The following is a 57,671-nucleotide window of genomic DNA, read 5'->3' on the forward strand; positions in this document are numbered from 1 at the left end:
AAACATTCAAAGATAAACTCTTGGACAAAATTAACGAAGAATTAGCCGGTAATTTTGATGCATATACATCGACATCAAAAGATGCATATAAAAAATATCTAAATGATTTAAAAAATTTAGTTAATTCTCCTGATTTCACCAACAATGAAACTACATATAATGAAAAGTTAAATGAAATCACTGAAAAGAAAAAGTTACTTGAAGAAAATAAAGTTAACGAATTAAAGAAATTCATCGAAGATTCTAAAAAATCTGTAGAAAGCAACAAATCACTTCCTGCTAGCGAAAAAGAAAAACTTACAAAATATTTAAATGAATATAATGTACCTACAGATGTAAATAACAGCGACCTTCAAACTAAGAAAAAAGAAATTCAAGATAAATTAGCAAAAGCTACAACATTCAAGGATTTACTTCTAGAAAAAATTAAATCTGAAGAAAACGAAAATTACGATAAATACACAAGTACTTCAAAAACAAATTATTTAAACTATTTAAGTGATTTAAAAACAAAAGTTAATGATTCAAGTTTCACCAATAATGAAATGATATATAATAAAAAGTTAAATGAAATTACTAAAAATAAAAAATTATTAATTTTATATACTAATGAATTTATAATAAAAGATGTAAAAGATGCTAAAGATAAAATAAACACTTTAAAAAGTAAATATTCTTCATCATCAATAAAAGATGTTATTAAGAAAATAGATGAATTACAAAATAATGTAAAAAACAACGGAATTGATAATAAAGATCAATATGATAAAAAGGTAAAAGAATTAGATAATTTACTTGATCAACTACAATCCGAACCTCAAAGAAGTTTTGATTGGAAATTCTGGTTACTTATATTGGGATGATCAGCACTAACTTTAGAAGTTATCATAATATTATCAATATTAATAAAAGCTAAAAAATAAAGATAAAAAAATAAATACTTGTGTATTTATTTTTTTATAACTCTTCATATGAAGGCATGTTTAAGTTATGACCAATATATGAAAATATTTCAGGATTTTGATTTATAAATTTACCTTCAAGTATTCGTATAACACTTTCAACGGTTTCATTTAATGTGACATATTCACCTTTAGATTTTGTAAAGTGTTCAGTCATAAAAAAGTTTTGGGTAAAGAAATTTTCTAACTGAAGGGCTTTTTTAACAATTATTTTGTTTTCCTCGTCTAATTCATCAAACCCCAATATTAATATAACATCTTCTAAATCCTTGTAAGCCTTTAAAATTTTTTTAACTTCAATAATCGCATTAAAATGTCTTCTTCCTAATAATTCTATATTTACTGAATTAGAAGAACTTGCAAGAGGATCAAAAGCAGGAAAAATATTTTTTGCTGATTGTTCTCTTGATAAAACTAATTTTCCATCTAAATGGTTAAAAACCGCTACAGCTGATGGATCGCTTAAGTCATCCATTGGTAAAAAAATTGTCTCAAAAGATGTTATAGATCCATTCTCATTTTTAAAAAGTCTTTCTTGAACACTAGCAACATCACTTTCTAGTGTTGATTGATATCCGCCGACGGATGGTTTTTTACCTAGCGATGCACTAACTTCGTTTTCGGCTTGAATATAACGATAAATATTGTCAATAAATAATAAAACATCTTCTTTTTCGTGATCTCTTAGATATTCTGCTGCGGTTATACCAATTGGTACAATTGAAGATCTTGCCCCAGGTGATTCATTCATTTTTGAAATATACATTACTGAATTATCCATAAGATTCGATTTTTTTAGTTCATTGTATAACTCAATTGCCTCTCTAGATCTTTCGCCAGAACCAATGAATATATTCGATGTTGAATTGTTCTTTTTATTAACATTAAAAATGATTTCTTTCATTAAGACAGTTTTACCAACACCAGCTCCGCCAAATATTCCGAGCTTATATCCTTTTATGATAGGGATAAAAAAGTCAATAGCTTTTATTCCGGTTTCAATAATTTCGGGTTTTGAATCAATATATCTAGTATTTTTAATCGTTGAATTCATTTCAACATAATCTAGTTCATTACTAATACCTAGTAAAGGATTACCTGAAAAGTTGTAGATGTTATTTTTAGAGTTATTTCCTACGGGAACCATAAAACTTTTTTGGGTATTTGTTACTATATCATTTATTTTAATATTTTTAGCAGCATATACAATAATTGCTCTTATTGTGTCGTTGCTATTAATAATTTTCACAAGCGCATATGTTTTACCATCATGTAATGTTAGTAAATCATTTATTTTGGGCAAAATTTTGTTAGAAAATTTAACCTCAATAATATCTGATCAAACTTTTGAAACTATTCCATCCATTATTTGTCTCCATTTTCTTTTGCTATTTTTTCTAATATTTCTTTATCTAATGGTATAAAACCATATTCATAATTAACATCTCATTTTAAATCAAGAAAGTCTGAATATTGTTTTAGTGCGTATGCAAAATAATTTTTCATCATATCTTCATCATGAGGTTCATCATTTTTTATTAAATCAAATGCATTTTTTGCATCATCACTAATTTTAATTAGTGTATCCAAAAATGCTAATGCTTTTTGGTCATCTTTAATATTTTTTAATATACCTCATGAAATAATTTTTGTCATAAAAATAGCGAATGAATAAGAATATAAAGAGAACCCATTTTTTGTAAATAACTTATCAATCATTTTACCTTTATATAACAAGTCCGAAATTTCTTTATTAAAATCATAATCAAGAAGCGAAAGTTTTAAATGTCTTTTGTATGCCTTGTATATTTTTCCAATTTCGCCAGAAACTTTTGTAACCGCTCTTGTTTGAACACTTGAACCTGTTCTAGAAACAGATAAATCCGCATTAATTGCTGGAAACTTACCTTGAGCAAATAAATCGGAACTTGTAACTATTTGACCATCAGTAATAGAAATAATATTGGAAGCAATTAAACTCGTTATATCATTATCAATTGTTTGTAAGATTGGTAATGCAGTTATAGTTTTTTTATTAGCAAATGAACCGGCTCTTTCTAGTAATGATGAGTGAGCAAAGAACATATCGCCAGGCATTGCCTCTTTACCAACTGGTTTATCACTTAATAACGCCATTTCCCTAAAAATGTTTGCGTGTTTTGTTAAGTCGTCAAAAATAATTAATACATCATTAGTTTCTGAAATATTTTCAGCATGAGCCATACCTACATAAGGAGCTAAATATTGTTCATAAGGACTTGTTGATGGTGCATCAATAATAATGGTATTATCAAGAGCATTATATTTTTTAAGAGTGTTATATATATTTGTAATCGCTTCTTTCTTTTGTCCAATTGCCACATAAACACATTTAATATTTTTCTTTGCTTGATTAATTATTGTATTAATAGCAATATGTGTTTTACCAGTTTGTCTATCCCCGATAATTAATTCTCTTTGACCTTTTCCTATCGGGAATAACAAATCAATTAAGATTATACCGGTATATAATTGTTCATTTAATGTTCTTACTGACATTAAATTATGTGGTAAACCAAAAAATGGATGATAAATATTACCGTGTTCATAATCGATTCGTTGACTTTTCGGGTAAACTTCATCACCATATATATTTATGATTTTTCCAAAGTGTTTTTCATTAGTAAAAACAAAAAAGTTTTGAGTTTTTACTACTTCATCTCCGACTTGAATTTCTTTGCTATTATCATTTGTTAATAAAAAAGCTTCATTATCTGTAGCGGATAATAAAAATAGCTTGATATTTTCTTTACCTTTTATAGTAAAAGTATCCCTTTGTTGGTAATTAAATATTCCACTAACTTTAACAATGTAATTGAAAATAGCCGTCACTTTTGGGTTGTTTGTTATATTTTGTTCCATTTTAAAATCCTTTCAATCCTAATCCTAATAATACAGAGCCAGTGATTATCATGCTTAAACTGGTAATCGAGATAATTATTAAAATAGTCATTAATCTATTATTTTTGATTATTTCTTTGTTTTTTATAAATAATATTATTAAATTACATATTAATATAATAAAACCTATTGACATTATTGTTGCAGAAATACCAGTTGATTGTTTAGATTTAATTAAGTTATTTTCTTTTGCGATATTTTTTGCTTTATTATAACAAATTTGGAAATTGGAAATTTTCTCTTTATTATTCTTAATTTCCTCATTACTAATTAGGGGACTTATTATATTGAGTAGATTCATAATTTCTTTAATTTCATCAATATAGTTATCATATCATGCATGAATATTTAATCTATTTGAAGAAGAAATGGCTTTAAATTTATAAATATGTTTTTCTAAAGAAGTAAATGATTCTTCTAAGATTTCTAAATTACCATTTTCAATAGTTTTGAAATTTTCATTAATTATTTTTCTATTGTCATCATTTTTTATCACTTTTTTATAATCATTAAAGATAATTTCAAATTTAGTTGGTAAAAGTGATCAATAATTTATTTTATTAAAAGGATCTAATTCTATTTCGGCAACTTGCAAATCACTTAAAAAATTAGAGGCTGTCTTATAACTTAAATCGCTTAAAATATCATTATTTTTATTTTTTATATCAAAATTTCCTCTATATTTTTCAAATAGTTTTGTTTCAATAGAGTTATATAATGATTTATTATTTTCATCATCTATTAAAATTCTTTCATTTGCAACATTTACCATATTAAATAACGCTGAAACGATATGAGGATTTCTTAATTTATCATAATCAATCTTACTTATTTTATCTTTTTCATTTTTTGATATTTTCTCTTGGTCATTTATTAAACATAGTGAATCATATAAAGCATTCATAATATTTAATAATGTATCATATTCTGTTTTCTTAAAATTACTATTGATAACTCTTTCATCAATTTTGCTATCATAAACTACTTTATCAATAATGTATGATTTTGCTAAACTTGGATTATTTCTATCGTGTAAGTGAATTTTTACCTTTTTAATGGTAAAATCATTTTCAATTTTAAAATCAATAACTCTATATTCATATCTTGTGTTTATTGGGTTAAAAAAGAAAAAAATATCAGGGTTATTTTTAAATTGTTTTTCAATTTCATAAAGAGAAAGATTAGAGTACTCTGGGGATATATAAGGTTTTAAAGTAACGATTGCTTTTTTTATTTCGCTTGGATCAAATTCACCAACTTCATTTGGTTTTAATTTAGTTGTATCATTTGGGGGTAATAATGGGGTGTTTTCTTGCTTATTGATTGGTTTTTCATCTTGTTTAATGCTTGCTTCTTGATTTTGTTTTAAATCAAAAGCTAGAAATCTAGGATAAATCTTACTAAATATATAATGTGATCAATTAGAATAACCATCTGGCACTTTTCATGTTATTTTGTTTGGGTCATCATAATCAAAACTGATATTCGGAATATCTTTTTCATCAAAAATAAATTTATTTAAATTTTTTAATAATTCGGAACAATACTTATTTAATGTATTTTCTATTTCTTCCTTATTGAAAATATTTTTAATAACAGCACTATTTATTTTATATGATGAATCTATCTTTTTAATTTCATTTCTTTGATTGTTTTCATCAATAAACTTAATATCATTTCCATTACCGGTTATTAGCTCTTCATATGTAAAATATGTTTTTTGTGCAATTTTTAAATTTTTATATACTTCGCCATTAAAATCAATATCAGCATGCTTATATTCTTTAAATGTAGTAATTAAGAATGGAAAAATAATAGGTATTCCAGATGATGGTGAATTATTTGAGTCTTTTAATAATGCTTCAAATGTACTTGTTGAAAAGTATTTTAGAAGTTCTTTTAAATAGGTTAATTTTAAAATTTTTTTATCAAGTGAAACGTTATTGTTATTCTTTGTTGTTTGTATATAAGATTCTAAGGTATTTTTGATTGAAGAAATTATTTGTTCTTTTAATTTTGTTATTTTTTTGTTACATATTTCAGTAAATGTATCAAAATTTTTATCAATATCTCTAGCCTTATTATTTTCAGTGTTGGCATGCACATTAAATGCCATTGCGGGTAGTAAAGATATATTTGATACAAGTAAAAATGATAGTTTTTTAATCATTTAATACCTCAATCTAAAATAATGAAAAAACAATAACTGTTGTTTTTCAATATTTTTTACTCATTTTTTATTCATATTCTTCCATTTCAGTTAAGTTATATTCTTGTTTTTGTTTTAAAATAAATAACTCTTCTTCTAATTCTTCCATTTTGATATATTCATTTATATTTAATCCAATATTTTTTAATAATTTTTGTTTTTTTATTTGTTGAGATAGTTCATTTATTTCTTTTGTGTATCTATTTCTTTTTATCGCTTCATAGTATATTTTTTTGGACTTGAATGTAATGATGTTAACAATATTATTTAAAACAATAATATTTGCATTTTTTAAGAATATATAGATTGTTTTATTTTTTCTTTTGTCATATATCCTACATAAAGAAAGCTCTGTATTTGCGATGGAATTGTCATCTAATTCTTCTCAATCTTCCGATTCCATTAAATTATTAATGCTCATTTTACCCTTAGGAATAATTAAAGAAGTTTTGTTCTTAAAATTTATAATAATTTTAAAATAATTTTTACTCATTTTACCCCCTTTAATTTATCTTAAAGTCCAGATTATTGCTTGTTAATAATGTTATTTCTTCTATTTCTTTTTCTCGTTTGTATTGTATTAATTTTTTATTAATTTTTAAAATTTCTTCATCTAGATCTTTTAACATTTTATTTGTTGTTACTAGTCCAACCTTAGCGCTATAGAATGATGATTCTGTAAATAATGCTAAGATTATGTTTTCAAGAAATATATTTAATTCTAGTTCTATAAATTTATTTATATTTGGATAAATTTTCATTTTTTTTATGTCATATTCATTTTTATCCAGTTTAACATCTTTATTAACAAGTTTTATTAAATTTGAATCATTAATAGGAAATATTTTAAAAGGTTTATTATGACTTTTGTTTGAATTTATTACAAAATAAAGATTTTGATAATTATTTTCTGAATACAAAACTTTAATTATTTGAACAATTTTATGTGGTAATTTACTTGTCTTATCACTATTTGTAAAACTTGCTATGATATTTAAATTATTTTTTCTACAAAAATCATATGATTTTTCACCAATTGTTATGAAGTCGGAGTTACTTTGTAATTTTAGTTCTTCAAGTATTGTTTTTTCATATCTTGTATATGAATCGGTTGAATTTTTTTGTGTTTCAGTTAAATAAATTCATAAATCTTTTTTAGTTGTTAACTTGTTTTTTATTTTTTGAAAAATGTTATTTTTTGGTGAAGTATAAAAAATTAAATCATGAGTTAAACTATAATAATTCTTTATGTTAAATATATTTTCTGTATTTTTGATGGCATTTTTTATATAAAAATTTAATTTATTATTTAGTTTCATTATATTAATTAAAAAAATATTTTTTTCACTATTTATTTTTAGACGAATATTATTTAAATTCTTAATTCTTTGTTTAATTTTTCTTTGATCCATAATATCCTATCTTGTAAATGGTAGTGCGAATTTTTCGCTAAAAAGTACTTTTTTGTTTTTTGTATTTTTTGATATAAAAACTATCAAGCCAGGAATTAATTCAACTATATACATATTATTTAAAAGAAATGAAAGTTCATTATTTAATATTTCTAAGAATGAGTTATAGCCATCATTTTCTTTTTCGGGTATAAAATTTATTGCCTCTGAGTTAGTTTGTTCATTTTTAATCAAAACCGGAACTAATGTATTGTTGCCGTATTTAGGATCTATATTAAAAGAAATAACGAAATCTTTAAAAACCAAATTTCATTTTTTATAAATTGCTAAATCGATATTTTTTTTAAATTTTTCATAAATATCTGATTCAAAATTAACTTTTGATTTAAAAAGTGATGTAGCCAATAATTTATCATATGAGATAAAGTTATCTAAGGTTATGTAGTTTTCGTAATCACTATAAAAATTGTATTTTGCATTATTTTCTTTCTTTTTCATATTTCTCCTTATTATTCAAATCATTGGTCTTAATTTTTATTAATATAATTAATAAATTAGCTATATTGTAAATTATAAAAATAATAGATAGAAAAACTACGATCAATAAAATTATATTATTGATCGAAATATCTGAAGCTATAGTTAAAAACATGTTATTTTTGTTTGCGATTAATAAATAATTAAGACCAAATATAAATAACGAAATTATATTTAATAAACTTAATAAGCTTATAAACATTAGCAAAATTACATTTTTATTTTTTATAGTGTATAAAAAAATTCAAAAAACACAAATAGATGATGAGGAAATAAGCAGGATATTAATTAAATTTATGAGATTATTTCTACATCATATACTCGATATTAGTAGAAGTGTTCATATTAGGAAATAATGTGTTGATAAACAAAGTGAGTTATTAGCTATTCCTTTTATTTTTGTTTTTTTATAAGTCATTATAAAAATATAGAGTATTGAAATTATTAAGCCGAAGATTCCTAATAGTAAATAAAGATAATCATTAGTATTTTGTTTGGTTATTTTATAATCCGGGTCATTAAAGTTTAATGAAAATAATTTGATAACAAAAATAACTATAGATATAAAAAATGCAAAATTTAACATCATATTATGACGCAAATATTTTTTATTATATTTATTAAAGGCAATAAAATTTATTTTCTCATAGTTTGCGCCAAATAAAAGAATTCCTAAAATACTGAATGAGCACATTATGATTACAAGATTTATAAAATTTTTTGTAGTGAAAACATCATGTATTCATAAATAAAAGCTTGTATTAAATATATTATAGGAATAAATAACATCACTTTTTACACTGTAAACGAAAGTAAAAGATAGGATAAATAAAATTAAAAATAAAATAAATTGTGATATTAATGAAATTATTAACATTTTAGAGCTTTTATATAATAATGGGTGGCTTTTCCTCTTTAAAAGAAAAAAGTTAATTGAATATCCGGTATTTATAATGTAAAGAATAAATAATAAAAACGTTAAATAAATCACATTTTTAACATTGTTATCTAAATAAAAAAATAATAGAAAAAAAGAAATTATAGATACACAAAAATATAAAATATATCACACAATATATCTAGTTATATGATTTACATTAATTTTAATGTTTGTAAAATTTTTATAAATTGAGTAAAAAAACGCGAACCCTATAATTGAAAAACGATATATTATTATCATTATTTCTAATTTTTGGTCTATATTATAGCCAATAAAAAAGTTTTGTATTGATTTGTTTATAAAAAAAGTTCTTTCAATAAATACAAAAATAAGTGAAGTTGCTATTACAAAAAACAAAAAAATGAATATTTGGAAAATATTGGATAATCAATTATTTTTTTCTTTCTTTGTTATACTTTCATAATCATCAAATATTTTTTGTGAATATTCATTTACTTTTTCATTCATTTTTCCTTTCGAAAATTAAAATTTAAAATCATCAGGAGTTTGCGCATTTACTCCATCTTTAAAAAGATTTGTTTTTATATTACTTGCGCCATATAATTCCTGCATAGCTTTTTTGTATGAATTTTTTTGATCTTTTCCACCACCATATATTAAATCATATTGTGGTAAGTTATATTCTCCAAAGAGGCCATTGTAATTATAACCTTCAGACCTAAAGGCTGCAGCTAACCCGGTATGTGCGGTAGCATTTGAAACATGATAGACACCTACAAGTTCATTGTTTTGATTTCTAACACTTGAACCAGATGCTCCGCCAACGGGAGCGTAATGTTTAATTATATATTCAAGACCCATTGTAATATATGAATTATTATCACTAGATTTATATAATTCGCTGCCAGTAACTGGAACAGTTAAGAAAGAATCACATATTCCTGGTTTGTTTGAATATGTACGATATCCGATATTATAAGATAAGTAATTCCCTCTTTTTGATTTTTCATCTATACTGCTTGATGCATTGGATGATTCAGATTTTGATAATTGATCATAAAACCTATAGTCCGAATTAGTTCATAATGAAAAATTACCCATTTCATTTTGTCTTTTTATTTGATCATCATCGACATATTGTTTTAAAAAATAATCGCCTTTAGCGCTTGGGTAACCCACTACTATCAATTCATCTTTTTTGGTTCATCAATTTTCTGTTAGATTTGGATCTTTAGATGTTGCTATGGGTACATTAATTTGTTCATATTCATTTAAATATGTTTTAGATTTAAATTTTATTTGTTGATCTGGTCTATTTGCATAATTATTTGTTAATCATTTTGCAAATTCTTGCGGAGTTTTGTTTTTATCGTCGAAATTTATTTTTTCAAAGTCTATTTCTATAACTGCAAAATCAATAAATTCTTTATTATTTTTATATAAGTTTTTTTGATCATCTACTAAATAATCAGATGGGTCTTGTTTTAAGAAATCAACACCTCTATAGACAGTTTTTAATCCATTATCTAGCAAAAAATCACCATCTTTAGGACTCATAATATTTTTTTTAAAGTTCTTATCCATTGATGTAAGTTTTAGTGTTGTTTTAATACCAACACTTTCAAGGAGTTTGACTAATGAAATGCTTTGGGTTGAATTAGTTAAGGCGTCAGCAACATGTAAGTTAGTGCCAAAATATCATTTTGTTGGATACTCACCATTATTTATCTCGTAATCCATAATTCACATAGTTCCCGAAGTTCCGGTTGATAATTTTGTTGTTTTTATATGATTAATATATTCATTAACACTATTATCCATTTATAAAATAGTATTATCACTTAAATTTTCTCTAGTAAAAATATCTAAAGCATCTCCTCTAAGTTTATAAGCTTGACTTGCTAAACCAGAAAATTCTGGCGCAGAAAATGCTTTGATTATTTTATTTAACTCTCTTATTGATGAAATTAATTTTAATGCATTACTATTATTTTTAAATTCAACCTCTAGCTTATCTAAATCTTCATCCTTTATAACACTATTTTTAACAGGATTGTATAATTTGTTGAAATCAACTTTATTACTAAAAGAAATACTAAATGTTTGAAGAGCAGCTTGTCTATATTTTTCGTTTGGTAAAGTTCTAGCCAAACCATTTATCAAAAATTCATTTCTACCTAAGGCATCAGTTCAACTTGGTCCCTTATTGGTTTCTTGTGGTAACATTGATAATCCTAAAAAATTACCTGACTCATCATATTTTGGTAATGTTCAGCCTTTGTGTGCAAGATTTTCGTATGAATCCAAATTTAATTCTTTTGATTTTGAGTTAAATTCATCAATTTTATTAACATTATTAATTAAATCGTTTCGATATTCATTTCAAGGTTTGTTGTTGTGTTGGCGTTTTAATGATTCCATATACTTATTATTATCGATGGCAAAACGTATATTTTGATCTCCGGTTATATAGTTTGATAATTCAGTTTTTTTAGGTTTGAGTGAATCAGAAGGTGTTGATAAAATTTTTCCATTTTGATCAATTCCGTTTGGGCTTTTTTTGAAGTTATTTATTGTAAGAGATTTTAAAATAATTTTATTTTGGTTTTTGCTTTTTAATTTAAAAGTAACATTTAATTTACCTTCTAAATTACTTTCTAATTCACTATTTAAGATGTATGAAGCATTTTGTATTTCTACATCATATTTTTTATTTAGTTCATTAGCAAGTTTAATGTCAATATTTTTAAAATTTCTTTGAAATTGAGTTGGGAAAACTTCATTATTTGGTTTATTATAACCAAGTAATTTAGAATAATCGAATGAAAAATTATTTTCAAAATTATTATAAAAATTTACAAATTCAGAGTCAAATTCTTCTAATTTAGAAAAACTAGTTGGTTCTTCTTCTTTCTTGCTAGGAGTAATTTCATTTTTAGTTTCTTCTTTTTCATTTTTGTTTTCTTTTTTTTCGGAATTCTTATTACATGAAATAACTATAGGTGTAGTAGTTAAAGTTAAAAGCGCGCAAAATGATAATAAGTATTTTTTCTTCATGTTTTCTCTCTATCCTTTCTTATTTATATATATTATATAAATGTGAATCCTTGATCTTCTTCAACTGGATAACCATTAGATTTTAAAGTATTTAATAAGTTTATATTTCCTTCTTCAACCTTTATTGTTTTATTTAGGGATTCTGCATAACTAAATAAAACATTTAAATTATCATAGCCTACACTATTTATTGTTCCTGTGCCAGTAATTTTTACATATTTTGTTGTAGGATCAGAAAATTCTATTTTTGTTTTTGGCATTTGAGGTTGCTCAGTTACCATATATTTTGCAAATCCGGCTTCATTTAATTCATTGATAGATATTTCAAAACAATCACCATCACTAAAAAGTTTTAATCTTTTTAATTTTCTTGGTTTAGAATTTGAAGATTTTACTTTATCTTCAAATGCGGTAATACCTCTTAACGATCTTATTTCCGGAATTCTACTTAAATCTAATCCTTGTGGATAACCATTATTTTGTTCATTATGGTCAGGTGTTAGTCCAGAACCTCATCCACCTTGGAAAAAAGGTTCATTATTTCTAACTCAATAAACCATTCTTATTCCATCGTTTATATCTTTTAATTTTTCTTCTAATGTTGATTTATCTTGCTTATAATCAATAGGGTCAAATACCAAGGTATCAAATGTAATTCTTGTTGCGATATCCGCGCCTTTTTTGTGGTCATTGCTTACATTGTAGTCATTAGTGTTAATTCATTCAACATTTCTTAAAGCATTTGGATTAATTGATCATGAATCAAGTAATGAATTTCCTAAAGTGTATAAAGATAATTCTTTGATATTTTTATCTTTTAATGCTATTAATGATGATGTATTTGCTGATGATGCATCAAAATAAAGCTCTAGTAAAGGTAATGTATCAGGTAAAGCCTTTAGTATATCTATAAATTTTTGGCCTGAATTACCCTTTCCCATGTTACGTAATCTATAACCTGTTATTTCTATGTTTTGATTTTTCAATGTTTCAATAAGTTGTTTAGTTTTTAAGTATCCATTTTTATTAGAAACATCAATATCAACAATAATTCCCGAATTTCTTTTTCCTTCAATAGGTTTTTCCCTATCAAGTTTGGTTATGGTTATACCATCATTTGCTTCAACACCATATTTTTTATATTGATCAGTTATATTTGTTTTGTTTCAACCTGGATATGTCCCTTTTTGTATTTCATCACCAGTTCTAGGTCATTCTGAGGTAAAAGTAAATGCTCTTCTGTTTTCATTATCATTAATTACTCTTTGAAGCACAACATTGTTTTCTCGTGGTGGGATATAACCAAATGAATTTATTTTTCCATTTTCATCTATTCAAATATCATCAGGATCTGGTTTTAATCCCTTTTTAAGAAATTCTTCAGCGGCAGAACCCAATTGAGTAAATTTACTTGAATCTAAGTGTTTAATAATTCATCATTGACGATGAAAAGTTTTTTCTTTATCGTTTCTTCCTTTTCATTTAGGGCCAGATGGTTGAGAATTATCTTTACCTTCATAATAGGCGAATTCGTCCAATGAAGATTCTAATAAAAATTTTCTAATATTTTCATATCCAGAATCTATTAGTCTTAAGTATCTATGAATAAGGTTTTCTATCATTCGAGAATCTTTTCTCTTAAAGTAGTAGTCATATATGCTTGCGTCACTAGGAAAATCTACATCCATTAGAGTTCCATAAACTTTATTTTTGACTCCATTTGATACTAAATCACTTACTGTTTGAGACCTAAGTTCATCAGTGACCTCAATTTCTATTATTTGACCAACTATATGATTTGTATAAGGGTTCTTATTTACTAAATTATTTTTAGTATCATACTCATTATACGTACGAGGTTGTGGGTTTTTAACTTTAGCTTTAACTTTAACCCCATTTATTAAAACTGTTGTTGTAACTATTGAATTTTGTTTAGTTGGGGTAGGTTGAGGTTGAGGTTTAGGTTGAGGCAATGGTTTTGGTTCAGGTTTGGGCTTAGGTGTTGGTTTAGGTATATCGATTATAGGTTTAGGCTTTGGTTTTTCAATTATGGGTTCAGGTTTTGGTATTTCTTTTAAATTATTATCTTTAATAGAAGAAATTGTATCAATATAATCAAGATTATCTTTAGCAATTAAATTAGGTTGAATATTATCTAAATATTTAGATACATAATTGTTATATTTTTTATTATTTGTAATATAAAATAATGCTCCTGATGCGAGCGATATCGATAAACAACTAATTAATGATAGTAAAGTGATTTTACTTAGTCTATTTTTAAAAACTTTCATATCGACCATATTATAAACTTTTTTTAAATTTTATTTAAATTTTATATATATATATATATATGTATTAATAAAAATATCAAATTAAAAAACAAATAATTTATTTTTTAAACAAAAAATCAATATTAAGTAAAGTAATTTAAAAATAAATGTTTCTTTTATTTTCGACAATTTTGAATAAAAAATAGTTTTATAATTATATTAATAATTAACTAATTAATTTAGATTGGAGTATTATGTCTATTATTGAAAAAATATATAAATCATTGGATTTAAAAAAAGATGAAATGATAAAGATTAGAAGGTTTTTGCATCAAAATCCTGAATTATCTTTTAATGAAAAAAATACATCAAAATTTATTGAAAATTTTTACAAAGATCTTAATGTTAATGTAGAGACAAATATAGGTGGATACGGTATTAAGGTTACTATCGATACAAAAAAACCTGGAAAAACTGTTGCTTTAAGAGCTGATTTTGATGCATTACCCATAAACGAAGAAACTAATTTATCATTTAAGTCTAAAAACAAAAATGTTATGCATGCATGTGGTCATGATGCTCATACTGCATATTTGCTTGTATTGGCAAAAATTTTGTCTGAATATAAGAATGATTTAAATGGAAAAATAATTATTATCCATCAACCTGCAGAAGAAACTCCGCCGGGAGGAGCATTATCAATGATCAATGATGGTGTTTTAAATGGTGTTGACAATGTTTTTGGTATTCATTTTATGAATCAAATGGAAACAGGTAATGTATATTATCATAAAAAAGAATCACAACAATCAAGAGATAAGTTTGAAGTAAAAATAATTGGTAAAGGTGGACATGGCTCGATGCCACATGAAGCAATTGACCCGGTGGTTTGCGCATCATTTTTAGTTAATGCCTTGCAAACAATTGTTTCAAGAAGAATTAGTCCTTTTGATAATGCTGTTATAACAATAGGATCATTTGATGGAAAAGGTACTTTTAATATCATAAAAGATCAAGTAACTATCACTGGTGATGTTAGATGTATGAATGAAAGGACTAGATCATTTATTGAAGAAGAAGTAAAAAGAATGAGTATTAACATTTGTAAAGCGTTTAATTGTAAAGTAAAAATTTCATATACAAATGATTATCCTATTTTATATAATGATGAAAAAATGACAGATATTGTTATTGAAGCTTTAAAAGATTTACCATTTAAGGAATTGCTAGGCTTGAAAGACTCTGGCCCACAGGCTCCTTCAGAAGATTTTGCGTATTATGCAAAAGAAGTTCCGTCAGTGTTCTATTATGTTGGTGCCGCAAAAGAAAAAAATAATTTTCCGCATCATCATCCAAAATTTGATATAAATGAAGATTCATTATTAATTGCGGCAAAATCATTAGCCACTGTTGTTCTTAAATATATGGAAATAATATAAAATAATAAAATGATGGAAAAAGACAAAAAGATTTTTGATATTGCTTTACTAGCTGGTCAAATTTTAATGGAAAGTGGAGCGGAAAGTTATAGAGTTGAAGATGTACTTGAAAGAATTTTATCTTTATCTGATTATGAAACGAAAGATGCATTAGCTCTTCTTACAAGTTTTAACATAACCCTTAAATTAAAAAATGGTACTGTTTTAACATCCACTAAAAGAATAAAAGAAAGAAATGTTCATTTGGATAAAATTCAACAAACAAATCAAATATCTAGGCTTTTAATATCGAATCAAATAGATTTAGAGAAAGCGGAAAATGATTTAAAACTACTTTTACTAGATGAAAAACCACTAATTAGAAATTATTTTTTAAAAATTTTAGCCGCTGGTTCGTTTACATTGATGCAAGGTGGGTTAGATTTTTCTCTTTTTGTTTCATTATCTGCCGCAATTATTATGATATTTGTTGATTTGATTTTTAAAAAAACAAAAATAGCAAATTTTATTAAAGTATTATTGCAAGCATTTTCGGCAAGTTTATTTTCGGCATTAATTATCAAGTATTTTCCCAATGATGTTAATTTAATTTCAACATTAACAGGTTGTTTAATGATATTGTTCCCCGGAACTGTATTTACAAATGCTATTAGAGATATATTAAATGGTGATTTTTTAACTGGATCCGGAAATATATTAAGCGCTATAGTTACAGCTAGTTCACTAGCATTAGGTACGGGGATAGCCCTTTATGTTGTTGATATAAATTGAGTTGATATACAAACCAATAATGAATGATATGATAAAGTTGCATCATACATAGGTGCTGCAATAGCTGTAATTTGTGTCGCATTTATTTTGGGTGTTAAAGGTTTTGTTCCTATTTATATCGGTTTTTTGGGAGCGGTTGGATGAGTAGTTTATTGTCTTTTGTTTCAAAGTAAAACGGGTGTTTTTGTAGCTAGTTTTGTTGGGGCATTATGCTTAGCGTTCTTTGCTCAAATAGGTGCAAGAATATTTAAGGCGCCATCAACTATATTTTTCATACCAAGTTTATTTCCCCTTGTTCCTGGAGCGATTATTTATAAAGCCATAGTTTTATATTCTCAAAATAATTATACTGATGGCAATTTGCAATTTCTAGATGCATTAATTATATCTATTGGAATAGCTTTAGGAATAATGTTTATCGATTCATTATTTACTTTTATAATGAGCGCAAAAAAGATATTATTTAAATATGTTAAAAAATAAAAAAATCAACACAAAACACTGATAAAATGTTGATTTTTTTATTTATATGTTTCAAAATATTATTTAAATAAATATTTAATGTTTTTTAATATAATATTTATCAAAAATAAGGAATATATGAAAGAACAAATAAAATTTGCTGCATTTGATGTTGATGGAACAATTCTTCCTTTCGGAAAATTAAGCTTATCACCTAGAATTGTTGATACATTTAAAAAATTAAAACAAAATAATATTAAAACCATTATTGCTACAGGTAGGGAATTTGTTACTATTGGTAAATTATTGGAACAATTAGAAGGTAATGTCGATTATTTCATTGGGGCTAATGGTTCATTTATTTTTGATGTTAAAGCAAATCAAATCATTCATAAAAATTCTATATATTACTCAGATTTTGAAATTCTATATGAAAATATTATTGAATATGTAGATTCAATATCAATTATGGATGATAGATTTGGTCATGTTTCGGAGAATATAAATACTGAAAATTGATTTTTAAAACCTCATAAAGACAAATTGAAAAAAATCGATGAAAATTTTACTCAACTAAATAGAAAAAATTTATTTATTATAACAATTCATACTAAAAATAAAAAAACATCAAATTTAGTAAATAAAATAATTGATAAGTTTCATTTGAATCTTTGCATTCAATCATCATGAGAGAGCGGAATGTTTATTGCCGCTAAAGGTGTAACTAAATCCTCAGCGTTAAGATGACTTATGATTGAAATGAACTCAAGTTTAAAAAATTTAATAGCATTTGGTGATAGTGAAAACGATACTGAAATGATTAGAGATGCTGGTATTGGTGTATTGATGAAAGGTGGAAGTAAACAACTTTTAGAATATGCGGATTACATAGCTCCTAGTTGTGATGAAGATGGTGTTTATTTACAACTTAAAAAGCTAAAAATAATTTAATATTTTTATTATATTTATATATAATAAAATGCATGAAATTAAGACAACTAACTAAAGGTGTTGAAAACAATAATTTGATGAAAATATATGATGATTTACATTATTCATCATTACCTTTTTTTGTTGTTGAATATTGTGAATGAACTTTTGATTGAGCCAATCCTATGTTTTTAAAATAATTTAAAAAATAGGAGGTAATATGAAAGAAAATATTATTCAATTGGTTAACGTTGTCAAGGAATACAATGACCACGTTATTTTAGATAACATATCTTTAGATATTAAAAAAGGAGATTTTGTTACACTTCTAGGACCTAGTGGTAGTGGGAAAACCACTATTTTAAGATTAATTGCTGGATTTGAGTGGGCTACAAGGGGTGAAATAAAATTTAAAGGACTTGATATAAAAGATCTTTCACCTCATAAACGTGATGTATCAACAATATTTCAAGATTATGCACTTTTTCCACATTTAAATGTTGAAGATAATATTAAATACGGACTTAAATTAAAAAGATATCCAAAAGAAAATATTAATCCTAAATATGTAAAAAAATTAGACCAATTGACAGAAAAATGAATGAAATATGCATCTAAAAAAATGTCAAAACTTGACAAATTAATGGAAACATATGAAAATGAAATGAGTAAATTAAAACCAAATACATGAAGATACAAAAAACGTCAAGCATGAATTGATGATAGTGATTTTAAATACTCATATTGAGAAAATTATGTTAATTTACAAACTGATAAGTTCTCTAAAATGCATTTGAATCGTAAGATTACGAAAGATGAAATTGAAAAAGAATTTAATAATATTATTAAATTAGTAGGGTTAAAAGGAAATGAAAATAAATTAATATCTCAACTTAGTGGAGGAATGAAACAACGTGTTGCATTAGCTCGTTCCTTAGTTATTGAACCTAGTGTTTTATTGCTTGATGAACCATTAAGTGCTCTTGATGCAAAAATCAGGATTAAAATGCAAGAATTGTTGAAAAATATTCAAAAAAAATTAAATTTAACTTTCGTTTTTGTAACCCACGATCAAGATGAAGCGCTTGAATTATCTGATAAAGTAGCTGTAATTAAGGATGGAAAAATTATTCAATATGATTCACCTAAAAATATTTATGATTATCCAAAAACAAAGTGAATTGCACAATTTATAGGTGATTCAAATATATTTGATGGTATATATTTAGGAAATAATGTTGTTAAATTTAAAAATAAAGAATTCAATACAATTCCATGTAATTTTAAAGAAAATCAAGAAGTAGACATTTTAATTCGTCCAGAAGATATTGATGTATCTGATAAAACCGGGAAACTTAAAGGTAAAGTAATTAAGTCTATTTATAGAGGAAGTTATTACTTTGTAACAATACAAATTGATGAAGATTATATTTTTTATGTTGAAACAAATAAAAATTATGAAATAGGTCAAACAATTTATTTAGACTGAACTATTGATTCCATTCATTTGATGGTAAAGGAACAAAATGAATAAAATAAAGAGTTGATTAGCACTAAATCCTAGATTATTGTTGCTGATGCCTTATTTTATTATTGCAATATTTTTAATAATTTTGCCAGTCATACTTATTATTATTTCAGCATTTACTTATCATGGAGAGGACTTCGATAACTGGAAAGTAGTTAAAAATTACTCATTCGGAATTATTGTTTGGCGTTCTGTAAAATTAGGGTTAATAGCCGCATTTATATCTCTTATTATTGCTATGCCATATGCTTTCTTTGTAGCGACTCATGAATCAAAAACATTTAAAATTTTTGCTTTAACATTAATTATTTCTCCATTACTGATTTTTTCAATAGCAAAGTTATATTCAGTTAAAGGTGTGTTTTTAAGTGTTTTCGAAGAACAAGATTTAAGTGCTGAATGATTTATGGTGGTTGGAATGGTTTATTTAAATTTGCCATTTATGATTATGCCTCTTTATGGAGTGTTTAATAATTTACCTAAAAATATAATAGAAGCTAGTCAAGATTTAGGATATTCAAAAATCCAAACATTTTTTAAAGTAATTATTCCTTTTAGTGTGAAGGCAATTATTTCCGGTTTAACATTAGTATTTTTATCTAGTTCAACATCAATAATTGTTACAGACAAATTAATGCCAAATAAAAATCACTTTCAAACAGTTGGAAATCTAATTAATGATTATGCAAATCCAGGTTCAGTAACAAGTATGTCGATATGTTCAACAATTGTTATTTGTGTTACTTTAATTATTTTTGGTGTCGTTGCTTTATTTTATGTTATGCCTAAAATAATTTACAAGATAAAGAGGATAAATTATGACTAAGCTAGCTAAAAACATTTTATATCGAGGTTATGTATATTTTATTTTGTTATTAACTTATGTACCATTAGTTTTTGCATTAATTTTTTCTTTTAATTCAACATCAAAAAGAGGTAATTTATCATTTAGTTGAAATAATTTTACAACAGAAGCATGGACAACTTTTTTTGAACAATCAAGAGATCAAGCCTTGCTTAATTCATTTATTATTGCTTTTGTTGTAGCTTTAATTACTATACCTTTATCACTTATTACTGTATTTGCTCTTTGAAAACAAAAAAATAAAACATATGAAAATATAGTTAGGGTATCCTACAATGTTCCATATATAAACCCTGAAGTAGTTACAGCAATAGGGCTTGTTTTATCATATGGGCTTTTGTTTGGGTTATTAAATGTATCAAGTGAAGGTATTTTTCGTGCAATACTTGGGCATGTTGTGATATCTTTGCCATATTGCATTACTGTAATGTATCCAGCTAGTGAAAAGTTTAATAAAAACTTATTTGAAGCAAGTCAAGATTTAGGTTATTCAAAATTAAAGTCATGATTTAAGGTTTATATACCACATATGATACCTACAATAATATTTTCATTTATCATTACAATATTTTTTTCTTTTGACGATTTCATTATCACTAGACTTGTTTCAAACGCATCAACTTTAGGTACAAAACTTTATGAAACTTCATTTAGAAGTTGGGGCCTTGTTGTTGGTGGTAGCTTAATGGTTATTACCCTTAGTGGATCATTAGTTTATATTTTAATTATAAAATGAGGTTTAAAATGAAAACAAAAAAAATAAAACTTGTTTGTTATTGATTGATTTTTGTTGGTTTTATTATTGTTTTTGCATCCATCATAGGATTAAAAACTAGGTTCCCCTATAAGCCAGGATTTTATAATTATGCATCTTATATTTCTCTAGAAAATCGTAAAAAATTAGACAAAACTTTTGACTATAAGGAATTTGCTGTTCTTGATGAATTTAGTGATGCACTAACAAGAGAAAAAGCAATTGCGGGAGTTGGCACAGATCATCAAGTAGTTTCCTTAATTAAGCAAGATCGTTTAAAAAAAATAGATTACAATCATTTATTTGGCATGGACACTCCAAAAAATCTTATATCAGAAAATATATGAACACAATTAGAATCTTATGATAAATATTTATTAACTGATTGAAATGGAAAACCTTTTAGTGAACCTAGACATTTGTGAGAATACTTTATTCCTTATTATGCGCAAGATTTTGTTATTGCTTACAATCATGCAAAAAATAATAATAAACATATTAGCGTAGACACTCATGATTCTTATTTTGAAATTTTGACTAAATTAGCTGAACAAGATTATAAAAAATTATTTATTCTTAATGATTTTAGAATTTTGTTGGCAATTGGTACATCAAGAATGATTCAAGACGACAACACATATAAAGATATGTTTTATAGTTCTGATTGTGATGGTTATGTTACCGATGATAACTATAAAAAACAAATTAAATCATTTATTAACATGATTGAAGATTCAACAAAATTTAAAATAAATGATGGAAAACATATTATTTTTGATGGGAATGGACAAGAAGTTTTAAGATCATTAATCGATCCAAATAGTGATGTTGATATGGCAATTCTATTTAATGGAGACGCGTTAGATGCATACTATTCTGAAGATAATATAAGTAGTGTCCCAAAAGGAAGTATTACAATTATAAAACCTAGAAATAATGTTATGGCAATTGATGGAGTAATAATAAATAAAAATGCCTCAGATAAAGAATATAAAAATTATTTAGATGTTTTTAATGATTGTTTTTTTAAAGGTTATAAAGAACATACAAAGTTTGATACAAATGGAAATTATGATAAAGAGGCATCACTAAAATCTTTATATGATGCTTCATTAAAAAACGGGGAAATAGACTATGAATCATATCCATTTTTAAGTAATTTTGATTTGATCAATTACACCCCAGTTTATAAGGTAGAATATGATTTTCATCAAAAATATTATTTTGATGATGACAAAATGGCCTTAGGAATATATGCATTAAATAAACCTGTGTATGTAGGAATTAGGCCAATAGATAAAAAATTACATTCAAAAATTATTACAGATTTTAACATTATTATAAAAGGATAAAAAAGAAAATCCATGTTACGGATTTTCTTTTTTATCTATCATCATCCTCATCTAAAATTTCATCATCATCAATCACATCTTCTAAGTCATCATTCATTTCTTCTTTTAATTCATTTAAAATATTCTTTGTTGCTCTTGAAATCGATGGTTTATTTTTTTGTTTTTGTTCAGAATTTTCGTCTAAATTTATTTTAAGATCTTGAGTAATATTATTATCATCATTTATGAATAATATAACTGGAACTATAATAGGATGACGTCTTTTTTGTTTATAGAAATATGCTTCAAGTCGATTAGAGATTAAATTTTTAAGATCAATAACATTTAAATTTTCTTTAGTTTTAATAGTGTATAAAACAGCTCCATGCGCAATTCTTTTTGTTTCTTCAACAATATCAATATTGTTTTTTGCATAGAATGTTCCTCTTGAAATTAAGCGAGGTTTTCCAACAATATTATTATTCTTTTTATCAATTGTTAAAATAATATTTACAAACCCATTTGTGGCCAACTGATCTCTTTCGGCTAAAACTTTTGAATCGGATTCTAAAGCGCTATTTCCATCTATATAGATGGGGCCAACATTTATATGTTCATTTGATTCTGTTACTACTTCATTTTCCATGTAAAATGGAACACCTAGTTTGGGTATCATAACATTTTCTTTTTTAACACCATTTTCTATAGCTGATTGACCATGGACAACCGACATTCTATATTCACCATGGTATGGTAAGAAATATTTTGGTCTTGTTAATTGAAAAATTTTATCATGTTCTTCACGATAAGCATGTCCGGAGGTATGTAAATAACCATCAACTCCATTTTCCTTAATTATTGCACCCAATTTATATAGTTTATTAACTAATATTTCGATTTTCATTCTATTTCCAGGGATAGGAGAACTCGAAAATATTATTAAATCACCATTTTTAATTTGAACATATGGATGTTTATTATTGCTCATTCTGGCAAGAGCAGCTAATTCTTCTCCTTGGGAACCAGTTGTAATTATAATTAACTCATTATCATCATATTTATTTATATTTTTTTTATTTACAAAAATACTATCTGGCGAATCAATATGTTTAAGTTTTCGTCCTATTTCAATACCGTTAACCATACTTCTGCCAAATACGCATATTTTCTTTTTAAGTTTTACAGCTAAATCTATAATTGCTTTTATTCTTGTTAGGTTGCTTGCAAAAGCAGTAATTATAATTTTCTTTTTTGCTTGACGCATATACTTTTCAATATCAAAAAGTATGTCAGATTCGCTTGGTGAGTGAAATGGTCTCATAGCATTTGTAGAATCTGATAAAAGAACTGTTAGTCCTTCATCTCCCATTTGTTTTAATTTGGTAAAATCGGTTAAATTCCCAATTGGACGATAGTCAAATCTAAAGTCGCCAGTACACATAACACTACCATTTATTGTTTTAATTCTAACTCCAAACGCATCCGGGATTGAGTGTTGAGCTGTTCATGTATCTATTGTGAAAGGTCCGATTTGTAAGTTTGTTGTTTTTTCTAACTTAATAAAGGTAATTTTTCTTCTAATGTCATGTTCTTTAATCTTTAACTTTAAGTAAGCAATTGCTATTTCTGGAGCTATAACGGTATCTATTTTGGTAGTTTTTAGCGCATAAACAACACCACCAATATGATCCTCATGTCCGTGGGTAATAATAATTCCTAATTGTATTTTGCCTTCTTGGTTTAAATATGAATAATCAGGAATAATTCCCTTAACGCCAGTACTAAACATATCAGCAAATTTAATTCCGGCATCTACTAAAATAATCTGATTATCTTGTTCTAATAATAGTGTTGCTTTTCCTATTTCTTGAACACCACCTAAAGCCATAATTTTAGTTGGTTGCATAAACTCTCCTTGAGTCAATTATTTTAAATAATATATTAAGTTATATAACTAAATATAAGTATATATAAAAAAATTAAAAAATAACTATAATAAAATATTTTTAAAAAATATATACAATTAACTATGAGACTTCTAAAGTCATGTTTATTTACAATAAATAAGTAATTAGGAGGCATATGAATATAAGAAAAAAAATATTATTAAGTTTAAGTTCTATTACCGTTGTTGGTGGTGTATCAACGGGGATATTTTTTATTTCTAACTCTGCAAAACCTTTACCAAAAGGTGGTAATGAATATGTCAATACAAGCAATGAACAAAAAAACCCCATAGAAATAGATGATACAAAAATAGATAAAACACCAATTTTTATTGATAAAACAATATCAAATAATAAAGTAGATATTAAATTTAATAGTTCTAATCCAATTAAATATCTTGCTTTAGGTGATTCAATAACTGAAGGATATACTGGTGAGCTTGATAAAATAATAAAAGGTTCATATGATTTCAACACTAAAAAGGTAACTGGTAATGGCTATCCCTCGCATTTTGTTAATTATATTTTAGAAGCAGACCCTAGTTTGATTTCAGATTTTTCTAATTATGCTATTTCTGGCTCAACTGCCCAAGAATGATATTCATTATTATCTCTTAATGATAATTCTGATTATATTAATGAAAATATAAAAGCTAACAAACTTACAAAAGAAGATTTATATCCTCTTTTTGGTAAAGATTTAGATAATTTAAGTAATGAAATAATATCAAAAATAAAAATTTCTAACTTGATAACGTTGAGTGTTGGAGCTAATGATTTTATAAAATGTTTTATTTCTGAATTCTCGAAAAAAATTGATCTACCTTTTATATTAAAAAATATTAAAGATAAAGACGAATTATTAAAATATTTTATTAATTCAGTTTCCGAAGTATTTGATACTGTTGATACTATTGTAAAAAGAAATTTATATTCATTAAGCAAGGCAATTTTACACTATAATCAAAATGCACAAATAATATTTTTAAAATATCCAATGCCAATGTTAAGGATTAAAAATGCTATTGATTCTATTATCAAAATAGCAAAACCAGATGGCTCAAATGAAGCCCCTATTGAATTAAGCAAAGTTCTTTTAGATACTATAAATGCTCGTATTTCTAATATTGTTATTGATTCTAATAATTTGGATCAAGTAAAAATAATTAATTTATATGATAATGATTATTGAGAATTACATAGAAATATAATTTCTCCAGTAATTTTAGATATACATCCAGGTAACAAAGGTTATAAAAAAATGGCTCAAGACCTTTTTATATCTTTGGCAACAAATTTTAATAATTTAAAAGAAATAAAAGATGAAATAAAGTTTTTTGCAAGTCCAAAATATTTTGAAAATTTAAGAAAAATACCTAAATTAATAGATTTTGGTTTAGATGATAAAAATTTATTAGAAAAAGTTTTTAATTCAAATTTAGAAAAAGACTTAATTGAATTTAGTGAATTAGAAAATTCATATAAAGATTTAATAAGTAATAAAAACAATTCTAAAAAAATAGCTGAATATGTTGAATTTTACTTCTTTTACTCAAGTGATGGTTACAATTATTTTGCAAGAAATGTTCAAGATATTATAAAAGGGATTTTGGATTCAAATATAGTTAAAAATATAGATCCTGATGGCAAAATAAAATCATATTTATTTGATAATAATAATGAAAATTTAAATTCAATTTCCAAACAATTTTTAGACTCTAAAATTATCCCTAAATTATTTTCTGAATTTCAAGATTATTCGGATACTCTTGATTTAGATAAAAATAATATACCCGGTGTTCAGGAATTTAATTTAAATATATTAAAAGAAGTTATTGAAAAATCATTCGGGAATAAAAATACATGATTTGAATTTTTAAAAGTTATGTTTAACGGAACATATATTACAAAAACCGAAAATAAACAAAAACTCAATGAAATTCTTCAAATAGTTATTGATAATTCATTTAATTTGTTATCTAAGAGTAACCTTATTTCATTAGTAAAAAAAATAGAATTGTCAACATCAATAACCAATTTAATCGATAAAAACGATTTTTATTACTTGATAGAAAAAATTATTTTTGATAACTCATTCAAAAATTTAATAACAAACATACTAAAAAAATCAGTAAAAAGTATTGATCAAATATTTAATGATTCAAATGATTTTAATGAGTTATTTAAGAAACTTATTTCTCTAAATAAAACTAACATTCTATCAGATTTTAAGAATATCATTTTTTCATTATTAAATGATGAAAGATCAATGATTATAATTAGTAATTTAGTTTTAAGATCGTTTGATGAATTTCAAGACTTTATACCATATGAAATTTTGAACAAATGGATTCCTAAGTTGGGTAATATTATTAGATCTGTAAATAATGAACTAAAAATTATTGATATTTTTATGGATTACACATATGATTATATAGTTGAATATGGTTTTGATTTTACCAAGTTTGGCAAAGAAATTGAAAAATTAAAAGGAAATATCAATTTAGATCAAAATAAAATTGTTAAATTATTGATTAATATTATAAAAAATAATGAAGATTTTTTTGATACAAATATTAATGAATTAATTAAGGATGTAGTTGAGATTGTAAAGAAAGATAAAGTAAAAAACGAAATATCTAAATTAACTATCGACTTCCTAAAAAAACAAAACATAATAAAATCAAACGAAGATTATGTTCTATTAATAAAAGATTCAATAGAACTTTTATTAAATAATGATTTAAATTTGGTAAATTCAATTATTACCGAAATTTATAATGAAATAAAAATAAATAAAATCAATGAAAATTCTAATTTAAATGATATTTTAAAAATTGTTTTTTTAGTTATTGGTGAAAAATTTAATAAAAATAATTTCGATACTACAATTCAAACTATCTTAAATTCCCATTTGTTAACAAACAATTCCAATTTATTAAAGACATTTATTAAAGAAGTATGCGCAAATTTTTCAAGCATACAACTATTAGAAAAAATTTATATTAAATTAAATAAAACAAATAAATTAGAGTCTTATATTTTACAAGATGATTTTGTAAAATTAAGCAGAGATATCTTGGTATCAAATCAATTTTCTCAAATCATAGATTTCATTTTTAATTCACTTGATTGTTTTAAAAATAAAACATACAAAGAAGGTATTAATGATATTTTAATATTAAAAAAAGATGAATTAAAATCTATTATTAATTCTGTAGTTAATTTATTAATGAACAATCAAACGTTTAAAAATACCCTTATAAATGTTCTAAAAGTTGAATTATTAAAAATAAGTAATGATGATGAATATAAAAAATCGATTGAAAAGATACTTAATGAAGTAAAAATAAGCGCTAATAATATTGTTAACGAATTAAAGGTTAATGAATTAGTTACTGAGTTAATCTTAGATTTAATAAATAACAAATTAAATGGCGCTCCATTAAATACTTTAAAAATATTTAAATTAATATATAATAAAACCTCATTTGATGAGATGTTTATTGAAATACTTAGAAAAGTATGTAAAACAAATATTCTTCAAAACAATAAAAATGAAATAAAAATAATTACTAGAACCATTTTCTCAAGTCTTTTATCTAATAAACAAAAGATTAAAAATATTATAAAAAGTATAGATTCTAATATTCGGGAAAAAATTAATAATTTCATTGATTTTGATTTTGTATTAGATACAATTTCAAATAAATATAAAGATGACTTTTTATTGCTTGTAGATATATTTGTAAATGGTTTTTTGGAGTCGATACCACAAGTGGAAAATATTACTAATTTAAGTTCATTATTTAATACTATTTTCAAAAACATAAATGAAGATGAATTTAAAAAACTTGTTGTTAAAACAATTGACAAAATAATTTCTGATGAAGAAATATTAACATCAATAGCAATAAGAATGAAGGATTTGTTGGTTGGTAAAAATCTTTTAGATAATAATGAACAAATGGTTAATGGCATCAAGTCAATTATTAGATTAATTCCAGAGCTTAATAAAAAAGGCAAATATTTAGATAAAGTTATAGATTTGGTTGTTTTAACATTAAAAGAAAATCAAGATATAAACAATTATCAAAAAGAATTAATTACAAAAATAAAATCTACTAAATTTATAGATATTAATAATTTAAAAGATATAACAAGCATATTAAAAGAAACTAAGTTTATAAATGAAAGAGATTCGATAAAAGCAGTAATAAAATCAATATTTGATCATTTATGAGCAGATGAAAATGTTGCTAAAAATACAATTAATACTATTAATTTTCCTAAAATATTAAATATTTCTAATTTAATATCAGATCAAGATCTAAATAAATTTATTTTTGAATATATATACAAACCAACATCTAATGATAGTTTTAAATGTTTTATCACTAATATATTTAATGATTTATTTAATAGACCTAATGTTTATGGGGACAAAAATAAATTAATGGATATTATTAAAGAGTTTATTTTGAATCCTGATTATGAAAGTCAAAATAAATTATTTATAAAAAAATTAATTAGCGACGTCATTGAACATACAAATATATTGCCTAATTTAATATTTGAAAAATTAAAAGGTTTGGAAATTAATTTTATTGATGATGATTTAGTGGTTGTGACTAGTGTTGTCAAAAGTATGTTCAATGCTATGAAAGATACTAATTTCTTTGGTGATATAATTAATAATTTTTATGACAACTTAAAAAATTATTCATACACAAATGATATTTCGAAAGATTTTAAGGGTGTTGTTGATAAGGTTGTTGCTCACTTAATTAAAGATAACAATAACAAGATTGATATTAATAAAATCGTAAATAATATAATCCCCGAATTATCCAAGATAATTAACAATTCTCAATTAGATGCTAGTTTATATACAAAATTTATTAATTTATTATTTATTCGATCAGAATTCAATGAAGAAAAATCAAAGGGAATTTATAAAATAATTAATGACCTCATAAATATGAAAGGCGCTAGTTCCGAGGTTACATATAATGTTTTTGATTTATTAACAAAAGCTCCTGATAATTTGAGAAAATTAATAACATCAATAATTAAACCAATTGCTAAAGCTCATATAGACGAATCGATTAATGATAAAAAACCAACAAATTTTGATATATACGAAGATGAAAATTTTCATGCGGTTAATAGAATTGCAACAGTTCTTGCTTGATTCCTTAAAAAGAATGTGCCAAATATAGCGTTTTGATCTGTTAATGCTTCTTATGAAATGTCAACAATTATTTTCACTGGTATAGAAAATGCATTTAATGAAGTATTATCTTCATTTAATGGTATATCAAACGATACTAAAAAGAAATATTTCTTATCTGGTTATGATTTTGCGTATAAAATATTTCATAGTAGAAGAATTACTATTAGAGAGTGAAATTATACAAAAGAAGATTGATTAGCATATATTTACTATTATGATAAGAAAGATAGAAATCACCCGGGAAAAATGAATTCTGATAATTTGTGATATCTTCTTAAAAATGGACATTTAATGAGATAATAAAAAAAACAGCTAAATGCTGTTTTTTTATTCTTTAATGAATTCTCCATTTTGTTTTGTTGTTTCATTATTTAGAAAAGGATAATATCCATATGCAGGTGTTTCCCTTCATTTTCCATTTTGATTTTGACTTGTTGCATCCAATATAACTATTCCAGAAATTAGTGATTTAGTAACAGATATTCCTCTATATGAATAAGTTAAATTAACATTTAATTGTCAGTTTAGCGATTTGTTGTCATTTCATCTTAATGTTACATCGCAACCACTTCTTCCAACTAAATTTGATCTAGTTCCAAACACAGGAAGATCTCCATCTTTTTTGAAGATTTCAGTATATTTAATTTTCTTATTATCAAATGAATCAAATTTTCTTGCCTCTAATGGAGCGTTATTGCGATATTTTTCACGCGTAAAACTTCAATCATTAAATGTTAATGTCATATCAGGTAATATTGTATTTTTAATATATGTAAATTCTAATGGTTGTGGCGCTTGATTTGGATATTTATCAAAATGAAAGTGTAATCCATATTCTGCAAGAAATGGAGTTCAAAGTGGAATCTCCATTTTTGCATAACCGAACTCAGTACTTTCGAATACACGATCAATTACTTTTTTAGGGTTTTCTGTTCCTATGGATTTAGTGATTTCATATGAAGTATATTTTTTACCATTTATAGTTTTGCTTATTGTATATGTTAATTCTAAAATTCTATCATTATCTTTAGGGTTAGTTTTTATGATTTCTATTTTATAATCATTACTTACTTTAGAATTAGTTCTTTCATCATAATAAGTAATATCGCTTGTTTTAATTTCGCTAGGATCATTTACATGATACATATTTTGATAAAATTCACCATTATTTAATAATTTTAATTGAATAGATTCAGCCATATCATTAACATCTTTTTGACCGATGTTTATAAATCCACTAATTAATATTGTTTTATTTTGTATAACAGTGTCTAAACCAGTTCCCCGAGATACTTGAAATGTAATTGATTTTGTACCTTCGGTGTCATTGTTGCTATTTGTATCTTTTTTAACTAATATAGAAACTTTTTGTTCATTTATAATGTTGTCTCATGATTGATTTGTTAAATCTTTATCTATATTTTTGTAATTATTATCGTAGGAAACAATTGAAGGTAAAACATTTTTATATTGTGAAGTTTCGCCATCTTTTATGCTATCCAAAACCTTTTTGACAGCTTGTTCATTTTCATGTTTAGCTTTAGTCTTAAAACCATTCAAATAAATTTGTTTATTTATAGATACTTTATCAATACCTTCGCCAGTAGAAATTTTTAATGTAATAATTTTTTGTCCTAATTCATTATTATTTTGTGATTCTATTTCGAATTTTGCACCAATATCTTCAAATTTAGAAATTAGTAAATTAGAATTATTAAGTAGGTTATTAATTGAATCGAATATAACATCTTCGGGTAATTTATTTTCATTGTTTGGAGTTGTAGTATATTCATTTTCAATTTGCGAAATAATGTTATTAACTAAATTTTCATTAATTTGTTTTTTTGTTGTAAAATCAATAATTTTTATTGTTTTTTCAATTGATTTAGCATTATTTTTTGTTACTTGTAATTTGATTTCTTTATAACCATCACTATTTATTTCATCACCTAAAATAGTTATATTTACTGATTTAGGCGCTTTTAAATAATCAAGTAATGATAAATCAATATCATTTGCTAAAAGCTCAAAATTTCTAAAATAATTAAGTTCGCTTGATTGTTTAGATTTATTGTTTATTGTCTTGTAAGTTTCTTTAATATTTCCTAAAACTTCATTAACATCATTTTCATCAGCTACATCTTGAGATGTTTTAAAATCACTTATGGTAATTGTGTGTTGTTTTTCAATGTTGTCCTTTTTAATATTGAGAACAATTGATTTTGTGCCATCATTATCATTGTGTGTTTGAGATAGGATAGAAATAACTACGTCTTGTTTTGTTGCTAGAGTTGTTAAGTTTAAATTAGTATCAAGATCTAAATTAGCTAAGTCGGAATAATTAATATTACTTGGTAAACTATTTTTATTATTTTTTGTTTCATTCATGCTTGAAATCATTTTAATGGTTTCGTCAACAATGTTTGAATTATTTTTTTCGGTTGTTAAGTATCCAGTAATAGTAATTTGAACAGTCGCTTCTCCAACTCCTTTTGTTATTTTAAGTTGTATTGTTTTAGAACCTATATCATTATTGCTTACAATATTATTCGTGTCTATGATTATGTTTGTATCCTCAATTATTAAGCTCTTTATATCAAAATTAATATCATTATCTAATTGAGTAATGTTTAAGTATGAAACTAAATTAGGTAACTTATCTTTATGATTAATTGTTATTTTATCATTTGCTGAAATTGCTTCCAATTTGTTTTTTATTTCTTCGACTATCTTTTTGTCTTTTTTGTTTTGTTCATCTTGATTAAATGCTGCAGTTGTCTTAAATCCTGAAAGAACTATTTGAACATCTTTTGTAACTTTATTTTCATCAGTTCCTGTAGTTACTTCGATTACAAAAGTTTTAGAGCCATTATCATTGTTGTTTGTTTCCGATTTAATAGTAAGAGTCACACCATATTTTTTAGATATGCTATTTGCGCCATCTACAAGATTTTGATTTGCTAAACACTTATCTATTTCCGAGATACCATTGATTAAACTTTTATAATCAATATCACTTGGTAATTTATCGTTAACATTAATCATTTTTTCTGATTTTATTTCACCAATTGCTTGATCAACTTTTTTGTGGTTTTCATCTAATTCTTTTGTTCTATAACCCGATAATTTTAGTGTTGCATTTTTATTTACATTACCTTTAATTAATTGTATGTTGAATAATTTAAATCCATCTCCATTTGTTACATCAATTATATTAATTTGAGTTATTTTTTTCGTATCAATGAAATCTCTTTGAATATCTAATTCAATATCTTTATCTATTTCATTAAGTGAATTATAAGAAACAAATTCTGACGTTTTTTCTTTATTATTCAAGGTTTTTTGTTCTTTTAATAAATTTATTGTTTCTTCCAAAACAGCTAAATCTTTATGATCTTGTTCTGTTTGAAAACCAATAACTTTTAATTCTATATTTTTAGATTGGTTATTACATTTAATTGTTACATTAATTATTTTTGTACCATCTTCATTGCTTGTGCTCGTAAATGAAATATTGGTGTTTGTTTGATTTGCAATATTTTGTAAATCAAATGTTGTGTCTTCATCAAGTAACTTTAAATCAGAATTATAAGGATTATCAATGTACTCATTTAAATGATTTTTAGTTATAGATTCCTTATTTTTAGAAATTAATTCTATAGCTTTATCAACCATTTTTTCATCATATTTATTATTTGTTAAGTAGTTAATAATTTTTACGTAATCTGAATTCACGATAACTTGATCATTATTATTTCCGCATCTTATTTCAAATTGGACTAATTTATATCCATCATTATTTTCTTCTTTAATTAATTTTATCGATTCATTACTATTGATTTTTAATGTGTTATTTGGATCGTTAATTGAATCAATAAGTAATTTCATACCCCCATTAAAAACTACATCAGTTGATTTTAAATCCGAATTTTTGGTTACATATTCAGTTAAAATCCCTTGTTTAATTGCGTTTGCTCTTTGTTCATTATCATGTTTTGCTTTTGTTTTGAAGCCATAAATAGTGACTTTTTTAATTTCTGATTCTACTAATGTTGCACCAGTGCCCTTACTAATTTTTACATTAATAATTTTTTTGCCATCATTAGTATCTTCAAACAATGAAACATTAAGATTAACTTTGTGCGCATTTATCACTCTAAGGAAATTTATGCTCGTTCCATTATTGGTTAATAAATCTACGTCATTAACTATTGTTTTAACATCATAATTATTTCAATTTACATCATTTGGAAGTTTATCTATTGTTTTAGTTATACCTTCAGTACTTAAATTGTTGAAAGCCAAGTCTACTTGTTCTTTATTAAATTGTTTTTCAGTTTTATATCCTTTAATTTTAAATGTATGAGTGCTATCAGTGGTGCTGCCACAAACAATTTTTAGGTTAATTGTTTTTTGCCCATTTACATCATCATTTGTTTCATAATTTGTTGGGTCAAAAACAAGTTTTACATTATATTTTTGTTCAATTTCCCTTAAATTTGCATCTATATCATCATCGAACTCTTTGTATAATGTATATTTAACACTAGATGGAAGATAATTTTTGTTTTTTAATGTTATAAATGATTGTAATTCTTTTTTTGCATTGGTAATTGCTTGTAATTCATTTTCTTTAATATATTGTAAATTAGTTTTAAAACCAGATAATGTAATTATCTTATCTTCAAAAGCATTGTTTTTTTTCACATGTATTTTGATTTTTTTTGTACCATTTTCATCATCATTTTCAAATTTACCTGTTTCATTCAAATCAACAACATATATTTCTACATTATGTTCTTCCTTTAATTTTTTAATGTCTACATTAGGCAAATCTAAATCAATACTTTTTACATCATTGTATATAACAAGTGATGGTTTAAGATTTTGGTTATTTCCACTTATTGTGTCATCATTTATTAACGACAATACTTTTCTAACAATTTCTAAATCTTTAGCATTATTATTGTAACCATTAATTGTGACTGTAATTTCACTTTTGGCAAGAGGATCATCATTTTTAGCGATTATTAGAACTACCTCTTTAGTTCCTTTTTCGTCGTTATTTTTTGATTCACCAATTTTAGTTTTTCCGGTAATTATAATTTGAAATTTATCTTCAATTTCTTTAAATGTTGACAAACCTTTATTTAATTCCATATCATTTTTGAATTTATCGAACTCTTTATAATTAAATTCACTTGGTAAAAGAGTTGAATATTGTTTAGTTTTTATACCAACTAAATAACTAGATACATCATTTTTGATTTTGTTAATATATTTTTGGTTTTCAGATTCTTCCTTTTTAAAATCTGTTAATGTTTTTTCAAATTTGTATGATTTATTTCCTGATACAACTGTACCAAATACTTTTAATTCACCAGTTAAGTTGTTAGGTTCTAATTTATGAATGGTGTATGTGGCGTTATTTGGAAAATTTGAAAAAAATAAATCATCTTCCTTGATGTCTGATGGTAGTTTTTGTTCCTTTTTGTCTATTGGTTTAAATTCAAGTAAATTAACATCTACATTTTGTGCTCTTTTTAAAAATAAATATGTAGTTGCTATAGCTGTTATTGTTAATGGCGCTATTAGCAAAAACCCTAATAATATTTTTCTTTTCATTCTCATTGATACCCCCTTTTTTGATATCTTTATAATAAAATTATATTATTTAATGTAGTTTTTGTTAAATTTGTAGTATATTGGTATATAATTAAAAAACTTGGCGAGTGTGGCGAAGTGGTTAACGCATCGGGTTGTGGCTCCGACATACGCGGGTTCGATCCCCGTCGCTTGCCCCAAATGTCTTTTGACACCAAATTAAAACACCGTTTATAATGGTGTTTTAATTTTCTTAAAATTTAAAAATTCATTATAAAATATTGTTTTTTCATTGAATATTTTTATTTTCCGTATTTAAAAATTAATATTTTAAATAAAATTGTAAATTTATAATATAATATTACAGCAATACATAAAGACAGTAACGGCACTTGCTTAATAAAGTTACCGAATGTATATCTTGTTTTTTATATATTGCAAATTTATGAAAGGAGGCATAATGGCCGACTCTAAATTTCGTTTAATAAAAAAAGAAATTGTTGAAGATATTACTAAAAAAATATCAAATTCTCATGGATTAGTAGTTGCTCAATACATTGGTTTAAAAGTTTCTGAACTTCAAACATTACGTCGTGAAGCTAAAAAACACGGTGTAGAAATAAAAGTTTATAAAAATAGATTATTTAAATTAGCTGCTGATTCACTAAAATTAAACGATCTTGATCAATATTTAGTGGGATCATCTATATTTGCATTTAGCAATAACGATGATATGTCTGCTGCAAAAGTTTTATCAGCTTTCGCTAAAAATAACAAGCTTTTTGTTATTAAAGCTGGTGTTTATGAAGGAAAAGTTATTGACGCAGATGGTGTTAAAATGGTTGCAAGTTTACCAACATATGAAGAATCTCTTGCTATTCTTGGGCGTTCACTACTTGCTCCCCTTCAACAAATATCAATAGGTTTAAAAATGCTTGTTGATGAAAATAAACTAATTAATAATTAATAAATAAATTGAAAGGAATAGGATATTATTATGGCAAAATTAACAAAAGAAAGTTTTATTAGTTCATTAAAAGAAATGACCATTAAAGAAGTAATGGAATTAGTTGATGCAATGAAAGAAGAATTCGGGATCGATCCTACAGCTGTTGCTGTAGCTGCAGGTCCTGCCGCAGGTGCTGATGCTGCTGAAGAAAAAACAACAGTTAAATTAATGTTAAAAAGTGATGGTGGTGCAAAAATACCTACTCTTAAAGCAGTTAAAGAAGCTCTTAACTTATCACTTATGGATGCAAAAAAGATGGTTGAATCTGCTCCAGTTGCATTACTAGAAAATGCAAAACAAGAAGAAGCAGAAGCATTAAAAGCAAAAATTCTTGAATTATCACCTACAGCTGAACTTGACATTGAATAAAATTTAATTTTAAAAGAATGTGAACTTCACATTCTTTTTAATTAATTAATTTATTAAACAAAAAATGCTTTTTGAATTAAAAAAAGCGTTTTTTTGATTTTATGCATAAAATAAGTAAAAAATCTTAAAAATTAATAAAAAAGTAAAAAGTCAATTTTTAAGATTTTTTTAAATAGAAAAAATGTTTTTTATAAAAGATAAATATTTTATAAATTAGAAAGAAATAATCATTTATTTTCTTTTATGATAGTATTACAAATTATGAAATTTAAGAAAGGGAAATATGATTAGAAAAAATTTAAAATCGAAAATTGAAAAAAATGATAAAACTAAAATTAAAAATCAATATTATTACGAATCGGTTTCACCTATTGAATATGTTAAAAAAGGATTTAAAGGTCGTTTACGTTCAGTAAACTGAAATTGAATAAATGATGATAAAGATTTAGAAGTATGAAGTAGAGTCACACAAAATTTCTGATTACCAGAAAAAATCCCGGTATCTAATGATTTAAAATCATGAAATACATTAACAGAAAATTGACAACAATTAGTAACTAGAACTTTTACGGGATTAACTTTACTAGATACTATCCAAGCAACAGTCTGTGACATTGCTCAAATTGAAAACGGATTAACGGATCATGAACAAATAATATATGCAAATTTTGCATTTATGGTGGGGGTTCATGCAAGAAGTTATGGAACAATTTTTTCAACACTTTGTTCTAGTGAACAAATTGAAGAAGCGCATGAATGAGTTATAAATAATGAGAACTTACAAAATAGAGCAAAAGCACTTATTCCATATTATTCATGCGGGGATCCACTTAAATCTAAAGTTGCAGCCGCATTGATGCCGGGATTTTTATTATATGGTGGTTTTTATTTACCATTTTACTTAGCTGCTAGAAGTAAGTTGCCTAACACAAGTGATATTATAAGATTAATATTACGCGACAAGGTTATTCATAACTATTACAGCGGTTATAAATATCAACGCAAATTAGCTAAAGAGTCAAAAGAAAGACAAGAAGAAATGAAGAAGTTTACTTTTGATCTAACTTATAAATTAATTGATTTAGAAAAAAAATATTTAAATGAATTATATAAAGGTTTTGAGTTAGAAAATGGTAAAAGTTTAGCAGAAGATGCTATTCGTTTTAGTCTTTATAATGCTGGAAAATTTTTACAAAATTTAGGTTATGAATCACCATTTTCCGATGAGGAAACAAAGATTTCACCAGAAGTATTTGCTCAATTATCAGCTAGAGCTGATGAAAATCATGACTTTTTCTCAGGTAATGGAAGTTCATATGTTATGGGCGTTAGTGAAGAAACAGAAGATGAAGATTGGGAGTTTTAATTATGCATAAAGATGTTATTAAAGTTAAAGGGATTAAAAAACCTACAGGTGATATTTTATGTGTTTATTATTCTAGTTTGACAGAAAATACTCACACATTTGTTACAGAAAAATTAAAATTGAATTCAATTAGAATTCCTTATGAAAAAAAACTTGTTAATAAAGATGATAAACCAGTTGAAGGTACTATTCGTGTGGATAAAGATTACGTACTATTTTGTCCAACATTTTGTGGTGGTGGCGAATTTACTGAAGGAGCAGTGCCTAAAGAAGTTATTAAATTTTTAAATGTTAAAGAAAATAGGGATCACTGTCGTGGAGTAATCGCTTCTGGAAATACAAATTTTAATGAAACTTTTGCACTATCGGGTCCTATTTTGAGTAAAAAATTAAATGTTCCACTTTTATATCAATATGAACTTAGAGGAACACAAAAAGATGTAGAAAATGTTAAAGACATATTAAATAAATTTTGAGGTAAATAATTAATGAGTAGTAAATTAATGAAAGAGGATGATGAATACATAGCTCTGAATGCTATTGCAAGACTAAAAATAAATGGAAAATATAATTTTGAATCCGATAAATTATCAGTTAAGCAATATATTAAGCATAATATAATTCCTAAGATGAAGGTTTTTGATAATGAACATGATAGATTATTTTATTTAATGGAAAATCATTATTATGAACCAGAATTAATCAAAAAATATGGAATTGATAAAGTTGTTGAATTAATAGAGTATGCAAAAACATTTAAACATAAATTCCCTGGTTTTATGGGTGCCTATAAATTTTTTAGCACTTATTGTTTAAAATCGTTTAATGGACAAGAATATTTAGAAACATATCCACAAAGAGTGGTTATGAATGGTTTGTTACTTGGGAATGGTAACTATGAAATGGCAAAAGATATTATAAAAGATATAATGTTGGGTTGTTTTCAACCTGCTACTCCAACATTTTTAAATGCTGGTAAAAAACAGCGTGGGGAATATGTTTCTTGTTATTTACTTCGTGTAGAAGATAATATGGAATCAATAGGAAAAGCAATTTCTACTAGTTTACAACTTTCAAAAAGAGCGGGTGGGGTTGCGCTTTGCTTAACAAATTTAAGAGAGTTTGGCGCTCCTATTAAAAATATCGAAAATCAAGCCACAGGTTTAATTCCGGTTATGAAGCTTTTGGAAGATTCGTTTTCATACGCAAACCAATTAGGACAAAGACCAGGTGCTGGCGCAGTATATCTTAACGTGCATCATCCTGATTTAATGTCTTATTTGGATACAAAAAGAGAAAATGCGGATGAAAAAATAAGAATAAAATCACTTTCACTAGGACTTGTTATTCCTGATATAACATTTGAATTGGCAAAAAAGAATGAAGAAATGGCTTTATTTTCACCACTTGATGTGTGAAAAGAATATGGTATGCCGCTAAGTGATATTTCAATAACTAAGGAGTATTACAACTTAGTAAAAAATCCTCGAATTAAAAAAACATACATAAATGCTAGAAAAGTTTTTCAAACAATTGCTGAATTACAATTTGAATCTGGATATCCATATATATTGTTTGATGATACTGTAAATAATAGAAATCCGCACCCTGGAAGAATTGTTATGTCTAACCTATGTTCTGAAATAGCGCAAGTATCTACTGAATCAACTTTTAATCAAGATTTAACTTTTAATAAAATTGGTAAAGATATTTCATGTAATTTAGGTAGTTTAAATATTGCCTATATGATGGAATCTGGCGAAGATTTTGGTAATGTTGTTGAAAGAGCTATTAGATCATTAGATGTGGTATCTAGAACCGCTGATTTAGGTTCGGCACCAAGTATTAAAAAAGGTAATGATGATAATCACGCTCTTGGCTTAGGAGCCATGAATATGCATGGGTTTTTAGCAACAAATTCAATTTATTATGATTCACAAGAAGCATTAGATTTTACAAATATATTCTTTTATACTGTTGCATATCATGCATACAAGGCATCAAATAAAATGGTTGATGAATTTGGAACTTTTAAGGATTTTGAAAAAACGAAATATGCTGATGGTTCATATTTAAGTAAATACACAAATTGTTCTGATACAGAATATATTCCAAAAACTACAAAAATAAAACACATATTTGAAAAATATAATGTTCATATTCCGACAAAAGATGAATGAATTGAATTATCAAATAAAATTATAGAAAAAGGTTTAGCTAATTCGCACTTAATGGCTATTGCTCCAACAGGTTCGATTTCATATTTAAGTTCTTGCACACCAAGTTTACAACCTGTTGTGGCTCCTGTTGAAGTAAGGAAAGAAGGTAAGGTTGGAAGAGTTTATGTTCCGGCATTCAAAATTACAAATTCAAACCTTAAATATTATGAACAAGGAGCCTATGAAATGGGGCCAAATCCAATAATAGATTTAGCGGCAGAAGCTCAAAAACATGTCGATCAAGCTATTTCTTTAACATTATTTATGACTGATAAAGTAACAACTAGAGATTTAAATAAAGCGTATATTAGAGCATTTACAAAAAAATGTTCATCTATATACTATGTTAGAATAAGACAAGATGTGCTTGAAGGTAGTGAAAATTTAGAGTGTGAATCTTGTATGGTATAAAAAAAGCAGATATCTGCTTTTTTATTTACTCGCTTTAAACACTAAAGAATTATTTGTTATTTTTCCATATTTTATGCTTGATACTTTATTATATCTAGATTCAGGAATAACAACCATTATAACACCAGAAAAATCAAGATGAGATTTTAAATACTTAAAATCAACACATAAAATAGGATTTTTCTTGGAAATTTGTTGATTTTTGTTGACTAATAGCTTAAAACCTTGCCCTTTTAAAATTGATGTTTTACTTCCTATATGCAAAAGAATATTCACGTTTTTTGATTCAATTACAATTGCATGATTTGTATCATTTATTGCAGCAATTTTTCCCGAAATAGGTGAACATATAGTTACATCATTCTCGTTTGGTTCTATAATTACTCCCTCTCCTAGATGTCCCTCACAAAAAACATTATCATTTAATGATTTTAATGGCAAAACATCTCCATCACATGGAGAATAGATTTTTTTCTTAGCCTTAAATAAATTTAAAAATTCCTTCAATATCATTATTTATATTTTATATGAAATAAAAAAAGCAAGAAATCTTGCTTTTTTATGATTTATCAGTAAACTGTAAACCATTGTGTTATCTACAGGTTATAAGGTTTATCTTTGTTTTTACGATAAATGCTCAAATGTTTTAGGTATCTTACACCAATTACGATAAAAACATTACTCATACTTTTTTTACTTATTGATTAATTGATTAGCTATCTTAGAAATCCATCTTCAAGCTGATTAATCAATTAGTTTTGTCAAAATGCGAAGTTTTGCGCTTCTAGAGCGTTTGTTTGTTTCTATTTCTGTTTGTGAAGGATAAATGGTTTTAATTTTGTAATCCTGTTTAAGCATAACTGGTAATTTGGGATCGTTATGCTTAATTAATGAATTAAAAAACTCTTTTAATATTTTATCCTCCAAGGAGTGAAATGTAATAATAAGTAATTTACCATTTCTTTTTAAGAAATTTAATGTTTTCTTAAGCATGTTTTTGAGAGAGCCAAGTTCATCATTTACTTCTATACGAATGGCTTGAAAAACTGGTTTTATTAAGTTTTTCTTTCTTGTCATTGCATTTGGGTAGCTAGAACGTATTAAATCTGCCAACTGTTTTGTTGTTTCAATTGGTCTATTTTTAACGATTGCAGTTGCAAGTTGCTTGGATAGCTTAACTTGTCCGTAATCATTAAAAATTTTTACCAATTCATCAACTGTGTAATTGTTAACAATTTGATACGCATCTAATTTTTGTTCTTGGTCCATCCTCATATCTAGGCGGGCATCTTTAAAGTAAGAGAAGCCACGTTCTTGAGTGTCAATTTGTGGTGAGCTTATTCCTAAATCGGCTAAAATTCCAGAAACTTTGTCAATTTTATGTTTTTCTAAAAAATCGTTAAAGTGTTTAAAGTCTGACTTAAATAGCATAAAATTGTGTCCGATTTCGCCAAGACGTTTACTACTTTTTTCTATAGCATTTTTATCTTTATCGAAACCGACCAAGAGCCCTGATTTTAACTTTTTAAGGATACAAGAACTATGACCCGCAAAACCAACGGTTAAGTCGATAATGGTATCATTTTCTTGAATATTCAGTTGATCGATAACTTCATTTAATAGAACCGGAATATGTAATTCTTTATCCACTAAAATCCTTTATCAGAGATTGTCTGAGCTAAAGTTTCCAGTTTTTCACTTGGATTTTCGTTTTGGAATTTTTCGAATTTGGCTTTATCTCAAATCTCTACTTTATTGCCAACGCCAACAAAGACTATGTTTTTTCCGATAGCACAAAGGTTGGTAATGTTTTGCGGAATCATTATACGACCTTGTTTGTCAATGTCTATTTCTTGAGTTCTTGAAAAAAAAGCTCTTTTAAAAGTTCTTACATTTGTATCGAACTCGTTTTTTGAATTAAGTTCTGAAGCAAATTGGTTTCAATCATTTTCTGAACGTAACTCTAGAACATCTTCTAAACCACGGCTTAAATAAACAACATTTGTTAATTGATCACGAAATTTTGCTGGTATCAAAACACGGTTTTTATCATCAAATGTTCGTTCAAATTGTCCGTAAAACATTTCCCACTCCTTCCCACTATCTATACATATTAAACCACAAATATCCAAAATAATAATTTTTTTATCAAATTTTTTGAAAAATAATGTGGTTCAAAATCTCATTTCACCATTTTTTAAAATGAAAATTTATAATAATTTAATGAAAATTAAAGAATTTCTTTCACTTTTTGCATTTATGCCAATAATATTTACAACTTCATGCACATATTTTTTCAAAGAAAAGGAAAAAAGTGAGCAAATACCTAATGCTCCAATTTCTTCAAAACCTACATCAAAACCATTAGTAATAAATAAAGATAATAGTGCTATAAAAATAGCCCACTGGAATGTAAAAAATCAAAATGGTAAAAATAATTTTAAAAATATAGCTTTAACTAATATTATTAATGCCGAAAATTTTGATATTGTCGGATTAACGGAAATTGATGATTTGCTTGGCGTTGTGTCATTAATAGATATTTTAAATAAAGCCAATTTTGAATATAAATGAGAATACAAAATATCCAATAAAGACTATACAGCTATTAAAAAAGGAACTCAACTAGAAATGAATTCAAAACAAAGGGAACATGTTGGAATAATCTATAAAAGTAGTAAGGTTAAACTTATTGCGGATACATTATATGAAAACATTCCATGAAGTAATTTGTTAGATTTAAATAATCCTAGTGCCGATAAGTACTCATATATTCGTCCTCCATATGGAGCAAAGTTTTTAGACTTAAACACAAATCAAGATTTTACTTGTGTATTTGCCCATTTTGATTCTCCGGGAATAGCGAAAGAAAATGAGGACGGTGCTAAAAAATTTAATAGTGATTTTGGAGATATGGGTGCACAAGAAGCTAATGAAGCGCTCAAGATTAATGGTGTAATGAAATTTTATGATGCTTGAGATGGGGATAATAATGAACTAATTTTTATGGGTGATACAAATATAAAATTAGGAAAACAAAATTTAGTATTTAAAAATATTATTGATGATAAGTATACATTTTACTCTGAAGATAATGAACAATGGAAAACATCGCTTAAAACATCAGTTTTTGGTGAATATTCTCAACCTTATGACAAAATAATTTATAAAGGCGATGCAAAAATAACAAATCCAGGTTTGATAAAAATATATGATTCATTAAAAAATAAATATATAGATCAAAAATGGATTGATGAAGTAATAGCTAGTAAAAATCCCCCACCTAAAAACCCTGTTATTTACCCATATACATTTATTTCAGATCATTGTCCAATTTATTTAACTATAAATTTAGATAAAAACGATAAAAATTAAATATATAATTATGTTTTATGAAATTTATTGATAAGACCAAAATAAAAATAACTGCTGGAAAAGGAGGAGATGGAATCATCTCTTTTCGTCGTGAAGCACATGTAGATAAAGGTGGTCCTGATGGGGGTGATGGCGGTGATGGAGGAAGTGTGTTTTTTAGTGGTGATCCAGGAATGAATACACTTTATAAATTTCATCTTCAAAAATCAATCATCGGTAATGATGGCATAAATGGTGGAAGAAAAAATTTATATGGAGCAAATGGTAAGGATATTATTATAAAAGTTCCATTTGGTACTCAGGTTTTTGAAAACAATAATTTAGTAGCAGATGTTGTGGATGAACAAAACTACTTAATTTGTAAAGGCGGAAAAGGCGGAAAAGGAAATGCCAAGTTTAAAAGCGCCAAAAATAGTGCTCCTAGATTATGTGAAAATGGAACACTTGGCGAATCTAAAGTTTTGGATTTAGAGCTTAAAGTTTTAGCCGATGTTGGTTTTATTGGTGTGCCTAATGCCGGAAAATCAAGTCTTTTATCAGTAATTTCAAATGCAAAGCCAAAAATCGCAAATTATGAATTTACTACAGTTAATCCCCAATTAGGAATTGCCACTTATAATAATGAATCTTTTGTTGTTGCTGATCTGCCAGGATTAATTAAAGGGGCTCATGAAGGCAAAGGGATGGGTATTGAGTTTTTAAAACATATTGAAAGATGTAAAATTATTGCCCATGTTATTGATTTTAGTGAAGATTATGAAAAAATTAAAACTAATTTTTTGCTAATAAATGAAGAACTAGCAAATTATAAAATCAATTTACAAAACAAAAAAAGATTAATTGTGGCAAATAAGATTGATTTATTAAGTCAAAAAAATAATATTAAGCGTTTTAAAAATGAATTTAAATCCGAACTTGTTCAAACAAGTGCATTGACTAGACAAAATTTAAATCAATTAAAGGCAAAATTACTCGAAATATTAAAATCATTTAAATACGATGAAGATGAAAATAGTAATTTAAAAGAAGCTTTTATTAATTATGATGCTCCTTTTGATATTAAAAAACAAAACAATATATTTATTATAACTGGTTCAAAAGTAAGATATTGATATGAAAGAATACCGTTAAATTCACAAGATAATTTGCTTCGTTTTAATAAAATATTAGAAAAAATGGGAATTTGAGACGAACTTTATAATATGGGGATTAAGAAATTAGATACAGTTAAAATATACGATTATGTTTTTGAATGAAAAGAATAAAAAAACTATTATAAATTTGTAAAAATATATTATAATAACAAGGCTATATATTTCTTTAAGCAAACATAGTGGAGAAGTAGCTCAGTTTGGCAGAGCGCTACGTTTGGGACGTAGTGGTCGCAGGTTCAAATCCTGTCTTCTTCACCATTTTATGGGGGGGTAGCTCACCTGGCTAGAGCGCCTGCCTTGCACGCAGGAGGTAGAGGGTTCGAGTCCCTTCCTCTCCACCATTTGGCACTGTAGCTCAGTTGGTTAGAGCATCCGGTTCATACCCGGAAGGTCAAGAGTTCGATCCTCTTTGGTGCTACCATTTGGATATATAACAGCATACTGGACCCATAGCTCAATGGTTAGAGCACCCGGCTCATAACCGGTAGGTTGCAGGTTCAAGTCCTGCTGGGTCCACCATGGGCAATTACCCAAGCCCGGTTGAAGGGACTAGTCTTGAAAACTAGCAGGGGCTTCACGGCCCGCGGGGGTTCGAATCCCTCATTGCCCGCCATTTATCTATTTTTATAGATACCAATAACTTTCACGTCGCGGAGTAGAGCAGTTCGGTAGCTCGTCGGGCTCATAACCCGGAGGTCATTGGTTCAAATCCAATCTCCGCAACCATGGTCCAGTGGTAAAGTGGTTTAATACGCCTCCCTGTCACGGAGGAGATCGCGGGTTCAATTCCCGTCTGGACCGCCATGGCTCTGTAGCTCAGTTGGTAGAGCAACGGACTGAAGCTCCGTGTGTCGCTGGTTCGATTCCTGCCGGAGCCACCATATGATGAAAATCGCCTATTAAGGCTTTTTTTATAAAATTTACACTTTTCTTATTTTGAAGTGTAAATTTTTTTACAATTTATTTTCTTTTTAACAATTTTGTTTACATTTTAATTACTATATAAATTTATAATTTATATGGTGGTAATAATACCACTAAATAAAGGAGATAAAATGAAATACAAAAAATTATGCAGTGTTTTAATACCTGTAATATCTATTGGGATAACATCAAGTGTAATATCGTGTTCAATTGATGAAGAAGCAATTAAAAATTTTGAAAAAAATAATGAAGCTTTAATAAATGTTGATTTAGCCAAACTTGATAATGATATTTTAAAAAATCTCGAAAAAGCAGAAAATGAATATTTATCTTTGTCTAAAAATGAGCAAGATAATAAAAAAGATATTGGTGTTAAAATTCAAACTATTAAAGGAATTAAAAACTCACATGATTCATACTTAAAATCATATAAGAGTCTTTTAGAAATGGAAGATGAAAAACTTGAAAATGAATATAATGCACGAGGTTACAAAATAGTTTATAAAGCAATTGAAGCTTTTGAAAAATTTAATAGCCTTGACGATAATACAAAAAATCTTTTAATTAAGAATTTACCTAATTCATATTCAAGTATTAATGATGCTAAAAAGGATCTAGAAAGACGTGAAAATCTTTTAATTAATTTACAAAAAAAAGACTATCCAGTTAAAGTACCAAGTCAAGCAACATACAAAAAAATAAATGAACTTTTAGAATATGTAAAATCATTATCTGGTAAGACAATGGCGGAAAAGGTTGTTGCTATTTCAGAAAAATTCTTAGGATTTACTTATGTGCCAGATAAAATGATTGGTTCAATAGAAAAAGGGGTTGAAGAAATTCTTGTTCTTGATATATTGGGTGTTGACTGTTTTACCTTTTTAGATTATACTGTTGCCTTAGCAATGTCAAAAGATATTGATGAATTTAAAGAAAATGTTGCTAAAGTAAGATATATAGATGGACGTGTTGATTACACTACTCGTAAACATTTCTTTACTGATTGAGGTCATGAAAATATTAAAATTGCAAATAATGCAGTTGATTTAATGGCTGAAGATGCTAAGAAAATAGCAAATGACAAAAAATTGATTATTAATATTAAGAAAAATATTAATGCTAAAAAAGAAGTCGACAAGAAAGTAACAGAGTTTTGATTACCTGGAGTAAGAACAACAGATCGTGAATTTGATGCAATTAAATTTGAAAAAGATCACAGAATACTAGATGAAAAATTCATTATGGATAACTTTAAAGAAGGTGATTTTGTAATGGTTGGAACCAACCTAGATGGTCTCGATGTTACACATTGCGGAATTTTAATCTTTAAAGAGGGTCCGGTTTATGAATATGATGAAAATGGTGTTGAAAAACGTGATGAAAAAGGCAATCCAATAGTTAAAAAAGATAAAGATGGAAAAGAAGTAAAAGCTTTAAAACCATTTTATAGAAATGCTAAATGAAATAAACATGTTTTAGATGTTGATTTACTATACTACATGCGTGATAGAAATTGAGATACAAAAAACAAGAAGTGATATGAAAAACCTAAAGTTCCATATATGTTATTCTACCGTGTAGAAGAATCATTAGATGATTAATGAATATGATAAATAATAATATTACAGATTTAGATACAGAAAAAAGAAATAGAAATACAAAAAATTTATCTTCAAGTTCAACATTAGAAATAATTGAAATGATAAATAATGAAGATAAAAAAGTTGCATATGAAGTAATTAAAAATAAAGAAAGTATAGCCAAAGTTATTGATATAGCATATGAATGCCTAAAAAATAAAAAAGGCAGAATTATTTATATAGGCGCGGGAACTAGTGGAAGAATAGGAGTACTAGATGCTACCGAAATTTGACCTACGTTTGGTGTAAAAAATAAAATTATAGGCCTTATAGCTGGTGGTAGAAAAGCTCTTTTTGAAGCAGTTGAAAAAGCTGAAGATAATATACAATTTGCAATTGATGATTTAAATAGTGTAAATATTTCATCAAATGATGTAGTTATCGGAATTACTGCTTCAGGTAGAACACCTTATGTAATAGGTGGCCTAAAATATGCAAAATCGATTGAGGCAAAAACAGTTCTTATATGTAATTCTATGCCTAGAGAAAAAAACAACTTTATAGATCAAATTATTTGTGTTTCAACAGGGGCTGAAGTAATAGCGGGTTCTACAAGAATGAAAGCAGGGACTAGTCAAAAAATGGTATGCAATATGATTTCAAGTGCGGTGATGACAAAATTAGGTTATGTCGAAAGTAATTATATGATTAATCTAATACCAACAAATTATAAACTTGAAGAACGTTGCAAAAACATGATTAAGGATTTAACTAATGCTTCTTATGACCAAATTGAAAATTGCTTCAATCTTACAAGGAATGTTAAATTAACACTTTTGATGTTACAAAAAAATATTTCAAAAGAAGAAGCGGAAAAAATTTATAAGGAGTTATATGGATAAAACAAAAATTGAACAGTCGGCTTTTGAAATAATCTCATATTCAGGAGCAGCAAAGGCATTATTTTCTGAAGCAATAGATTATTTAATCAAAAATGATGTTGTAAAAGCTACTGAAAAAATTAAAGAGGGTAAAGAAGAATTAACAAAAGTTCATAAAGCACATTTTGAATTAATTTCATGCGAAGCTAAAGGAACCGAACTTGATTTTAGTCTTTTATTAACCCATGCAGAAGATCAATTCATGTCAGCGGAAAACGCAATGTTTTTAGCTGAAAAAATGCTTTTATTTAAAAAAGCAAATTAGTTATATGATGATGTTTGTAAATACTGAAAATTATCTTCATCATTAATTAAATACTCAAAAATTTTAATGTAAAATGTTACAACTTTAAGTAATGAATCGGTCGAATAAAGTCTAAGACCACCCTTAAAATCTTTAACATTTTCAACATGATTAAAAACATTAATTTTATCTTTAATCACTTTATCATTTGGAATAAAACTACTTGATAACATAATTTTTGCCTTAGTAATTTTTATAAGATCAAGTATTCATGTGTGTTGAAGTGATAATGAGTTAATTATGACTAAATCATTATTTGTTAGAAGCTTACTTAAACCAATTTGATCGTATTTACTTTCAGGAGTAAAAACACACTTATTTAATCTTTGTAGTTTACGGGCAAAATCTAAATTATTTATATATGAGCCTGAAACACCCACAAATAATATTTTGTGAGAATTTGAAATTAAATTAGCCGCATCTTTGATAACTTGATTATAAATATTGCCTTCATATTCTTTAGATATTGATTGGTTATGAACAAAACAAAGTTCATTAAAGTTATTAAAATCACATTTTTTAACAAATTTAGAAATAGCGGCAGATGATACATTTAATAACTGTGCCAAGTCTTTTGATTTATAAATCTTAGTTGAATTTTTTACTAATTTTAATATCTCATTAGCTATATGTGCATTTGTTATCGATGAATTTCTACGAATTGCATTTAATTTCATTAAATATGTGTATTTACTATTATCAACATTTTTCACTTAAATATTATATTAAATAAAACGAAAGGAGTAAATGTGTTAACCAAAAAATTTACAAAAGTGTTTTGATTATCTATGCTAGCAACAATTTTTATGATTGTTTCAATTTTATTGTTTGTTCCTAGTGTAATTTATGTTGGAAAATCAAAGCAAATTCAACATTTTAACTTTGATAATATTAATTTTATTATCTTAGTTGCTATTCAAAATATATTTATTTTATTACTTTTAAAATATTTAATTACAAATGCGATTAAAGATTTAAAAGATAAAACTTGAGCAAGTAACAAAGATACAAAACTCAAAACTATCATGTTTTATTTTGTATCATCTATTATTTTATTATTAGTTATTGCATCAAGTGTATTTATTTCATTTGGAGTTGTGGTTTTTGAAGGGGATCTAAAACCATTAGGAACCATAACTACTGTTGATGGTAAAGAGGTTCATACAATCTTTTCAGATGAAGTAGTTAGAAACGCTATGACTGTAAATGATAAAATTAAATATATTTTATTTAGTTTTATATTTGCATACTTTTTAGTTATCTTTATATTACTTATAACAAAAATAAGTTTAGTAATAAAAAATACTGTAACAAACAAAAAACAAATAAAGGAAGCAATCTAATGAATGTTCTTTTAATTTGTTCTGGTGGAATGTCAACGCATATATTGATTAGTTCACTAGAAAAAGAAGCAAAGCAATTAGGAATACCTTTTAAAGCCAATGCTATTGGTGTTACAGAAATTGAGGAATATCCAAATAATGATTACCAAATTATTTTGGTTGCCCCTCAAATTAGATTCAAGTTTATTGAGTTTGAAAAATTTGCAAAACAAAAAAACAAATTAATATATCAAATTCAACCAATGGAATACAATCCAGTAGGAGCATCAAAACTCCTTAAAAATGTAAAAAAAATTATGGAGGAAAACAATGTCATCTAACCAAAAGGTTAAAAAAACTAGTGTTGGTATGAATATTCTTAAATGAATTGAACGTACCTTTATGCCAATAATTAGTAAGATTAGTGATAACCGCTACATAAATGCTATTCGTAATGGTATGGTAGCCGTAATCCCTATATTGCTAATTGGTTCAATGTTTCTTATTTTATTTTTCTTCCCTATTGGAAAAAGTGAAACATTAGGAATTAATGTTTTACTACCAATTGATGGCGGTCGTTGAGCAAGATTCTTTATGTTACCATACCGTCTTACATTTCCAATGATGGGATTCTTTGTAGTTATAGGAATAGCTAGGTCTTTAGCTCGTAATTACAAACTAGATGATCAACAAGGCGTATTCATTGCTCTTATTGCTTATCTAATTTCAATAGTTGGTCCAACATATAGTTCAATTGGTAATCCTGCATTTACATCAGGTTCATTCGGGTCAGCAACTATTTTTGGCGGAATTATTGTTTCTATTATTTCAATTGAAATATTTAGATTATGTATTAAATATAGAATAATGATTCGTTTACCTAAATCTGTTCCAGAAGTTGTTGCAAAACCATTTAATGCAATTATTCCAATGCTTTTTGTAATGGTTCCTGCAGTTCTTTTATTTAATGTATTAAAATTCGATATTCACAAATTTGCATCATTATTATTACAACCAATCCAAGGATTAGTTGCTGGAAATAACTTTTTTGGCTTTATAGTTGTAATATTATTTGTTATGTTATTATGAATTGCTGGTATTCATGGAATGGCAATAGTTGGTGCTGTTGCTCGTCCATTTTGACTTATCGCTATTGATGATAACTTATCATTAACTGAAACACTTGGTAGAAAATCAATAACAGCTGCTGATGGAGCTAATATTTTGGTGGAACCATTCTTTCAATGATTTGTTTGAATCGGTGGAGCTGGAGCTACATTAGGTCTTTTAATTGTTATGTTATTTATTGCTAAATCAAAATACATAAGAGCTATTACATATCCTTCTATTGTTCCAGGTATATTCAACATAAATGAACCAGTTATATTTGGTTACCCACTTGTTTTAAATCCTATTTTAGCAATTCCTGCCATTTTAGCCCCTCTTACAATGGGTACATTATCATTTATTGCAATGAAACTTAATTTAGTAAATGTACCTATTATAGTTGTTGGGTGAACATTACCTTCACCAGTTGGTGCGGTGCTTGCAACGAATTTAGATTGAAGAGCATTAGTTCTTTGTTTATTAATGATCGCTGTATCATGCGTAATATGATGGCCATTTGCTAAAATGTATGATAATGTATTATTAAAACAAGAAATCGAAGAAGAAGTTCAATTACGTAAAGAAAACGCAGAAAAAGAAAATATCATCTTTAATGAAGAAGAAACAAGAGCACAAGTTTCAAAAGAATTCCATTCAAGAAGTATTTTTAAACGTAATAAAAAACAAGTAAAAAACATAGAAGCTTAAAAAAACAGAAAGGGAACATGCCAGAATGATTAGTATATAGTTTATTAGTATTAACCTTGATAATTGGATATTTGTTAGCAACACTTATTGATCGATACACAAAGTTTTTTAAAAGAATAAGTTCGTGAATTATTGTTCCATTACCTTTTATAGTTTTGTTTTTGATAGGTATACCCCTATTATTATTTAAGGTTGATTTTGATATTATATTTTACTGTTGTTCTTTCCCCTTTTTGTTTTTTTGTGGCGTATCTATAGCTGTATATATCGAAAGATATATTATTTGAAGAGAACGCAAGCTTGAAAAAGCAAAAATAGCACAAGGTGTGCAAAATAAAGATAAAAAATAACGAAAGGAATTTAAATGCTAGGTATTTCAATTTATCCTGATAAACAGGATAAACAAGAAATTATAAAATATATAAAACTTGCTGCAAAATATAATTTTAAACGTATTTTTTCATGCTTATTATCTATAAATAAAGAACCTAATGAAATTAAAAAAGAATTTCTAGAAATAAACAAATTAGCTAATGATTTAGGAATGATGGTAGTTTTAGATGTTAATCCAAAAGTATTTGATAAATTAGGAATTTCATATAATAATTTATCTTTTTTTAAAGATATTAAAGCTAATGGTGTTAGATTAGATATGGGGTTTGATGGTAAAACTGAATCAGATATGACTTACAATGAGCAAGATTTATATATTGAAATCAATATGTCTCTTGAATCAAAATATATAGATAATATTATGTCATGTATTCCAAACAAAAATAAATTAATAGCATGTCATAACTTCTATCCTCAAAGATATACTGGATTAAGTCTTCCATTTTTTATAAATTCATCAAAAAAATGTAAAGATTTTCATTTACGAACAGCAGCCTTTGTTACTTCTAGCTGTAAAATAGGTCCATGACCACTTAATCATGGGCTTCCAACACTAGAAATACACAGGGATTTAGATATAAAATCTCAAGCAAAACACTTATTTGCTACTAAATTAATAGATGATGTTATTATAGGTAATGCTTTTGCCACGGAAAAAGAATTAAAATCGTTAGGTTCTATAGATCCTAATATAATAACTTTAAGTTTATTAAAATCTTCATTAAAAAATACAACCGACCTTGAAAAGGAAATATTATTTAATAACAAACATTTCCGTCGTCAAGATACTAATGATTATTCAATTCGCTCAACTCAATCTCGTGTCAAGTATAAAGATAAAGATTTCCCGGTTCATGATACACCAAAAATATTAAATCGTGGTGATGTTGTTATTTGCAATAATAATCTAAAACAATATAAAGGTGAATTGCAAATAGTTTTAAAAGAACATGAAAATATTGAATTTGGTAAAAATGTAGTTGGTAAAATAAATCCTGAAGAACTAATTTTGCTTGATTACATAAAACCTATTGGAAAGTTTTCTTTTGAAGAATAATTACAATATAATTGGCTTAATGTCCGGCACTAGTGTTGATGGTTTGGATATTGCATATGTACAAATAAATGATAAAGATAAATTAAAAATTAATTTAATTGAATTTGAAACAGTTACAATACCTTTTAAATTAAAAAATAAAATCATAAAATCTTTCGCACATAAAGAAACATCACGTTTTTTTTGCTCATTAAATTTTGAAATAGGCAAATTCTTTGGTGATAGTGTAAATAATTTTATTAAAAAACATAATATTGCGCATAATGAAATAGATTATATTTCATCACATGGCCAAACTATCTATCATTTAATAGATCCAAAAAATGATGAAATTAAATCTACACTTCAATTTGGTGACATTAGCATAATTGCTAAAACAACTAATATTCCTGTAATAGGTGATTTTCGTCCCGCGGACATGGGTGTGGGAGGTGAAGGTGCCCCACTTGTAGTTTATCCTGATTATTTATTATTTAACGATAATAATGAAGTACGTTTATTACAAAATATTGGCGGAATTTCGAATGTTACAGTTTTAAATAATGATATAAATAAAGTGTTTGCTTTTGACAATGGTCCTGGCAATGTTTTGATTGATATGGCTGTTAAACATTTTTTCAATTTAGATTATGATAAAGACGCCAAGATAGCCAAAAATGGAAAAATAATTAATGAAATTATTGATTTTCTTTTATTAGATGATTATTATGAAAAGCAACCTCCTAAAACAACAGGAAGGGAAAAATATAACAAACAATTACTTGATATATTAATTAAAAAATTTGACTCATTCTCTCCTTTTGATATAGTTAGATCAATTACATATTTTACTTCTCTTACAATAGCTAATAGTTACAAAAAGTTTGTTATAAAACCTGAAAATAAATATTCTGTTTATTTATCCGGAGGAGGCGCAAATAATCCGCTTATATTGCAAGATTTAAAAACATTATTACCGCAGGTTAATGTCGCAACATCTAACGATCTTGGTATAAATTCTGACGCTAAAGAGGCAATTGAATTTGCATTATTAGGTTACTTGTTTGTTAAAAATCTAAATGGAAATTTGCCAAAAGCAACCGGAGCAAGAGATTTTACAATTCTTGGAAAACTAGCAAAATAATATTAATAAAAAATATTCGCTCTTATGGTGCGAATATTTTTTTGTTATGCTAGTAATTTATGAATATGATCTCATGCTCAAGACCAACCACCTTGTTTTTTAGAAAAATCAGGATTTTGGTTTATTTTTTGGTCAATTAATATTTTTTTAATCTTTTCACGACCTATTTTATAGTTACTTTTTTCCATAAATTTATCTAAAGACGCAATTAATTGAATACCTATTGCAAGCTTTGTTTCTTTTAAAGATATTTTTGGTAATAGTTCTTTATCGATATAACTAATGCATGATTCAAAAAGCGTTTCCCATCTTAAATCTTGAAAATTTTTATGTAAAGTATCATTAACTTTTCTCAATAAATCAAAAGATTTTGAAAAATTATTTAATCAAGAATTATAATCATTTCCCGTGAAAAATTTGTATGGTTCATTATCTTTTGAAATAATTTTATTGTTATCCATTTCAAATCATGTAAATAAATCAATTAACTCTTTTTCGACACTAGTTTTATTTTTAAGAACAACTGACATTATAAATTTAGCCACTGATAATGAGTACAATTTATCTGCTCATTTATTATGTTGTTTACTAAGTATCAACATTATTATTTTTACCAGTTATTTTTTTATCAAAAATATTCAATCTTCTCCTATTTTTATTCTATTAAATAAAAATAAATACTAAATCATATGGAAGCCATAAATTTTGAACATAATAAAAATATAGTTAATAAAAAATATCCGAATTTTAAATCGGATATTTTTAATTTTCAATATAAAATTATTGATTAGCTATTGAAAATATATTAATTTTGATTTTTTGTTTTTTCTTCTTGTTTTTTAAGTTCGCCAGCTATATGGCAACGTCTACAACGTGCTTCATATTCATCTGAATCACCAATATAGTTTAATTTTTTAACATCAACTTTACGGAATGAACATGATGCATCTAATTTACATTGCATGCATACAGCCTTTAATTTTGATACTTCTTCCGCCATTGCTAATAATTTTGGCAACACACCATATGGACGACGCAAATAATCTTGTTCAAGACCAGCAACTATTACCCTGATTCTTTTGGCTGTTAATTCCTCAATTACAGGAATAATGTCTTCGTTAAAGAAATTAACTTCATCTATAGCTACAGCCTTAATTGATGAATCTACCAATTTGAGAATATCTTGAGCATTTTCTATATTATGAGCAGGATATTTTATCGTATTTCTTGAGACAATTGAATCGTCACTAAATCTTGTGTCAAACTTTGGTTTAATAACAAGTGTTTTTATGTTTGCGTAATTTAGTATATTGATTCTTTTTATTAATTCTTCGGTTTTGCCAGAAAACATTGGCCCAGTAATAACTTCTAGCGTTCCCTCGCTATATCTTCTATACATTAAATTAAACCCTCTTTTTTAATTAGATCTATAACTTGTTCTTGTGAATCTAATTCAAGTGCTTTTAATGCAACATCTTGTAATTTATTAAATGAATGACGAGAAATTAATTCTCTTGTTTGAAGAATTTTTGATGATGACATCGAAAATTCATCAAGTCCTAATCCAAGTAAAATAGGAACTGCATTTTTATCGCCCGCCATTTCTCCACACATTCCGGCTCATTTACCATTTTTATGAGCTCCATCAATTGTGTGTTTTATAAATCTTAAAATGGATGGATTTAATGGTTGATATAAATTTGAAACATTTTCATTCATTCTATCAGCTGCCATAGAATATTGAATTAAATCATTTGTACCAATTGAAACGAAATCAGCATATTTTGTAAATTTGTCAACAAGTATTGCTGCAGCAGGTGTTTCTATCATTAGTCCAAATTCAATATTTTTTAAATCACCAATTTGAACTTTACTTTTCTTTAACTCGTTATATGTTTCAATAAATATTTCTTTCGCTTTTAAAAACTCATTTACATGTGTTATCATAGGAATCATTATTCCCAATTTCCCAAAATATGAAGCACGAATCAATGCTCTTAATTGAGTTTTAAAAATCTCTTTTTCTTTTAAACAAAGACGAATTGCTCTATAACCTAAAAATGGATTATCTTCTTTTGGGAAATCATAATATTTAAGTTGCTTATCACCACCAATATCTAGTGTACGAATAATAACCCTTTTACCATTCATTTTTTGAAGAACTATTTTATATGCATTAAATTGTTCTTCTTCTGTTGGTCAATGATCGTTATCCATATATAAAAATTCACTTCTAAATAACCCAATTGCTTGCGCATCATTTTCTAACACATTAGAAACTTCAGCAACTCCACCAATATTTGCCGCAAGTTCTACCTCATGTTTATCTTTAGTTATTGTTTTTTTATTTTTAAATTTTTTAAGAGTTTCTAGTCAATTAAAATAATCTTTACCTTTTTTATCAAATGCTTTTATTTCTTCTTTTGATGGATTAATAATTACTTGGCCATCAATACCATCAAGTGAAATAAAATCGTTATGTTTTACATTTTCAAGTAACCCACTAATCCCGACAACACTAGGAATATTAAGTGTTCTTGCCATTATAGCTGTATGAGATGTAGGTCCTCCTATTTCGGTTGCAAAACCTTTAACAAATTTTTTATCTAGTTGAACTGTTTGACTTGGGCTTAAATCATGAGCAACAATAATAACTTCCTCATTTATTTTTGTTAAATCAATTTCTTTAATACCTTGGATATTAAAAATGATTTTTCTCTTGATATCTAAAATATCAGGAATTCTTTCGATCATGTATGGATCATTCATTGCTTTAATACTATTAATAGTGTCATCAAATGAACTACTTATTGCATTTGAAAGTGAAAATCCTTTATTTGTTAAAAAATCCTTAACACTATCCTTGACAACTGGATCAATTGCAATAAATGATAATGCCGAAAAAATACCTGCTTGTTCGCTATCTCATGGCAACATTTCTTTGTATAAACCATTTAAATAATCACTGACTTCTTGTGATGCTTTTTCGAATTTAGAAAATAATTTTGTTGCATCTTGTTTTAAATTTATTGTTTTATCAATTTCTAATTTTTGTTCAATTAATTTAAAAACCTTGCAACTTACTACTCCGCTTGATGCGGGTATCCCTTTTAATTTCATAACCCCTCCTTTAATGATTACATTTATTATAT

At 26.0% G+C, this 57,671-nt stretch carries 45 protein-coding genes and 9 tRNA genes; 35 read left to right on the plus strand and 19 right to left on the minus strand.

All coding sequences use genetic code 4. The annotated features are described in order from the left end of the window. Positions 1-923, plus strand: a 923-nt coding sequence (locus T380_RS03855; RefSeq protein WP_036436752.1) for a hypothetical protein, incomplete at its 5' end; no start/stop codon positions are given. 34 nt (positions 924-957) lie between these two features. On the opposite strand, the gene T380_RS0101270 is transcribed toward T380_RS03855, so the two are convergent. The 10 genes from T380_RS0101270 to T380_RS0101310 form a co-directional block, all read right to left on the minus strand. Further along, on the minus strand, positions 958-2,328 hold the full coding sequence (locus T380_RS0101270; protein ID WP_036436756.1) for an MSC_0618 family F1-like ATPase beta subunit: 1,371 nt from the start codon (positions 2,326-2,328) through the stop codon (positions 958-960). Continuing rightward, positions 2,328-3,863, minus strand: a complete 1,536-nt coding sequence (locus T380_RS0101275; protein ID WP_027334136.1) for an MSC_0619 family F1-like ATPase alpha subunit — start codon at positions 3,861-3,863, stop codon at positions 2,328-2,330. The genes T380_RS0101270 and T380_RS0101275 overlap by 1 nt, the downstream gene beginning before the upstream one ends. Position 3,864: 1 nt before the next feature. Then, positions 3,865-6,072 carry an MSC_0620 family F1-like ATPase-associated subunit gene (locus T380_RS0101280; protein ID WP_027334137.1) on the minus strand — a complete coding sequence of 736 codons (2,208 nt, stop codon included), beginning with the start codon at positions 6,070-6,072 and terminating at the stop codon, positions 3,865-3,867. 67 nt (positions 6,073-6,139) lie between these two features. Next, positions 6,140-6,604 carry an MSC_0621 family F1-like ATPase epsilon subunit gene (locus T380_RS0101285; RefSeq protein WP_027334138.1) on the minus strand — a complete coding sequence of 155 codons (465 nt, stop codon included), beginning with the start codon at positions 6,602-6,604 and terminating at the stop codon, positions 6,140-6,142. Between the two features lie 10 nt (positions 6,605-6,614). Beyond that, positions 6,615-7,523: an MSC_0622 family F1-like ATPase gamma subunit gene (locus T380_RS0101290; RefSeq protein ID WP_027334139.1), complete on the minus strand. Its 909-nt coding sequence runs from the start codon at positions 7,521-7,523 to the stop codon at positions 6,615-6,617. A 6-nt stretch (positions 7,524-7,529) separates the two neighbouring features. After that, positions 7,530-8,021 (minus strand): MSC_0623 family F1-like ATPase-associated protein, encoded by a 492-nt coding sequence (locus T380_RS0101295; RefSeq protein WP_027334140.1) that lies wholly within the window; start codon positions 8,019-8,021, stop codon positions 7,530-7,532. After that, positions 8,002-9,468, minus strand: a complete 1,467-nt coding sequence (locus T380_RS04505) for an MSC_0624 family F1-like ATPase-associated membrane protein (RefSeq protein WP_027334141.1) — start codon at positions 9,466-9,468, stop codon at positions 8,002-8,004. The genes T380_RS0101295 and T380_RS04505 overlap by 20 nt, the downstream gene beginning before the upstream one ends. 15 nt (positions 9,469-9,483) lie before the next feature. Continuing rightward, positions 9,484-10,782, minus strand: a complete 1,299-nt coding sequence (gene mip / locus T380_RS03860; RefSeq protein ID WP_051599948.1) for an Ig-specific serine endopeptidase MIP — start codon at positions 10,780-10,782, stop codon at positions 9,484-9,486. After that, a complete protein-coding gene (locus T380_RS03865) occupies positions 10,783-12,018 on the minus strand; it encodes a hypothetical protein (RefSeq protein WP_036436759.1) in 1,236 nt (411 codons plus the stop codon). 32 nt (positions 12,019-12,050) lie between these two features. Next, positions 12,051-14,312 (minus strand): putative immunoglobulin-blocking virulence protein, encoded by a 2,262-nt coding sequence (locus T380_RS0101310; RefSeq protein ID WP_027334142.1) that lies wholly within the window; start codon positions 14,310-14,312, stop codon positions 12,051-12,053. A gap of 233 nt (positions 14,313-14,545) precedes the next feature. Here T380_RS0101310 and T380_RS0101315 point away from each other — a divergent pair, with 233 nt between their 5' ends. The 8 genes from T380_RS0101315 to T380_RS0101350 all read left to right on the plus strand — a co-directional run bounded on the left by T380_RS0101315 (position 14,546) and on the right by T380_RS0101350 (position 22,392). Further along, positions 14,546-15,730, plus strand: a complete 1,185-nt coding sequence (locus T380_RS0101315; protein WP_036436762.1) for a M20 family metallopeptidase — start codon at positions 14,546-14,548, stop codon at positions 15,728-15,730. A 12-nt stretch (positions 15,731-15,742) separates the two neighbouring features. Next, positions 15,743-16,984, plus strand: a complete 1,242-nt coding sequence (locus tag T380_RS0101320; RefSeq protein ID WP_036436765.1) for a threonine/serine exporter family protein — start codon at positions 15,743-15,745, stop codon at positions 16,982-16,984. Between the two features lie 117 nt (positions 16,985-17,101). Then, the gene (locus tag T380_RS0101325) at positions 17,102-17,914 is read left to right on the plus strand and encodes a YcsE-related riboflavin metabolism phosphatase (RefSeq protein WP_036436768.1); all 813 of its coding nucleotides are present in this window, start codon (positions 17,102-17,104) and stop codon (positions 17,912-17,914) included. Positions 17,915-17,946: 32 nt separating this feature from the next. Further along, on the plus strand, positions 17,947-18,093 hold the full coding sequence (locus T380_RS04350) for a hypothetical protein (protein WP_156930191.1): 147 nt from the start codon (positions 17,947-17,949) through the stop codon (positions 18,091-18,093). Positions 18,094-18,113: 20 nt separating this feature from the next. Beyond that, positions 18,114-19,427 carry an ABC transporter ATP-binding protein gene (locus tag T380_RS0101335; RefSeq protein ID WP_027334146.1) on the plus strand — a complete coding sequence of 438 codons (1,314 nt, stop codon included), beginning with the start codon at positions 18,114-18,116 and terminating at the stop codon, positions 19,425-19,427. Further along, positions 19,420-20,247 carry an ABC transporter permease gene (locus T380_RS0101340; protein WP_027334147.1) on the plus strand — a complete coding sequence of 276 codons (828 nt, stop codon included), beginning with the start codon at positions 19,420-19,422 and terminating at the stop codon, positions 20,245-20,247. Before T380_RS0101335 ends, T380_RS0101340 begins: the two co-directional genes overlap by 8 nt. Next, on the plus strand, positions 20,240-21,049 hold the full coding sequence (locus T380_RS0101345; protein ID WP_027334148.1) for an ABC transporter permease: 810 nt from the start codon (positions 20,240-20,242) through the stop codon (positions 21,047-21,049). The genes T380_RS0101340 and T380_RS0101345 overlap by 8 nt, the downstream gene beginning before the upstream one ends. Further along, positions 21,031-22,392, plus strand: a complete 1,362-nt coding sequence (locus T380_RS0101350) for a type 2 periplasmic-binding domain-containing protein (RefSeq protein ID WP_027334149.1) — start codon at positions 21,031-21,033, stop codon at positions 22,390-22,392. The genes T380_RS0101345 and T380_RS0101350 overlap by 19 nt, the downstream gene beginning before the upstream one ends. 31 nt (positions 22,393-22,423) lie before the next feature. Here the strand turns inward: T380_RS0101350 and T380_RS0101355 are convergent, their stop codons facing one another. Further along, a complete protein-coding gene (locus tag T380_RS0101355) occupies positions 22,424-24,277 on the minus strand; it encodes a ribonuclease J (RefSeq protein ID WP_027334150.1) in 1,854 nt (617 codons plus the stop codon). A gap of 176 nt (positions 24,278-24,453) precedes the next feature. Here T380_RS0101355 and T380_RS0101360 point away from each other — a divergent pair, with 176 nt between their 5' ends. Then, entirely contained in the window at positions 24,454-29,853 is a 5,400-nt protein-coding gene (locus T380_RS0101360) for an SGNH/GDSL hydrolase family protein (RefSeq protein ID WP_027334151.1), read from the plus strand. A 27-nt stretch (positions 29,854-29,880) separates the two neighbouring features. Here the strand turns inward: T380_RS0101360 and T380_RS0101365 are convergent, their stop codons facing one another. Beyond that, positions 29,881-35,178 (minus strand): lipoprotein 17-related variable surface protein, encoded by a 5,298-nt coding sequence (locus tag T380_RS0101365; protein ID WP_169734558.1) that lies wholly within the window; start codon positions 35,176-35,178, stop codon positions 29,881-29,883. A gap of 103 nt (positions 35,179-35,281) precedes the next feature. Here T380_RS0101365 and T380_RS0101370 point away from each other — a divergent pair. The 6 genes from T380_RS0101370 (at position 35,282) to nrdE (ending at position 40,531) form a co-directional block, all read left to right on the plus strand. Further along, positions 35,282-35,357: transfer RNA gene (locus T380_RS0101370), tRNA-His, on the plus strand. A gap of 260 nt (positions 35,358-35,617) precedes the next feature. Continuing rightward, on the plus strand, positions 35,618-36,124 hold the full coding sequence (gene rplJ / locus T380_RS0101375; protein WP_027334153.1) for a 50S ribosomal protein L10: 507 nt from the start codon (positions 35,618-35,620) through the stop codon (positions 36,122-36,124). 30 nt (positions 36,125-36,154) lie between these two features. Continuing rightward, complete coding sequence (gene rplL / locus T380_RS0101380) at positions 36,155-36,535, plus strand: 50S ribosomal protein L7/L12 (RefSeq protein ID WP_027334154.1); 381 nt, start codon at positions 36,155-36,157, stop codon at positions 36,533-36,535. Positions 36,536-36,818: 283 nt separating this feature from the next. Then, positions 36,819-37,901, plus strand: coding sequence for a class 1b ribonucleoside-diphosphate reductase subunit beta (nrdF, locus tag T380_RS0101385; protein WP_051599950.1), 1,083 nt, complete (start codon positions 36,819-36,821; stop codon positions 37,899-37,901). Positions 37,902-37,903: 2 nt separating this feature from the next. After that, on the plus strand, positions 37,904-38,386 hold the full coding sequence (gene nrdI / locus T380_RS0101390; RefSeq protein ID WP_027334156.1) for a class Ib ribonucleoside-diphosphate reductase assembly flavoprotein NrdI: 483 nt from the start codon (positions 37,904-37,906) through the stop codon (positions 38,384-38,386). 3 nt (positions 38,387-38,389) lie between these two features. After that, the gene (gene nrdE, locus T380_RS0101395) at positions 38,390-40,531 is read left to right on the plus strand and encodes a class 1b ribonucleoside-diphosphate reductase subunit alpha (protein ID WP_027334157.1); all 2,142 of its coding nucleotides are present in this window, start codon (positions 38,390-38,392) and stop codon (positions 40,529-40,531) included. Positions 40,532-40,552: 21 nt separating this feature from the next. Here nrdE and T380_RS0101400 read toward each other — a convergent pair whose 3' ends face one another. From T380_RS0101400 to mraZ, 3 genes are all read right to left on the minus strand, one after another. Further along, positions 40,553-41,044: a PTS sugar transporter subunit IIA gene (locus T380_RS0101400; protein ID WP_027334158.1), complete on the minus strand. Its 492-nt coding sequence runs from the start codon at positions 41,042-41,044 to the stop codon at positions 40,553-40,555. A 231-nt stretch (positions 41,045-41,275) separates the two neighbouring features. Continuing rightward, a complete protein-coding gene (rsmH, locus tag T380_RS0101405; protein ID WP_027334159.1) occupies positions 41,276-42,181 on the minus strand; it encodes a 16S rRNA (cytosine(1402)-N(4))-methyltransferase RsmH in 906 nt (301 codons plus the stop codon). Beyond that, positions 42,181-42,717: a division/cell wall cluster transcriptional repressor MraZ gene (mraZ, locus tag T380_RS0101410; RefSeq protein WP_084259815.1), complete on the minus strand. Its 537-nt coding sequence runs from the start codon at positions 42,715-42,717 to the stop codon at positions 42,181-42,183. Before mraZ ends, rsmH begins: the two co-directional genes overlap by 1 nt. A gap of 37 nt (positions 42,718-42,754) precedes the next feature. On the opposite strand from mraZ, the gene T380_RS0101415 reads away from it, so the two are divergent. From T380_RS0101415 to T380_RS0101475, 13 genes are all read left to right on the plus strand, one after another. Next, the gene (locus T380_RS0101415; RefSeq protein ID WP_156930192.1) at positions 42,755-43,906 is read left to right on the plus strand and encodes an endonuclease/exonuclease/phosphatase family protein; all 1,152 of its coding nucleotides are present in this window, start codon (positions 42,755-42,757) and stop codon (positions 43,904-43,906) included. A 17-nt stretch (positions 43,907-43,923) separates the two neighbouring features. Next, complete coding sequence (gene obgE, locus T380_RS0101420) at positions 43,924-45,171, plus strand: GTPase ObgE (protein ID WP_027334162.1); 1,248 nt, start codon at positions 43,924-43,926, stop codon at positions 45,169-45,171. A gap of 70 nt (positions 45,172-45,241) precedes the next feature. Then, positions 45,242-45,318 (plus strand) — tRNA-Pro (locus T380_RS0101425). 6 nt (positions 45,319-45,324) lie between these two features. Beyond that, positions 45,325-45,401, plus strand: a tRNA-Ala gene (locus T380_RS0101430). A gap of 3 nt (positions 45,402-45,404) precedes the next feature. Beyond that, positions 45,405-45,481 (plus strand) — tRNA-Met (locus T380_RS0101435). Positions 45,482-45,503: 22 nt separating this feature from the next. Then, positions 45,504-45,579: transfer RNA gene (locus T380_RS0101440), tRNA-Ile, on the plus strand. Position 45,580: 1 nt separating this feature from the next. Further along, positions 45,581-45,673, plus strand: a tRNA-Ser gene (locus T380_RS0101445). A 36-nt stretch (positions 45,674-45,709) separates the two neighbouring features. Beyond that, a tRNA-Met gene (locus T380_RS0101450) sits at positions 45,710-45,786 on the plus strand. Position 45,787: 1 nt separating this feature from the next. After that, positions 45,788-45,864 (plus strand) — tRNA-Asp (locus T380_RS0101455). A gap of 1 nt (position 45,865) precedes the next feature. Then, positions 45,866-45,941: transfer RNA gene (locus T380_RS0101460), tRNA-Phe, on the plus strand. A 174-nt stretch (positions 45,942-46,115) separates the two neighbouring features. Further along, positions 46,116-47,585, plus strand: coding sequence for an N-acetylmuramoyl-L-alanine amidase-like domain-containing protein (locus T380_RS0101465; protein ID WP_027334163.1), 1,470 nt, complete (start codon positions 46,116-46,118; stop codon positions 47,583-47,585). Then, a complete protein-coding gene (locus tag T380_RS03870) occupies positions 47,585-48,466 on the plus strand; it encodes an N-acetylmuramic acid 6-phosphate etherase (RefSeq protein ID WP_211246875.1) in 882 nt (293 codons plus the stop codon). Before T380_RS0101465 ends, T380_RS03870 begins: the two co-directional genes overlap by 1 nt. Beyond that, complete coding sequence (locus tag T380_RS0101475) at positions 48,459-48,770, plus strand: PTS sugar transporter subunit IIA (RefSeq protein ID WP_027334164.1); 312 nt, start codon at positions 48,459-48,461, stop codon at positions 48,768-48,770. The genes T380_RS03870 and T380_RS0101475 overlap by 8 nt, the downstream gene beginning before the upstream one ends. Here the strand turns inward: T380_RS0101475 and T380_RS0101480 are convergent. Next, on the minus strand, positions 48,767-49,522 hold the full coding sequence (locus T380_RS0101480; RefSeq protein ID WP_036436775.1) for a MurR/RpiR family transcriptional regulator: 756 nt from the start codon (positions 49,520-49,522) through the stop codon (positions 48,767-48,769). The two genes, T380_RS0101475 and T380_RS0101480, sit on opposite strands and share 4 nt — an antisense overlap. A 36-nt stretch (positions 49,523-49,558) precedes the next feature. Between T380_RS0101480 and T380_RS0101485 the strand changes: the two genes are divergently transcribed. Genes T380_RS0101485 through T380_RS0101510 form a run of 6 tightly spaced genes read left to right on the plus strand, consistent with a single transcriptional unit; the run spans position 49,559 to position 54,519 of the window. Continuing rightward, complete coding sequence (locus T380_RS0101485; protein WP_027334166.1) at positions 49,559-50,152, plus strand: hypothetical protein; 594 nt, start codon at positions 49,559-49,561, stop codon at positions 50,150-50,152. Continuing rightward, complete coding sequence (locus T380_RS0101490) at positions 50,152-50,472, plus strand: PTS sugar transporter subunit IIB (protein ID WP_027334167.1); 321 nt, start codon at positions 50,152-50,154, stop codon at positions 50,470-50,472. The genes T380_RS0101485 and T380_RS0101490 overlap by 1 nt, the downstream gene beginning before the upstream one ends. Continuing rightward, positions 50,462-51,946 (plus strand): PTS sugar transporter subunit IIC, encoded by a 1,485-nt coding sequence (locus T380_RS03875; protein WP_051599951.1) that lies wholly within the window; start codon positions 50,462-50,464, stop codon positions 51,944-51,946. Before T380_RS0101490 ends, T380_RS03875 begins: the two co-directional genes overlap by 11 nt. Positions 51,947-51,963: 17 nt before the next feature. Beyond that, positions 51,964-52,296, plus strand: coding sequence for a hypothetical protein (locus T380_RS0101500; protein WP_027334168.1), 333 nt, complete (start codon positions 51,964-51,966; stop codon positions 52,294-52,296). A 14-nt stretch (positions 52,297-52,310) separates the two neighbouring features. Beyond that, positions 52,311-53,396, plus strand: a complete 1,086-nt coding sequence (locus T380_RS0101505; protein WP_027334169.1) for a DUF871 domain-containing protein — start codon at positions 52,311-52,313, stop codon at positions 53,394-53,396. A 19-nt stretch (positions 53,397-53,415) separates the two neighbouring features. Next, positions 53,416-54,519 carry an anhydro-N-acetylmuramic acid kinase gene (locus T380_RS0101510; protein WP_156930193.1) on the plus strand — a complete coding sequence of 368 codons (1,104 nt, stop codon included), beginning with the start codon at positions 53,416-53,418 and terminating at the stop codon, positions 54,517-54,519. A gap of 44 nt (positions 54,520-54,563) precedes the next feature. On the opposite strand, the gene T380_RS0101515 is transcribed toward T380_RS0101510, so the two are convergent. The 3 genes from T380_RS0101515 to ptsP all read right to left on the minus strand — a co-directional run bounded on the left by T380_RS0101515 (position 54,564) and on the right by ptsP (position 57,639). Continuing rightward, a complete protein-coding gene (locus T380_RS0101515; protein ID WP_027334171.1) occupies positions 54,564-55,121 on the minus strand; it encodes a hypothetical protein in 558 nt (185 codons plus the stop codon). Positions 55,122-55,324: 203 nt separating this feature from the next. Continuing rightward, on the minus strand, positions 55,325-55,918 hold the full coding sequence (locus tag T380_RS0101525; RefSeq protein WP_027334172.1) for a thymidine kinase: 594 nt from the start codon (positions 55,916-55,918) through the stop codon (positions 55,325-55,327). Next, positions 55,918-57,639 carry a phosphoenolpyruvate--protein phosphotransferase gene (gene ptsP / locus T380_RS0101530; RefSeq protein WP_027334173.1) on the minus strand — a complete coding sequence of 574 codons (1,722 nt, stop codon included), beginning with the start codon at positions 57,637-57,639 and terminating at the stop codon, positions 55,918-55,920. Before ptsP ends, T380_RS0101525 begins: the two co-directional genes overlap by 1 nt. Between the last annotated feature and the right edge of the window lie 32 nt (positions 57,640-57,671).

This window comes from Mycoplasma elephantis ATCC 51980, assembly GCF_000687815.1.
Taxonomy (GTDB): domain Bacteria; phylum Bacillota_I; class Bacilli_A; order Mycoplasmatales; family Metamycoplasmataceae; genus Mycoplasma_H; species Mycoplasma_H elephantis.